The sequence below is a fragment of the Streptomyces sp. NPDC002324 genome (assembly GCF_053593335.1).
This window is the reverse complement of sequence record NZ_JBSFCF010000002.1, coordinates 109723-165310: the sequence shown is the minus strand read 5'-3', so window position 1 is coordinate 165310 and position 55588 is coordinate 109723. Positions and strand designations below refer to the sequence as shown.

Here is a 55588-nt window from a genome sequence, read left to right as displayed (position 1 = left end):
TCGGCCGGGACGTCCTGCACTGCCCGTACTGCCACGGCTGGGAGGTCCGCGACCAGCCTTTCGGCGTCCTCGCCACGACCCCGATGAGCGTTCACCAGGCCCTGATGGTCTCCCAGTGGTCCAAGGACGTGACCCTGTTCCTGCACGAGGTCGCCGAGAGCGACCTCTCCGCCGACGACCTGCGCCGTCTCGCGGCCGCCGGGGTGTCGGTGGTCCCCGGGCGGGTGGCGGGCCTGGTCGTCGAGGACGACCACCTCACCGGCGTCAGGCTCACCGACGGCTCGACCCACGCCCGCTCGGTGCTCTTCACCGCGCCCCGGCCGGTGCCACAGACCGGCCTGCTGGAGAAACTGGGCGCCGACCTGGACGACACCCCCTTCGGCGCCTATCCGGTCATCGACCCGACGGGCCGGACCACGGTCCCGGGTGTCTGGGCCGTCGGCAACGCGACGGGCTTCTCCGAACAGGTCGTCAACGCGGCCTCCTCCGGCTACCGAGCAGGCGCGACGATCAACGGAGACCTCCTGATGGCGGACCTGGACGCGGCGCCCCCGCGATAGCCGGGCGTGAGGGATCAGCCCGAAGGGCCGTCGCCTCAAGAGGCGCGGGGAACCGCGCGAGAAGCCCCACTCACCCGCACCCGCCACCACACCCCCTCCCCCGTAGGCGCCCGGCGGAACTCCGTAGGACCATGGCCCCATGCTCTTCGCCCGGCTCGCCCGCGTGTCGCAAGAGATCGCCGCCACCTCGGCCCGGTCCCGCAAGACGGCCCTGCTCGCCGACCTCTTCCGGGACGCCGAGGAGGCGGACGCACCGATCGTCATCCCCTACCTCGCGGGCCGCCTGCCCCAGGGCCGCCTGGGCGTCGGCTGGAAGGTCCTCGACCAGCAGATCCCACCGGCCGCCACCCCCACCCTCACGGTCCGGGAGGTCGACGCCCGGCTGACGGTGATCGGCGCGGTCTCCGGCCCCGGTTCGCAGACCGAACGCAGGCGCCTGGTCGGCGAGTTGCTGACGGCGGCCACCGAGGACGAGCAGCGCTACCTGTTCGGCCTGCTCACCGGCGAGGTCCGCCAGGGCGCCCTGGACGCACTGGCCGTGGAGGGCCTGGCCGGAGCCACCGGCGCGCCCGCGGGCGACGTACGGCGGGCGGTGATGCTGGCAGGTTCGCTGCAGACCGTGGCCCGGGCCCTGCTCGCGGAAGGCCCGTCGGCCCTCGCGGAGTTCCGGCTCACGGTCGGCCGCCCCGTCCTGCCGATGCTCGCGCACAGCGCGTCCTCCGTCGCGGAGGCCGTGGCGAAACTGAGCGTGTGCGCGGTCGAGGAGAAGCTGGACGGCATCCGCGTCCAGGTCCACCGCGACGGCGGAGACGTCCGTCTGTACACCCGCACCCTGGACGACATCACCGACCGACTGCCCGAACTCACCGCCGCCGCGCTGGAGTTGCGGGGCGAACGGTTCATCCTGGACGGAGAGGTGATCGCGTTCGACGAGACCGGCCGCCCCCGCTCCTTCCAGGAGACCGCCGGGCGCGTCGGCTCCCGCCTGGACGTGACGACGGCCGCCGAACAGATCCCCGTCTCGCCGGTCTTCTTCGACGCGCTCTCGGTGGACGGCCAGGACCTCCTCGACCTCCCCTTCACCGACCGCCACGCCGTACTCGCCCGCCTCGCCCCCGAGCCCATGCGGGTCCGCCGCACCCTCGTCGCAGGCCCGGACGACCTGCCCGAGGCGGAGCGCTTCCTCGCCGACACCCTGGAACGCGGCCACGAGGGTGTCGTCCTGAAGGCCCTCGACGCCCCCTACAGCGCGGGCCGGCGCGGCGCGTCCTGGCTGAAGGTCAAGCCGGTGCACACCCTCGATCTGGTGGTCCTGGCCGCCGAGTGGGGCCACGGCCGCCGCACGGGCAGGCTCTCCAACCTCCACCTCGGCGCCCGCACCGCCGACGGCTCCTTCGCCATGCTCGGCAAGACCTTCAAGGGCATGACCGACGCCCTGCTGGCCTGGCAGACCGAACGGCTGACGGAGCTGGCCGTGGCGGAGCACCGCTGGGGCGTGACCGTACGGCCCGAACTCGTCGTCGAGATCGCCTACGACGGGCTGCAGCGCTCCACCCGCTACCCGGCCGGCGTCACCCTCCGCTTCGCCCGCGTGATCCGCTATCGCGACGACAAGACCCCCGCGGAAGCCGATACGGTCGAGACCCTGCTCGCCGCACACCCCGAGGTGACGCGTTGACCACCCCCAAGCGCAGCGCCGGCCTGCTGCTGCACCGCCGCACCGAGCACGGCGTCGAGGTCCTGCTCGGCCACATGGGCGGCCCGTACTTCGCGCACAGGGACGCGGGCGCCTGGAGCGTGCCGAAGGGCGAGTACGAGCCGGACGAGCCCGCCTGGGACGCGGCCCGCCGGGAGTTCCAGGAGGAGCTGGGGCTGGCGCCGCCCGACGGGGAGGCCGTACCCCTCGGCGAGGTCCAGCAGAAGAACGGCAAGATCGTCACGGTCTGGGCGATCGAGGCGGACCTCGACCCCGCGACCGTCGTACCGGGCACCTTCCGCATGGAGTGGCCGCCGAGGTCGGGGCTGATCCAGGAGTTCCCGGAGCTGGACCGCGTGGAGTGGCTCACCGTCGAACGGGCCCGGGCCGTGCTCGTCCCGGCGCAGGCGGAGTTTCTCGACCGTCTCACGGAGCACTCGGACTGAGTCCGCGTTGCGGCGTGCGCCGCCGCGCGGGAAGGTCGAAGGACAGCCCACGCAGGAGGCCAGCCATGCCCATCGCCACGGTCAACCCGGCGAACGGCGAGACGCTCAAGACCTACGACGCCCTCGGCGAGGAGGAGGTCGAACACCGCCTCGCCACCGCCGACGCCACGTTCCGTACGTACCGGACGACGTCCTTCGCGGAACGCGCCCGGCTGATGCGCCGGGCCGCCGACCTCCTGGACGAGGACACCCAGGACGTCGCCAGGGTGATGACGACCGAGATGGGCAAGCCGGTCAAGCAGGCCCGCGCCGAGGCCGCCAAGTGCGCCAAGGCGATGCGCTGGTACGCCGACCACGCCGAGGTGCTGCTCACCGACGTGGAGCCCTCAGCCGCCGACGTGAAGGACTCTGGCGCCTCCCGGGTCCTGGTCCGCTACCGGCCGCTCGGCCCGGTGCTCGCCGTGATGCCGTGGAACTTCCCGCTCTGGCAGGTGATCCGCTTCGCCGCGCCCGCCCTGATGGCCGGCAACGTGGGCCTGCTCAAGCACGCCTCCAACGTCCCGCAGACCGCGCTCTACCTGGAGGACCTCTTCCGGCGGGCGGGTTTCCCGGAGGGCTGCTTCCAGACACTGCTCGTCGGCTCGGGCGCCATCGAGGACATCCTGCGCGATCCGCGGGTGAAGGCCGCGACCCTCACCGGCAGCGAGCCCGCCGGCCGGGCCGTCGCCTCGGTCGCCGGGGACGAGGTCAAGAAGACGGTCCTGGAACTGGGCGGCAGCGACCCGTACGTGGTGATGCCGTCCGCCGACATCGAGAAGGCGGCGAGGACCGCCGTGACGGCCCGGGTGCAGAACGCCGGCCAGTCGTGCATCGCCGCCAAGCGGTTCATCGTGCACGCCGACGTGTACGACGCCTTCACCGAGCGGTTCGTGGAGGCCATGCGGGCGCTGAAGGTGGGCGACCCGCTGGACGAGGACACCGACGTCGGCCCGCTCTCCGGCGAGCGGGGCCGCGAGGACCTGGAGGAGCTGGTCGACGAGGCCGTGGAGAGCGGCGCCACCGTGCTGTGCGGCGCCGAACGCCCCGACGGGCCCGGCTGGTTCTACCCGCCGACCGTCCTCGCCGACATCACCCCCGAGATGCGCGTCCACCAGGAGGAGACGTTCGGCCCGGTGGCCACCCTGTACCGGGTCGCCGACCTCGACGAAGCGATCGCGATCGCCAACGACACGCCCTTCGGGCTCAGCTCCAACGTGTGGACCGAGGACTCCGCCGAGGTCGAACGGTTCGTCCGGGACCTGGACGCGGGCGCGGTCTACGTCAACGGCATGACCGCCTCCCACCCGGCGTTCCCGTTCGGCGGGGTCAAGCGGTCCGGTTACGGGCGTGAGCTGTCCGGACACGGGATCCGGGAGTTCTGCAACATCACCACCGTGTGGCACGGGGCGTGAGCGTTCCGCGGTTACCATCCCCGTTGTGAACCGCGAAGTGACTCTGCCTCTGATCGTCGACGACCGCGGGAACCTGCAGGTGTCTGCGGCCGATGTGAGCAAGCTGCTGCGGACGGTGGGCGGCCGGTGGCTGCACCTGGTGGAGGCGGGTGAGGAACTCGACGAGGACACGGTGGCGGCGCTGACGATCGAACTGGCGAAGCTTGCGGACCGCATCGACGTGGCGTGCATCGCGCACAGCAGCGGCGGCGCCTCCGGCTAGGGACGGCGCTGAAGGGGTCGTACGCCGACTGCGGGTCGTCCGTGGCTGATCGCGCGGTTCCCCGCGCCCTTTCAGGGGCGCGCCAGCGTGGTCCAGAACATCGACTCGTACCCCTGCAGCAGTCGGCCGTAGGCGTGCGCCCGGTTCTCGCTGATCCGTCCGGCGTCCAACCCCGCCTGCACCGCAGCCCTCGCCCGCTCCTCCAGTTCCGGTGCCGGCTCGGCGAAGAAGCCGAAGAAGGCGCGGGCTTCGTCGGTGAAGCCGTAGTGGTCGCGGAGAGCCTTCGAGATCGTCGCGCAGTAGCCGCCCCAGGAGGCGAAGTTGGCGCTCAGGGCGAGCACCACGTCAGCCGGCGCCGCGCCCAGGGCGAGCCGGGCGACGTACGACGGGTAGGCCTGGCAGCCGGGCAGCGGCTCGTACGCCGCGCTCCGCTCCGCGTCCACCCCGCACGCCTCGGCGTACGCCCCGAGCGCCTGCGCCGCCACCGCCTCCCCCTCCGCGAGCATCGCGAAGAAGGGGGCGCTGTCAGGCTCCTCGACGGCCGACCGCTCGGCCAGATGGCGGAAGGACCGCAGGTCGGCGGCGATGACGAGCCGCTGTTCCAGGGCAAGTACGGCGAGGGTGCCGAGGCCGGCCCCACCGGAGGCGATCAGGGGCAACAGGGGGTTGGCATCAGGGCCGGCGGCGAGTTTCGCGGCGGTGCTCTCCAGCAGACGTACGGCCGTCCCCGTCATCATGCGCTCCCGTTCGTCGCGTCGGTGTCGCCACTCTCCTGTCGACTCTCCCACGACGGCAGCGCCCCGTCAGGGGCGCGGGGAACGGCGCGAGCGACAACGACGCTCCCGCGGTCCGCCCGGCACCGCTCTCCTGCGGCCCTACCGAATGGGCATGCCCGACAAGGTCCGAGCGATCACCAAGCGCTGGATCTCACTCGTGCCCTCGAAGATCGTGTAGATGGCGCTGTCCCTGTGCATCCGCTCGACCGGGTACTCACGGGTGTAACCATTTCCACCGAGGATCTGCAGCGCCTGCGCCGTGACCTTCTTCGCCGTCTCACTCGCGAACAGCTTCGACTGCGACCCCTCGGCCGCTGTGAACGGCCTGCCGTTGATCGCCATCCAGGACGCCCGCCACACCAGCAGCCGCGCCGCGTCCACGGACGTCCGCATGTCAGCGAGCTGGAAGGCGACGCCCTGGTTGTCTATGATGGGCCGGCCGAACTGCTCACGGGTCTTGGCGTAGTCGAGGGCGACCTCGTACGCGGCACGGGCGGTGCCCACCGCCATCGCGCCCACCGCGGGGCGGGACGCCTCGAACGTGGCCATCGCCGCGTTCTTCACCCGCTCACCGCCGGCCTTCGCCCGCTCGCGGGCCCGCGCCAGGCGCTCGTCGAGCTTCTCCTTGCCGCCGAGGAGGCAGGAACCGGGGACGCGCACGTCCTCCAGGACGACCTCGGCGGTGTGGGAGGCGCGGATGCCGTGCTTCTTGAACTTCTGGCCCTGCGACAGACCGGTCGTGTTCGGCGGGACGATGAAGGAGGCGTGCCCCTTGGAGCCGAGGTCGGCGTCGACCACGGCGACGACGACGTGGACGTTGGCGATGCCGCCGTTGGTCGCCCAGGTCTTGGTGCCGTTGAGGACCCACTCGTCCTTGGCCTCGTCGTACACGGCGCGCGTGCGCATGGACGCCACGTCGGAACCGGCGTCGGGCTCGGAGGAGCAGAACGCGGCGACCTTGACATCGTTGGCGTCCCCGTACATCTGGGGGATCCAGGTGCCGATCTGCTCCTCGGTTCCGTTGGCGAGGACGCCCACGGCGGCGAGGCCGGTGCCGACGATGGACAGGGCGATGCCCGCGTCTCCCCAGAACAGCTCCTCCATGGCCATGGGGATGCCGAGGCCGGTGGGGTCGAAGTACTGCTGGGCGTAGAAGTCGAGGGAGTAGATGCCGACCTTGGCGGCCTCCTGGATCACCGGCCAGGGGGTTTCCTCGCGCTCGTCCCACTCGGCGGCCGCGGGGCGGATGACATCGGCGGCGAACCCGTGGAGCCAGTCGCGGACCTCTCGCTGTTCCTCGTTGAGTTCCATGGTGAACTCGGCCATGACGCGCCTCCAGCACTGCACTAAGATGTTACCTGCGGTAACTGGAGTCTGTTACCGGTCGGTAGGAAAAGTCAACTCCCGCGCCGGGGTCGGTAGCCCGTTCGATCGGCTCGTGCCAATCAGTGTTACTTTGCGCAGGCGTCACCGTCATCAGCATGTGGGGGAGAGACTCATGGACACCACGCAGCGGACCGACCAGGAGCGGTCCGCCGACCGTCGTCGGCGCGAGCTGCTGGAGGCCGCGGACAGGGTGGTGCTCCGCGACGGCCCCGGAGCGTCGATGAACGCCATCGCCGCCGAGGCCGGCATCACGAAGCCGATCCTCTACCGCCACTTCGGCGACAAGAGCGGACTCTACGCCGCTCTCGCCCAGCGCCACACCGACGCCCTCCTCGACGCCCTGCGGGCCGCGCTGGACGCCCCGGCGGAGCGGCGGGAGCGGGTCGAGGCGACCCTCGACACCTATCTGGCGGCCATCGAGGCCCGCCCCCAGGTGTACCGCTTCCTCATGCACCCCGCCGAGGCCGGCCAGCCGGGCGACCAGCCCGGCGACCACGGCTTCGACGTCGGCAGGCATTCCGCCCCCCTCCTGCGCCGCATGGGCGAGGAACTCGGCAAGGTCATAGAGGACCGCCTCGATCTCGGCCCCGACAGCCACCGGCTGGCCCGCGTCTGGGGTCACGGCATCGTCGGCATGATGCACGCGGCGGGAGACTGGTGGCTCGGCGAACGCCCCTGTACCCGGGCCGAGTTGGTCAGCTGCCTGGCCGACCTGCTGTGGGGCCGCCTGGCGGCCGCGGGCGACAAGGTCGGCGGCCCGGGTTTCTAGAGGCCCCCTATCTCGGCACGGCTGGTGGACGCGCGCCGTCAGGGGCGTGGGGCTGTATCGATGTACGGCTCCGCCGCGTGGGCGCGACCAGCCTCGATGAACCGGCACCCGCCGACGGGATCACCGCCCCCACGACGCCCGGGCGGCCTTCCGCATCACCCGCCGCCGACGCCACCCCGACAGCCGGTCCACATACACCCGGCCCTCGAGATGATCGCACTCGTGCTGGAGGCACCGCGCGAAGAACCCGCTCCCCCACACCCGCACCCGGTCCCCGTCCACCGTGAACCCCTCCACGGCGGCCTCGTCGTACCGCTCCACACCCGCCTCCAGGCCCGGCAGGGACAGACAGCCCTCGGGCCCCCGCAGTACGATCCCCTCGGTCGAGACGAGCCGGGGATTCACGACATGACCCAGATGCCGTACGTCCTCGTCGTCCGGACAGTCGTATACGAACACCCGAAGCGCCCGGCCCACCTGGTTCGCGGCAAGACCCACGCCCCGCGCGTCGTACATCGTCGCGAACATATCCTCCACAAGGCGCGCCAGTTCGGGCCCGAACTCCGTCACCTCTTCACAGGGCGCCTGCAATACGGGGTCCCCGAGCAGTGTCATGGGGAGAACGCGCCCTCGGGCGCCGGGAATCGAGCCGCTTCGCATGGTCGCAAGGGTACGTTCGGACCCGATATCGCCGGTCCGGACGCTGGGACGGCCCGGTCGAGATTCGGGCGCGTGAGTGGATCTCGATAGGCTTCGGTCCACACGTTGCCGGGACAGGGCGCGGCGCTGTACGCAAGGAGGATCGAGAACTGATGGCAGGCAACTCGGACCCGCTCACGCCGCGGGCCAAGCTGGCCGTGACGGCGGGCAAGGCGGTCGCGGCGGCATCTCGTGCCGCGGGACGCGGTAGCGGATCTGTGATCGGCGGCCGGGTGGCACTGAAACTCGACCCCGACCTCCTCGCCCGGCTCGCGCAGAGCCTGGACGTCGTCCTGGTCTCGGCCACCAACGGCAAGACCACCACGACCCGGCTGATCGCCGAGGCGCTGCGGGCCGCGGGCCCGGTCGTCTCGAACGCGCTCGGCGCCAACATGCCCGCGGGCATCACCTCGGCACTCGCCGGGAACTCGGACGCGAAGTTCGCGGTCATCGAGGTCGACGAGAAGTATCTGGCCGGCGTGGCGCGGGACACCGACCCCAAGTGCATCGCGCTGCTCAACCTCTCCCGCGACCAGCTGGACCGTGCCGCCGAGACCCGCATGATGGCGGAGGCGTGGCGGGAGGGCCTGGCCGGCACCAAGGCCGTGGTCGTGGCCAACTGCGACGACCCGCTGATCGTGTGGGCGGCCTCGTCGTCCCCGAACGTGATCTGGGTCGCGGTCGGCCAGATGTGGAAGGACGACGCCTGGTCCTGCCCGTCCTGCGGCGGTGTGATGCAGCGGCCCGGCGACGACTGGTTCTGCGGCGAGTGCGGTTTCCGCCGCCCGACGCCGAGCTGGGCGCTCTCCGGCGACCACGTCCTGGACCCGCACGGCTCGGCCTGGCCGATCCACCTGCAGCTCCCGGGCCGCGCCAACAAGGCCAACGCCGCCTCCTCGGCCGCCACGGCCGCCGTCTTCGGTGTGCCCCCGCAGGTCGCCCTGGAACGCATGTACCAGGTCCAGGCGGTCGCCGGACGGTACGACGTGGTGCAGTTCATGCAGCGCGACCTGCGGCTGCTGCTCGCCAAGAACCCGGCGGGCTGGCTGGAGACGTTCTCGCTGATCGACCCGCCGCCGTCGCCGGTGATCCTCTCGGTGAACGCGCGCGGCGCCGACGGCACCGACACCTCCTGGCTGTGGGACGTCGACTACACCCGGCTGACCGGCCACCCGATCTTCGTGCTGGGCGACCGCAAGCTCGACCTCGCGGTGCGCCTGGAGGTGGCGAACCAGCACTTCCAGGTCTGCGACACCCTCGACCAGGCGGTGCAGATGTGCCCGCCGGGCCGGATCGAGGTCATCGCCAACTACACCGCGTTCCAGGACCTGCGCCGCCGCGTGGGCAACTGAGCACGCTAAGACGAACGACGCCAACGACTCCGAGGGGCACCGACTTTCATGAGCGACAACAGTCTGCGGGTCGTCTGGGTCTACCCGGACCTGCTCAGCACCTACGGCGACCAGGGCAACGTCCTCGTCGTCGAGCGCCGGGCGCGGCAGCGCGGCCTGGACGTGGCCCGGCTGGACGTGCGCAGCGACCAGCCGATCCCGACCTCCGGCGACATCTACCTGATCGGCGGCGGCGAGGACCGTCCGCAGCGGCTCGCCGCCGAGCGGCTGCGCCGGGACCGGCATCTGTACCAGGCGATCAACAACGGCGCGATCGTCTTCGCGGTCTGCGCGGGCTACCAGATCCTCGGCCACGAGTTCGTCAACGACCTCGGCCAGCGCGAGCCGGGCCTCGGCCTGCTCGACGTGACCACGACCCGCGGCGAGGGCGAGCGGTGCGTCGGCGACGTCCTCGCGGACATCGACCCGCGCCTCGGCCTGCCCCAGCTCACCGGGTTCGAGAACCACCAGGGCGTCACGCACCTCGGCCCCACCGCCCGCCCGTTCGCGAACGTGCGGCTCGGCAAGGGCAACGGCACGGGCGACGGCACGGAGGGCGCGTACAACGACACCGTCTTCGGCACGTACATGCACGGGCCGGTGCTGGCGCGGAACCCGCAGATCGCGGACCTGCTGCTGAAGCTGGCACTGGACGTGAACGCGCTGCCGCCGACCGACGACCGCTGGTTCGAGGCGCTGCGCGACGAGCGCATCTCCTCCGCCCAGCAGCAGCCCGCCTAGCAGGTCACGGCCGGACGCCGAGGCTCCTCAGAAACGGTTCCTCAGTGCCCGTACGAAAGCCCGTCCGATAGCGCCCCCGCTCATGTGTGAAAGCCCGTCTGACCAGGGCTCCGCTCACCTGTGCGGGGGCGTCCAGCAGGCGGACGCCCGCTACGGCCGGGCCCCCCGCCGCCGGTAGGGTGGCGGGGATTCCAGCCGGACAGCGTGGTCCGGTACCCGGCCCACGTCGAGAAGGTATTCGGGCTATGCGCATTGGTGTCCTCACGTCCGGCGGCGACTGTCCCGGACTGAACGCCGTCATCCGGTCCGTCGTGCACCGCGCCGTCGTCGACCACGGCGACGAGGTCATCGGCTTCCGGGACGGCTGGAAAGGCCTGCTGGAGTGCGACTACCTCAAGCTCGACCTGGACGCGGTGGCCGGCATCCTGGCCCGGGGCGGCACGATCCTCGGTTCCTCCCGGGTCCAGCCCTCGCATCTGCGCGACGGTGTGGCGCGGGCCAAGAGCCATGTCGAGGAGCTGGGACTCGACGCGATCATCCCCATCGGCGGTGAGGGCACGCTCAAGGCGGCCCGGCTGATGTCGGACAGCGGTCTGCCCGTCGTGGGTGTGCCGAAGACCATCGACAACGACATCGCGGTCACGGACGTCACCTTCGGCTTCGACACGGCCGTCGGTGTGGCCACGGAGGCCCTGGACCGGCTGAAGACGACCGCCGAGTCCCACCAGCGGGTCCTGGTCGTGGAGGTCATGGGCCGCCACACCGGCTGGATCGCGCTCCACTCCGGCATGGCGGCCGGCGCGCACGCCATCGTCGTACCGGAACGGCCCTTCGACATCGAGGAGTTGACCGCGAAGGTCGCCCAGCGGTTCTCGGCGGGCAAGCGGTTCGCGATCGTCGTCGCGGCGGAGGGTGCGAAGCCCAGGGCCGGGTCGATGGACTTCGACGAGGGCGGCAAGGACATCTACGGTCACGAGCGCTTCGCGGGGATCGCGCGGCAGCTCTCGGTCGAGCTGGAGCAGCGCCTCGGCAAGGAGGCACGGCCGGTGATCCTCGGACATGTGCAGCGCGGCGGGACGCCGACCGCGTACGACCGGGTGCTCGCCACGCGGTTCGGGTGGCACGCGGTGGAGGCCGTGCACCGGGGAGAGTTCGGGAACATGACCGCGCTGCGGGGCACCGACATCGTGATGGTGCCGCTCGCCGAGGCCGTGGAGACGCTGAAGACGGTGCCGGAGGAGCGGTACGACGAGGCGGAGTGCGTGCTCTAGCGGGCCGCTGAGGGTTCAGGAGTGAGGTACGCCCCCGGTCGTGATCGCGACCGGGGGCGGTTCTAGTCTGGGGGCGGACAGACAGCACAACCCCCCACGAAGCAGGAGCCGGCGGATGGACCACAGCGGGCACGGTACGGGGCTTTTGCCCTTCACCCTGGGGCGGGGGCTCGCGTGGTCGGCCGACCCGTTCTTCCTCGTCGCCTGCCTGGTGGGGCTGGCCCTCTACGGCTGGGGCGTCGTGCGGCTCGTGCGGCGCGGGGACAAGTGGCCGGTGGGGCGGACCGTCGCCTACGTCACGGGTGTGCTGCTGGTGATGCTGGTGACGTGCACCGGACTCAACGACTACGGCATGGTCATGTTCAGCGTGCACATGGTCCAGCACATGGTCATCAGCATGGTGGCGCCGATCATGCTGCTGCTCGGGGCGCCGGTCACGCTGGCGTTGCGGGCGCTGCCTGTGGCGGGGAGGGGCCGCAAGGGGCTCCGCGAGCTGCTGCTGATGTTCCTGCACAGCTGGTACATGAAGATCGTCACGCACCCCGCGTTCACGATCCCGATGTTCATCGCGAGCCTGTACGGGCTGTACTTCACCCCGATCTTCGACTTCCTGATGGGGTCGACCCTCGGACACATCGTGATGATGACCCACTTCCTGATGGTGGGCCTGTTCTTCTTCTGGCCGATCATGGGCGTGGACCCCGGCCCGCACCGCCCCGGCTACCTGATGCGGATGCTGGAGCTGTTCGCCGGCATGCCGTTCCACGCGTTCTTCGGCATCGCGCTGATGATGGCGTCCACACCGATGGTGAAGACGTACGAGAACCCGTCCGCCTCCCTCGGCATCGACGCCCTCGCCGACCAGAACGCGGCCGGCGGGATCGCCTGGGCGTTCAGCGAGATCCCCTCGGTGCTCGTACTGCTCGCACTCCTCTTCCAGTGGTACGGCTCCGAGCAGCGGCAGGCCCGGCGCATGGACCGCGCGGCCGACAGGGACGGCGACAAGGAACTCGAGGCGTACAACGCCTATCTCGCCTCACTCGACGCACGCGGTCGCTGAGCCGCAATCCTCCGTGGGGCCCCATTCTTTTGTTCGACCCCGGGACCGCCCTACTCCCCAATTCCCCTTGACCAAAAGGCTTTTCCTTTCAGTAGCATGATGCCTGAGCCCCGCTTCCGTTCCGCGGGGTGACAGGGGAAACCGCCGGGGGGAGCGGTCATGACAATCAACACATGCTTACCGACGCGCACACTTTTACACTTACGAACACGCTTACGAATTACGGGGAAATCGACTGCCCGGCGGATCGCCGTCCTTCTCGTCGGCGCGATGGTCCTCGGCGGTTGCGGCGACTCGGCCCCGTCCCTGCTCGCGGTGAAGGCGGTGGCCGCGGGGGTCGCGTCCCTCGCCCCCTTCTTCGACGAGGGCGAACGGCTCGGCCGGGACGAACCCCGGCTGACGCCCCTGGAGCCGCACAGCGGTCTGCAGCAGGGCAACGCGCCCGGCCTGTACGGGGGCACACAGAAGCCCAAGGTCTGCGACGTGCGCAAGCTGGAGGATTTCCTCACCGCCCCGGAGAACAAGAAAAAGGCTCAGGAATGGGCCCGCATCACCGGTACCGAGGTCGACGGCATCGGACGTTATCTCGACGAACTCACCCCTGTTCTCCTGCGCCACGACACCCTCGTGAAGAACCACGACTACAAGAAGGGCAAAGCCGTTCCCTTCGACGCGTTGCTGGAAGCCGGTATCGCGGTTCTGGTCGACGATCAGGGTTTGCCCGCCGTGAGGTGCAGTTGCGGAAATCCGCTCCGCGCGTTCGACGCCGACCCCGCACGCATCGAGGTGAAGTTCCCGGGCGACAAGGAGTGGAAGGGCTACGACAAGTCCGGGATGGTCGTCGTGGAACCCGCCCCCGAGCAGCTCAAGGAGATCAAGCTCGTCGACGTCGAGGACCCGGGCCGGGGCATCAGCCGTGAGGTCGGCACCACGGGCGAGTCCGACACGACGTTCGACACACGGGCCCGGCAGGCCGTGCCGCAGGTGCGGGGGATGACCTTCGACGAGGCGAGCGCGGCCATGGCGGACAAGGGGCTGGCGGTCACGGTCGCCGGGGACGCCCTGCCGCCGGGCGACACGCCGGTGACGGGGTCCAGCCCCGGACCGGGCACCGAGCTGGAGTTCGGTGCCGCGGTGACCCTGCGGGTGGACCGGCCGGGCGGAACGGCCGAGGAGGACACCGGGGACTCGGGACCCGCGTCGGGAACGGGGTCGGGGTCGGGGTCGGGGTCGGGGTCGGAAACAGACTCCGGGGACGGGGCGAGCCCCTCGGACTCGGGCTCGGGCTCGGGCTCAAGCTCGGGCTCAAGCTCGGGCTCGGGCTCGGGCTCGGGTGCCGCGAGGCCTGGGCCGACCGAGCCCTCGGAGACGGGCGACTCGTCGACCGGCCGATCTCCGTCGGAGAGCGGGTCGAGGCCGACGGACGGGAACACGACGCCGTCGGGCGGGGAGTCCTCCCCGACGGGCGGTGGGTCGTCGGGCGGTGGGTCGGCCGGCACCGGGTCGACGGACGGCGGATCGTCACCCCCCGAGTCGGTCGCTCCCCCGCCGACGGGCGGCACCACGCTGGTGCCGTCGCCGTCCACATCGTCCGAGAGGGCCGTGCCGGAACCCGATCCTCCGCCGAGTCCGTCCGCTCCCGCCTCGGCGCCCGAGTCGTCCACGTCGAGCAGAACGCCGCCCCCTCCCGAGCCCGAGCCGGACCCCGATCCCACCCCTCCGGAGGACAGTGACCCGCCCATCGACCAACCGGCGACGAGCGACCCGGAACCGCTCGGTGGGGTCCCGGCCCCGGCGGGCGGGACGGACGACCCGGGGAATCCGGGCCTCCCCCTCGACGACCCCGCCCAGCTGCCCGTACGGATCTGAACCTCGGGAGTGACCGATGCACTCAGAAGCACCGGAGTCGGGGGTCGGCCGGATCATCGCCGACCGCTACCACCTGCTGAACCGGCTGGGCAGCGGCGGCATGGGCCATGTCTGGCTGGCGCACGACCGTCAGCTGGACTGCGAGGTGGCGCTCAAGGAGATCGTGTTCCGCAGTCCGGGCGAGGCCGAGCGGGAGCGCACGGCCCGGGTGGCCCGGGCCCGCGCCGAGGCCCGGCACGCCGCCGGGCTGCGCGCCCACCCGAACGTGGTCACCGTGCACGACGTCCTGGAACACGACGCGCTGCCGTGGATCGTCATGGAGTACGTGCCGGGCGCCCTCGATCTGAAGGCGCTCGTCGACCTTCGCGGCGCCCTCCCGCCCGCCGAGTGCGCCCGGATCGGGCTGGCCGTACTGGACGCGCTGACCGCCGGGCACGAACGCGGCATCATGCACCGGGACGTCAAGCCGGCCAACATCCTGCTCGCCCCGGACCGCGCGGGATCGCCGTACGCCCGCGTCCTCCTCACCGACTACGGCATCTCCGTCCAGCCCGACACCCAGGAGACCCGCCACACGCGGTCGCACGTCCTGGTCGGGACCGCCGCCTACCTCGCGCCCGAGCGCGCGCAGGGCGGGCCGCCGACCGCCGCGTCCGACCTGTTCTCACTGGGCTGCACGCTCTACCACGCCGTCGAGGGGTACGGGCCGTTCGACCGCGACTCCGAGATCGCGGCGCTGACCGCGATCGTCCTGGACGACCCGCGGCCCACGAGGCGGGCCGGTGCGCTGGAGACGGTGCTGGCCGCCATGCTCGCCAAGGACCCCGTGCGCCGGATCACCGCCGCCGAGACCGAGGCGGCGCTCTCCGCGATCGTCACGCCCCAGGCCCACCCCCGCCCCGCGCCCGGCCTCGGCTCACGACCGCAGTGGGCGAACGAGCCCTCGCACACCGCCGAGCCGGAGGTTCCCGTCCTCCCCGGGGTCGCGCACGAGACACCGTGGAACACGTCGTCGGGGGCGCCCGGCAGGCAGGACGTCTGGTCCCCGGCGGAGCACCGGTCCGCCGGGGACCAGGGCCTCGGGCCCAGGCGGACCGGTGGCGCCGACGGGCGCTCCCGGCGGCACGGTGGCCGGGCCCTCCTCGCGGGCGTGGCCACCGCCCTCGGGCTGGCGCTGGTGGCCGGCGGGGTCTGGTCCGCCGTGCAGAACCTGAGGGACCTCCCGAGTGGACTGGGCGGCAGCGGTGACACCCTGAGCGCGGAGCTGCCCTACGGGCCGGCCGTGGGGCTGGTGGAGCCGTTGCAGGACGGCGACTGCGTGGACGTCACCTGGGCCGGCACGCCCTTCTCGGACGCCGCCCGGCTGCGGCTCGTGCCCGCCTGCACGGGGCGCACGATGGACGGCCAGGTGATGGCCTCCTACGAGGCCTCGTCCGCCGAGGACGCCAGGACGGGCGGCGCCGACCGCTGCGAGCAGCTCACCGTGGAGGCGCGCGAGAAGCTCGTGGACGTCCGGACCTACGCCGTCCTGCCGACCGCCGACGGGTTCGACGCCGCCCGGCATCGGGTCGCCTGTCTGCTGGTGGGCGAGCGCAGGCCGGTCTACGGACCGCTCGGCGCGTACCGGACGGTGGGAGAGACGGTCATCGCCGACGTGGCCACGCTGCAGAAGCAGGACTGTCTCGACCCGATCTCCGGCAACACGATCCGGCTGGTCTCCTGCCAGGACAGTCATGGGCAGAAGGTGCTCGGCTTCCACGAGATGGGCCCCGGGATCACGTACGACAAGGCGCAGGACACAGCGCTCGCGGCCTGTGTGAAGAACCTGCCGCCGCGGCAGTACGGCCATGAGCCCGGCGTCACCGCTTCCGGCTTCTGGATCAGCGAGGACGGCTGGAAAAAGGGCGCGCATTTTGTCGTCTGCACTGTCATTTCCGGTAGTGGGGGCACCATGGAGGGAGAAGAAGCCTGAGGAAGGGTGTTGCGATGCCCGGTTCTACGAAGGCCATGGGGGTGCTCACCGTCGGTGGGCTGGTCGCGGTGACGGCCTACTCGGTGGCGCTCGGCAGTAATGGCTGGCTGTGGTTCGGATGGGTCTTCCTGGGCCTGCTGACGCTGGGGATGGTGGCGTCGCGCACCTGAGGCTCACGCACCGTGAGCCTCAGGCCCGGGGAATTCCCCCGTCCGGGTGTACGCCCGGCTGGTATTTGGGCAGCCGGGCGGTGATCTTCATGCCCGCGCCGACCGCGGTCTCGATGACGAGGCCGTGGTCGTCGCCGTAGACCTGGCGCAGCCGCTCGTCGACGTTGCTGAGGCCGATGCCGCCCGAGGGGCTGCTGTCGCCGGCCAGGATGCGGCGGAGCACCTCCGGTTCCATGCCGACGCCGTCGTCCTCGATGACGACGAGCGCCTCCGCTCCCGCGTCCTGGGCCGTGATGCTGATGTGGCTCTTGCCGGCGGCCTGCACTGTCCTGCCTTCCAGTCCGTGCTTCACCGCGTTCTCCACGAGGGGCTGGAGGCAGAGGAAGGGCAGGGTGACCGGGAGCACCTCGGGGGCTATCTGGAGCGTGACCGAGAGCCGGTCGCCGAAGCGGGCCCGGACCAGCGCCAGGTAGTGGTCGATGGCGTGGAGTTCGTCGGCGAGGGTGGTGAAGTCGCCGTGTCTGCGGAACGAGTAGCGGGTGAAGTCGGCGAATTCCAGCAGGAGTTCACGGGCACGCTCGGGGTCGGTGCGGACGAACGAGGCGATCACCGCCAGCGAGTTGAAGATGAAGTGCGGGGAGATCTGGGCGCGCAAAGCCTTGATCTCGGCCTCTATCAGGCGGGTGCGGGACTGGTCGAGGTCGGCCAGTTCGAGTTGGACGGAGACCCAGCGGGCCACCTCGCCCGCCGCCCGCACGAGGACGGCGGACTCGCGGGGCGCGCAGGCGACGAGTGCCCCGTGGACGCGGTCGTCGACCGTGAGGGGGGCGACGACGGCCCAGCGCACCGGGCAGTCGAGGATGTCGCAGGTCAGGGGGAAGGCCTCGCCGCGGCCGGTCTCCAGGGGGCCCGCCAGCCTGCCCATGATCTCGGCGCGGTGGTGTTCGGCCACGCCCTCCCAGGCGAGGACCGACTCGTGGTCGGTGAGGCAGAGCGCGTCCGTGCCGAGCAGGGTGCGCAGCCGCTTGGCGGATCTTCGGGCGGTCTCCTCGGTGAGGCCGGCGCGCAGCGGGGGCGCGGCGAGGGTGGCGGTGTGCAGGGTCTGGAAGGTGGCGTGCTCGACGGGCGTGCCGAGGCCGCCGAGGCTGTTGCGCGGGCGGGCCGTACGGCGGCCGAGCCAGAACCCGGCCGCGAGCACGGGGAGCAGGGCCACGCAGAACCCCGCGAGGAACCCGGTCACTTCAGCGCTCATCGCTCACCTCCCGCAACTGGTACACCGCTCACCGCTCGTGGGTTCCCTTCCGCCGGTCCTCGTGCCGGCCCCGCCGGCCCTGTCAGCCCTGTCAGCCCGGTCCGCCCTGGCAGCCCGGTCCTCAGCGGCGCCACAGTTCGATCTCCTTGGTCGCCGCCCGGGTCCGGCCGCCGACGAGTTCCTCCGGGAGGTGGAAGCGCGCCAGGATCGCCGGTGTCTCGGCCGGGATCCTGCCCGGGGTGGCCAGGGACACCAGGACCATCGTGAGGAAGCCGAGCGGGACGGACCAGAGGGCGGGCCAGGCCAGCAGGGCGTGGAGGGTGCCGGTGCCGGGGTATCCCGCCATGGTCGCGGCGACGGCGAGGAGGGCCGCGCCGCCGCCGACGAGCATGCCCGCGGCGGCCCCCGGCGGGGTCAGGCGCCGCCACCAGATGCCGAGCACGAGCAGTGGGCAGAAGGAGGAGGCGGACACGGCGAAGGCGAGGCCGACCGCGTCGGCGACGGGCAGCCCGCCGACCAGGCCGCTCGCCGCGAGCGGCACGGCCATGGCGAGGAGTGTGCCGAGCCGGAAGTGCTGGACACCGCGGGCGGGCAGGACGTCCTGGGTGAGCACTCCGGCGACCGCCATGGTCAGGCCCGAGGCGGTGGACAGGAACGCTGCGAAGGCGCCGCCCGCGACCAGTGCGCCCAGGAGGTCGCCGCCGAGGCCGCCGATCATGCGGTCCGGGAGGAGCAGGACGGCCGCGTCGGCGTCTCCGGTGAGGGTGAGGTCGGGGGCGTAGAGGCGGCCGAGGGCGCCGTAGAGCGGCGGCAGGAGGTAGAAGAAGCCGATCATGGCGAGGACGACGACCGTGGTGCGGCGGGCGGCGACGCCGTGCGGGCTGGTGTAGAAGCGGACGACGACGTGGGGCAGGCCCATGGTGCCGAGGAAGGTGGCGAGGATCAGCCCGTAGGTGGCGTACAGCGGGCGTTCCTCGCGGCCGGCGGCGAGGGAGGTGGACATGCCGCCGTTGGTGCCGCGGTCGGCGACGGGGACGGTGTCGCCCTTGGTGAAGGTCAGCCGGGTGCCCCGGTCGATGCGATGGGTGCCGGCGGACAGGTCCACGCGCCGGTCGTCGTGACGGCGGCCGTCGATCGTGCCGGAGGCGGTGACCGTGAGCGGGCCGGTGAGCTTCAGGTCGAGGGTCTCCTCGACGCGGACGACGCGCTGTTCGCGGAACTCGGCGGGCTCGTCGAAGGCGTGGCGCGGGGCGCCGTCGCCCTGCCAGGCGAGGACGAGGAAGATCGCGGGGACGAGCAGGGCGGTGAGTTTGAGCCAGTACTGGAAGGCCTGGACGAAGGTAATGCTGCGCATGCCGCCGGCGGCGACCGTGGCGGAGACGACGACGGCGACGATGACACCGCCGAGCCACTCCGGCGCTTCGGTGAGCACGTTCAACGTCAGCCCGGCGCCCTGCAGTTGGGGCAGCAGGTAGAGCCAGCCGACGCCGACGACGAAGGCCCCCGCCAGCCGGCGCACCGTCTTGGAGGCGAGCCGGGCCTCGGCGAAGTCCGGCAGGGTGTAGGCGCCGGAGCGGCGCAGCGGGGCGGCGACGAACAGCAGCAGGACGAGATAGCCGGCGGTGTAGCCGACCGGGTACCAGAGCATGTCCGGGCCCTGGACGAGGACGAGGCCGGCGATGCCGAGGAAGGAGGCGGCGGAGAGGTATTCGCCGCTGATCGCGGCCGCGTTGAGGCGGGGGCCGACGGTGCGGGAGGCGACGTAGAAGTCGGAGGTGGTGCGGGAGATGCGCAGGCCGAAGGCGCCGACGAAGACGGTCGCCACGACGACGAGGGCGACCGCGGGGACGGCGTAGTTCTCGTTCATGCCTTGCTTCCGGTCTCCTCGTTCACGGATTCACTGCTTGCGCCGCCTCGGGGTCCTCCGGGGCCTCGGCGATCCTCAGCGGTCCTCAGCGGTCCTCGACGAGCCGGGCGAGGTCCTGTTCGTTGCGTTCGGCGCGGCGTACGTGCCAGAGGGCGAGGAGGACCAGGGGCGGATAGACGCCGAAGCCGAGGAGCGCCCATTCCAGTCCCGCGCCGTCCGGCATCGCGGCGAAGACCAGGGGCAGCGGGCCGACCAGCAGGACGAGGACCGCGAACACGGCGAGGGCGGCGCGGAGTTGGCTGCGCATGAGGGAGCGGACGTAGGTGTGGCCGAGGGTGGTCTGTTCGTCGATCTCGGTGCGGGGGCGGTGGTGGCCCGAGCCGCGGCGGGTGCGGCGGGGCACTCCCGTGACGACGACACGGCGTTCGGCGGGGTTCTCGTGGGGCATGACGCTCCTCAGCCCGTCGTCCGGCGCATCAGCAGATCGCGCAGCTCGCGTGCGTGACGGCGGCTGACCTGGAGTTCCACCGGGCCGACGAGGACACTCACCGTACCCGCGTCCAGGCGGAGTTCGCCGACGTGCCGCAGGGCGACGAGGTGGCGGCGGTGGATGCGGACGAACCCGCGTGCGCGCCAGCGCTCTTCGAGGGTGGAGAGGGGGATGCGGACGAGGTGGCTGCCCTGGGGGGTGTGCAGTCGGGCGTAGTCGCCCTGGGCCTCGACGTGGGTGATGTCGGCGACCGCGACGAAGCGGGTGACACCGCCGAGTTCGACGGGTATCTCGTCGGGGTCGGGTTCGTGGACCGGGATCGGCGGGGCCGTGGCCGTCGCCGTGTCGCGGAGCTGGGCGGCCCGGCGTATCGCCTCGGCGAGGCGTTCCCGGCGGACGGGCTTGAGGACGTAGTCGACGGCCTTGAGGTCGAAGGCCTGGACGGCGAAGCCCTCGTGCGCGGTGACGAAGACGACGAGCGGGGGCCGGGCGAAGCCGGTGAGGAGACGGGCGAGGTCGAGGCCGTCGAGTCCGGCCATGTGGATGTCGAGGAAGACGACGTCGATCGCCTCCGGCCCGTGGGGCCCGGACTCCAGGGCGCGGTTGATCCTCCGCAGCGCCTCGGTGGCGTCGCTCGCGCCCTCGGCGCTGCCGATCCGCGGATCCGCGTTCAGCAGGTACAGCAGCTCCTCCAGGGAGGGTTTCTCGTCATCGACGGCGAGCGCGCGCAGCATGAACGTGGAGTGTAGGAGTAATTCGTACGCCTGCACACGGGCGCGCGCCGGAGCCCTTCACACCGGGGGCCGTGAGCCCCCTCGCTGGATACAGTGCCCGCATGAGCAGCAAGTCCGCGGCGTTCGACGAACTCGACCGCAAGATCATCACGGCGTTGATGGCGAACGCGAGGACCAGCTTCGCCGAGATCGGCTCGGCCATCGGTCTTTCGGCCACCGCGGTGAAGCGTCGGGTGGACCGGCTGCGCGAGACCGGGGTGATCACCGGGTTCACGGCGACCGTGCAGCCCGCGGCGCTCGGCTGGCGCACGGAGGCGTACGTGGAGGTGTACTGCGAGGGCGCGGCGCCGCCCCGGCGGCTCGCGGAGGTCGTGCGCAACCATCCGGAGATCACCGCGGCGATGACGGTGACCGGGGGCGCGGACGCGCTGCTGCACGTGCGGGCCGTCGATGTGGAGCACTTCGAGGAGGTGCTGGAGCGGATCCGGACCGAGCCGTTCATCCGGAAGACGATCAGTTACATGGTGCTGTCGCACCTGCTGCCGGAGGCTCCGGAGGCCGGGGCCACCCAGGACGCAGCGAACGTGCGCTGAGCCGAATCAACACGCAGCATTACTGCGTGAACACGCAACGTTTGTTCCTTGTCGTGCGTGTGTCCCGATTCCTACCGTGGTGTCATCCCAGCAGACACCGCAGGAAGCGGAGAAACCCTCTGTGCCCGACAGCCGTGTGCCGCGCCTTCGGCGCTTTCTCGTCTGTGAACCCAGACACTTCGCCGTGCAGTACTCGATCAATCCCTGGATGCATCCGGACACCCCCGTGGACGTCGACCTCGCCCAGGATCAGTGGCGGGAGCTGATCCACGCCTACCGGACCCTCGGCCACACCGTGGACACCGTGGAGCCGGTGGCGGCCCTGCCCGACATGGTGTTCGCGGCGAACTGCGCGCTCGTCCTCGGCGGCCGGGTCCTCGGTTCGCTGTTCCACGCGCCGGAGCGGCGCCCCGAGTCCACCGCGTACGACGCCTGGTTCCAGAGCGCCGGGTACGACGTGCTGCGCTCGGACTCGGTGTGCGAGGGGGAGGGCGACCTGGTGCCGACCGGCCGCTATCTGCTCGCCGGGACCGGCTTCCGCACCACCCGTGAGGCGCATCGCCAGGCGCAGGAGTTCTTCGGCGTCCCCGTGATCAGCCTCCAGCTGGTGGACCCGCGTTTCTACCATCTGGACACCGCGCTGTTCGTCCTGGACGACGGGAGCGACGGCTCGGCGGGGAACATCGCGTACTACCCGGAGGCCTTCTCCCCCGGCAGCCGCGCGGTCCTCGCCCGGCTCTACCCGGACGCGGTGATCGCGACCCGCCAGGACGCCATGGCCTTCGGCCTGAACTCGGTGTCGGACGGCCGCCATGTGTTCATCTCGCCCCGGGCCAAGGAACTCGCCGACCGGCTCACCCGGCTGGGCTACGTGCCCGTCCCCGTCGACCTGTCGGAGTTCCAGAAGGCGGGCGGCGGCATCAAGTGCGTCACTCAGGAGATCCGCCCGTGACCGAGGACACCCGCCGCCCGGTTCGTACGACCCGCCCCCTGACCGATGGAGGTCCGCTCATGACCGCCCCCGCCCCCACGCGCTCGTCGGCCGACCTCATCCGGGCCGAGGAGCCCGTCCTCGCGCACAACTACCACCCGCTGCCCGTGGTCGTGGCCCGTGCCGAGGGCACCTGGGTGGAGGACGTCGAGGGCCGCCGCTACCTGGACATGCTCGCCGGGTACTCCGCCCTCAACTTCGGCCACCGCCATCCCGCACTGATCGACGCGGCGCACCGCCAGCTGGACACGCTCACCCTCACCTCACGAGCCTTCCACAACGACCGGCTCGCCGAGTTCGCCGAGTCCCTGGCCGCGCTGACCGGCCTGGACATGGTGCTGCCGATGAACACGGGCGCCGAGGCCGTGGAGAGCGCGATCAAGGTGGCCCGCAAATGGGCCTACGAGGTGAAGGGCGTCCCCGCCGACCGGGCCACGATCGTCGTCGCCGCCGACAACTTCCACGGCCGTACGACGACCATCGTCAGCTTCTCCACCGACCCGGTGGCCCGTGACGGTTTCGGTCCCTTTACGCCCGGCTTCCGCGTGGTCCCGTACAACGACCTCACCGCGCTGGAGGCGGCGATCGACGAGACGACGGCCGCGGTGCTGATCGAGCCGATCCAGGGCGAGGCGGGCGTGCTCATCCCCGACGACGGTTATCTGCGCGGCGTCCGCGAGCTGACCCGGCGCACCGGCTGTCTCTTCGTCGCGGACGAGATCCAGTCGGGTCTCGGCCGCACCGGCCGCACGCTCGCCGTCGACCACGAGGACGTCCTGCCCGACGCCGTACTGCTCGGCAAGGCGCTCGGCGGCGGCATCGTGCCGGTGTCGGCGGTGGTGGCCCGCCGGGAGGTGCTGTCGGTCCTGCGTCCGGGCGAGCACGGCTCGACCTTCGGCGGCAACCCCCTCGCGGCGGCAGTCGGTTCGGCGGTGGTCGAGCTGCTGCGCACCGGGGAGTTCCAGCGCGGGGCCGCCGAACTGGGCGGAGTCCTGCGGGAGGGGCTCACGGAGCTGGTCGGCCGGGGCGTGGTCGGTTTCCGGGCGCGCGGGCTGTGGGCGGGCGTCGACATCGACCCCGCGCTCGGCACGGGCCGCGAGATCAGCCACCGCCTCATGGCGGCGGGCATCCTCGTCAAGGACACCCACGGCTCGACCATCCGCCTGGCCCCGCCCCTGACGATCACGGCCGCGGAACTCCGGTCCGCACTGGGGACGTTGGGGGAGGTCCTGAAGGAGGGCGCCTGAAGGGTGATGGGCGGCGGGCGCGTGGGCGACGTCGGCAGACGGCCGGCGCCCGCCGTACAGCGAAGGTCGCCCGGCGCCCGTCGGACATCGAAAGACGGCCGGCGCCCGCCGCGCAGGCACACCGGCCCGGAGGACGGCACCCGGCCCGGTCAGGACGCGGCGGTGCGGTGGGGCCGCAGCAGGAACAGGGCGATGTCGTCGGTGTGCCGGCCCGTGGGGCGGGTGTGGCGGACCAGGCTGTCGAGGAGCCGGGGCAGCGGGAGGTCGCCGGCCTGGCCGAGGTGGTGGGCGAGGTCGGCGATGGTGTGTCCGAGGTCGGTGCCGGGGTCCTCCACGAGACCGTCCGTGTAGAGGGCGAGCAGCGTCTCCGGGGCCAGCGACAGCGTGGTGAGCGGGTAGACGGGGCTGCCGACGCCGATGCCGAGCGGAGGGCCGGGGCGGATGTCCACAGGATGGCTCCGCCTGTCGGGGTGCCGCACCAGCGGGGGCGGGTGTCCGGCGCTGGCGAGCGTGGCCTGGCGGCGGCCGAGGTCGAGGTGGGCGTAGAGGCAGGAGACGAAGCGGCTGGCGTTCAGGTCGGCGAGGTCGCGGTCGGTGCGGGCGAGGACCTGGTCGGGGGTGGCCCCGGCCGTGGCGTGGGAGTGGACGGCCATCCGGACCTGGCCCATGAGGGCGGCCGCCGTGATGTCGTGGCCCTGCACGTCCCCGATGACCGCGGCGGCGGTGGTGTCGGTGAGGCGGATGAGGTCGTAGAAGTCACCGCCGATGTCCATGCCGAGGCTGGCGGGCAGGTAACGGGCGGCGACGTCGAGTCCGGTCACGGTGGGCAGGGCGTGGGGCAGCAGGGTCTGCTGGAGGGCGTGCGCGAGGTTGTGCTTGGCGTCGTAGAGGCGTGCGCGGTCCAGGGCCTGGGCGATGAGCCCGGCGAGGGGCGTGAGGATCGAGCGCTCGCCGGCGGTGAAGGGGTGCGGCTCGTTGTAGGCGAGGAGGAGGCAGCCGATGGGGTGCCCGGAGCTGAGCAGCGGCAGGAAGGCCCACGCGTGTTTGTCGGTGATCTGCGGGGCTCTCGGGTAGAAGCGTGACAGTTCGCCGCGGTCGGCGAAGAACGAGGAGGCGCCGGTGGTCAGGGCGCGGCCGGCGGGGGTCAGATCGGCGTCCGTGGGCAGACCGTCGAACTGCTCGATGACGGCGGGGTCGTAGCCGCGGTGTCCGATGATCTGGATGCGGCCGGCGTCGGCGGTGGACATGATCATGCCGTGGGCACCGAACGCCGGCAGGATCCGCTCGGCGACCAGGTCGACGACGTCCTTTACGGCGAGGGTCTCGGTCAGCGCGGCGGCCAGGGCCATCAGCAGATGGATGCGGCTCTGCGACGGGGCCCCGGTCGGCGTGGGCTGCGCGCCGACCGGCCGGGAGGAGAGGTCGGCGGTGATCGTGCGCCGCGCTCCGGCAGGTCCGGGCGAGACCTCGGGGGTGATGAGGACGCTGGTGCCGCTGTCGTCCGTGTGCAGACGGAGGTCGAGCCAGTGGTCCGGTGGGCGCAGGACGGTCAGCGCGACCGGCTCGCGGCTGCTCATGGCGGTGCGGTACGCGTCCATGTACGCGATGTTGTCGAGCCAGGTCAGTGACTGCCACGGCTGGGTCCCGAGCAGTTGTTCCGCCGGTCTGCCCAGCAGGCCGGCGGCCGCCGCGTTGACATAGGTGACGTACCCTCCCTGGTCGACGGCGAGGGTGCCGAGCGGCAGACGTTCCACCATCTCGGCCGCCGCGGGCCCGGACTGCGGGACGGGAGCGGCGCGGTGGGGACGGACGAAGCGGGGACGGTCCGGGATGACCGGCGGGACGGCGGCCGCGTCCAGGACGCGCGCGATACGGCGGGCGCTGAAGGCGATGTGCCCGCGTTCACGGCGGCTGAGCCGGGGGGAGCGTCCGGGTGCCCACATCAGCAGCAGTGCGCCCCGGCAGTGCCGGACCTCGCTGAGCGGGTGGACCGCGAACGCGAGCTGGTAGGGGATGCCCGCCGCGACGCGCGGGTAGCAGCGGGCCAGCTCCTCCAGGGAACTGACCCAGACGAGCCGCTCGTTGCGGACCGCGTCCTGGCTCGGGCCGTGCACGGAGTAAGGGGCCCGCCACCACGGTGCGAAGGCGTCGACCGGCACCCCGCACAGCGCGATCAGGCCCAGCGTGGCCTCCGCCGGATCCAGCAGGTAGACACCCCCGGATCTGGCGCCGGTGCGGCGCACCGCCGCCGCCAGGCTCTCGCCCAGCGGATCGGCCGCACCCGGACTCCCACCGGACCCGGTCATGCGGCGCAACATCTGACGCCCATATCCAGACGCTAAGCCCGCGCACCGACGACGGCATGTGGATCAGGGAGGCCGAGGCCTCGCGGACCGCCGGGTGGCGCCGCGCACGGGGGCGCGGTAGGGGCACCGGACGGGCTTCGGGAGGAAGGGCTGCTCGGTGTGGACTCCGGGGGCCGGTTCGGCGTGGCCGGGCGCGTGGTTCGGCCAGAAGTCGGCGTGCTGCGACGTAGGCGGGTCCGGGTGCTCCCGGTGACGTGGCAGGGCGGGCTACGATCAATCGTCGACACGCAGGACGGGGCTCACCAGCGCTCACGCGCCTGACGCAACGTCAGCAATATCAGCGAGGAGTCAGTGTGAGCGCGATCGGGCCCGGCCGCGGCCGGCCACACCCGCAGAGCGATCGCGAACGCGCATGACTGCTGTGACCTGGCGGAACACGTCCATAGGGTCGATCGGGTAGCGCGAGGGAGACGCCGTGTTCTATTACCTGCTCAAATACGTGCTTCTGGGTCCGCTGCTGCGACTGGTCTTCCGGCCTCGCATCGAGGGCCTCGAACACGTACCGTCGTCGGGCGCGGCCATCGTCGCGGGCAATCACCTGTCCTTCTCGGACCACTTCCTGATGCCCGCGATCCTCAAGCGCCGGATCACGTTCCTGGCGAAGGCGGAGTACTTCACCGGACCGGGTCTCAAGGGCCGGCTGACGGCGTTCTTCTTCCGCAGCGCCGGGCAGATCCCGGTCGACCGCTCCGGCAAGGAGGCCGGTCAGGCCGCCATCCGCGAGGGGCTCGGGGTGCTGAGCAAGGACGAACTCCTCGGCATCTACCCGGAGGGCACCCGCTCGCACGACGGCCGCCTCTACAAGGGCAAGGTCGGCGTGGCGGTCATGGCGCTCAGGGCCAAGGTGCCCGTCATCCCCTGCGCCATGATCGGCACCTTCGAGGCGCAGCCCCCGGGCAAGGTCATCCCCAACGTCCACCCCGTCGTCATCCGCTTCGGCAAGCCCCTCGACTTCTCCCGCTACGAGGGCATGGAGAGCGAGAAGGCCGTCCTGCGCGCGATCACCGACGAGATCATGTACGCGATCCTCTCGCTCTCCGACCAGGAGTACGTCGACCAGTACGCGGCCGTGGTGAAGGCGGAGGAGGCAGCGGCGGCGAAGGAGCGCAAGTTCCCGCGCATGCCGTTGAGTTGAACGACCTCCTGCCGGTACGCCGAGGTGTTCTGCCGGTAGCAGAGCAGCCGGGTGGACCGGGGTGGGGCGTCGTACGGTCGGGCCATGACACGACGTGCTGTGGTGATCGGGGCGACGGGACAGATCGGGCGCGTGGCGGTGGGCGCGCTGGCGCGGGACGGCTGGGCGGTGACGGCCGTCTCGCGGGGCGGCGGCCGGGACGGGGGATGGCCCGAGCAGGTGTGGGCGGTGTCCGCCGACCGCGAGGACGACGCGGCGCTGACGGCGGCGATCGGCGACGGCTGTGACGTGCTGGTCGACGTCGTCGCCTACGGTCCCGCACACGCCCGGCAGTTGCTCGCGCGGGCCGACCGGGTCGGGTCGGCGGTCGTCGTGTCCAGTGTGTCGGTGTACGAGGACGACAAGGGCCGCGGCTTCGACACCCAGGCGGAGCCGGACGGTTTTCCCGAGTACCCGGTGCCCCTACCCGAGAGTCAGCGCACGGTCCGGCCGGACGACACCTCGTACAGCACCCGCAAGGCGGGCCTGGAACGCGAACTCATCGCCGGGAGCGACCGGTTGCCCACGACGCTGCTGCGCGCGGGTGCCGTCCACGGGCCGCACTGCCGTACACCGCGCGAGCTGTACTTCGTGAAGCGCAACCTGGACCGACGGTCCCGTCGGATCCTCGCGTACGGCGGCGCGAGCCGTTTCCATCCGGTGAGCGTCCACAACATCGCCGAGCTGATCCGGCTGGCGGCCGCGCGGCCCGGCACCCGGGTGCTGAACGCCGTCGACCCCGAGGCGCCGACCGTCGTGGAGATCGCCGCCGCGATCGACGCGGTCATGGGGGTCGACGCGGAGAACGTGCTGGTGGACGGCCCCGCCCCGGCTCCCACCGTGGGTGACACGCCCTGGTCCGTACCGGTGCCCGTGGTGTGCGACATGTCGGCGGCCGAGCGTGAGTTGGGGTACCGCCCGGTGGTCCGGTACGCGCGGTCGCTGCCGGAGACGGTCGCGTGGATCGAGGGCCGGCTGGCCGCCGCACGGGACTGGCGGGAGGCGTATCCCAGGATGGCCGAGGCGTACGGGGATCTCTTCGACTACGCGGCGGAGGACGCCTGGCTGGCGGGGCGCCCGGCGTGACCGGGTGAGCACACACGGAAGGGGGGGTGACCGGGAATCCCGGTCACCCCCTTCCGTCCGTCAGGCGACTACGGCCGGCCTACGGAGCGGGCGTGGCGTGCGGTGCGCACTTCACGTCGGCCCCACCCACCTCGCCGGTGAGCAGGTAGGTGTCCACGCGCTCGTTGACACACGGGTTGACCAAGCCGGTGACTCCGTGGGAGCCCGCGTTCTGCTCCGTGATCAGACGGGAGCCCCTGAACCGCTTGTGCAGTTCGACGGCACCCTCGTACGGCGTGGCCGCGTCACGCTCGGACTGGACGATCAGGACGGGCGGCAGACCGTCCTTCGTCTTCACGTTCAGCGGGGTGTACTGCTTGGACTGCCAGGTGGCGCACGGCAGGTTCATCCAGGCGTTGGCCCACGTCATGAACGGGTGGCTCTTGTGCAGCCGGGTGTTGTCCCGGTCCCACTTGCGCCAGCTGGTGGGCCACTTGGCGTCGGTGCACTCGACCGCGGTGTAGACGGCGTTGCCGTTCTCCGAGGCCGCGTTGCCCGCGGTGTCCGTGGGATCCGGGGCGGCCGCGTCGACCAGCGCCTGGGTGTCACCCGCGGCGTACTTGCTCCAGACCCGGGCGGTGGGCGCCCACGAGGAGTCGTAGTACGGGGCGCTCTGGAAGAAGGAGATCAGCTCGGCCGGGCCGACGAGCCCGCCGAGGGGCTTCTTCTTCGCGGTGGCGCGCAGCTCCAGCCACTTGGCCTGCACCTTGGCCTGGGTGTTCCCGAGGTGGTACGTCGCGTCGTTCTGCGCGACCCACTTCGTCCAGTCCTGCCACCGGCCCTCGAAGGCGACGTCCTGGTCCAGGTTGGCCTCGTACCAGATCTTCTCGCGGGAGGGGTTCACCACGCTGTCGACGACCATGCGGCGCACGTGGTCCGGGAAGAGGGTGCCGTAGACGGCGCCGATGTAGGTGCCATAGGAGACACCGAGGAAGTTGAGCTTCTTCTCCCCCAGGGCGGCCCGGATGACGTCCAGGTCGCGCGCGGTGTTCGGCGTCGTCATGTGCGGAAGCATCTCGCCGCTGCGCTTCTTGCAGCCCGCCGCGTAGTCGGCCGCGAGCCCCCGCTGCTTCAGTTTGTCGGCCTCGGAGTCCGGGACCGGGTCCATCTTGGGCGCCTTCACGAACTCCTGCGGGTCGACACAGGAGATGGGCGCCGACTTGCCGACGCCACGCGGGTCGAAGCCCACGAAGTCGTACGCCTTGGACGTCTTGGTCCACAGCGGGGCCTTGGTGGTGACCCGGCGCGGGAAGCGCAGGCCCGAGCCACCGGGACCGCCCGGGTTGTAGACGAGCGCGCCCTGCCGCTCCTCCTTCGTACCGGTGCTGCCGATACGGTCCACGGCCAGCTCGATCTGCTTGCCGTTCGGCTTGGCGTAGTCCAGTGGCACGGAGACCCAGCCGCACTTGATCGGCTTCTCCAGGCCCCAGCCCTCGGGGCAGTCCTGCCAGTCGATGCCCTTCTTCGCCGCCTTCGCGGCGGCGAGGGCGACGCCCTTGGCCTCAAGGTTCTGCGCTCGCGCGCTGTCCGCGGCGCTGGCCACGGGGGCGGCGACGGCGCCTGCTATCAGCGTCACCGTGACGAGCAGTCCGGCGGAGCCGAACGCTGCCGCCCTTCTGGTCGGCCTCATACCTCTCAAGAGGGAACTCCCCGTACATCGTTGCGAAGATGCGAATGGTCACGGGGATCCTCGTACCTGTCAGGTACCTGAGAACAGAGGAGCGGACAGTTCTTTACTAATCCGATAACCGGTGCGGAAAGTCCCGTTCAGCGGAGGCCTGGCCTCGCTGTTCCTCAGCCGTCCAGCTCCGCAAGCGCGTCGTCGAGCACCCGCCGCAGCCGCAGCGCGTCGGGCGCGAGGGCGCTGACGAGCACGGCGGGCCCGGCGAGCGGGGTGAGCGCGGCGGTCGCCCCCAGCACCCTCGGCCCGGGCGCCTGTTCGGCGAACTCCGGCCGAACGACCACCAGTTGCCCGAGCGCCCGGTACCCGCCGAGCACGGCCGGCCCGTCCCAGCCACCGGGAGCCCCCGGCCCGCACCCCACCTGCTGATCGAGCAACGGACGCCCGCCCGACCACACGCAGAGCCGACTGGTGAGCCGCCCGGGCTCCTCTCCGGCCCGGCCGAGCACCTGCTCCTCCCGGAACACCAGCCGCGCGCCGGCGGCGAGTTCCACCCGCGTCGACACGCACAGATCGCTGCCCTTCGCCGAGATCAACTGCTCGGGCAGCCAGCGCAGTTCGCCCCCGTCGGCGACCTCGATCCGTACGGCGTAGTGGGCCTCGCCCTTGGCCTGCCCCGGCAGGGCGATCGTCGCGGCGGCCGACCCGACACACAGCCGGGCCCCAGCGCCGACCTCCGCCTCCACGGCGAACCGGTCGCCCCCGAGCGGGCCGCTCATGGCCCCGACCAGCATGACCCGCGCCTCGTCGCCGCTCCCCCGCGTACGGCGCAACGCCAGCGGACCGTCGCTCTCCAGCACGGGCAGGGCCGTACCGCCCCGCCCGTCGGCGCGGGCCGCGATCCGGGCGGTGGCCCGGACGCCGGTGGTCCCGCCGTCCCTGCCCGCGGCGGCGTCGCGGACCGCCGTCATGCCGTCCACGCCGCGAGCTTCCCGCGCACCCAGGCCGCGACGTCCGCGACTCCGGACTCGGTGCGCAGCGACTGGAACACCACCGGCAGTTCCGCCCGCTGCGCCTTCGCGTCCGCCGCCATCCGGGCGAGGTCGGAACCGACGTACGGCGCGAGGTCGGTCTTGTTGACGACGAGCAGGTCGGCGGTGGTGACACCGGGCCCGCCCTTGCGCGGAATGTCGTCCCCGCCGGCCACGTCGATGACGAAGATCTGCGCGTCCACGAGCCCCCTGGAGAAGGTGGCGGTGAGGTTGTCACCCCCGGACTCCACGAGAATGAGGTCCAGCGGCCCGACCTCGTCCTCCAGGTCCTCCACCGCCTCCAGGTTCGCGGAGATGTCGTCCCTGATCGCGGTGTGCGGGCACGCCCCCGTCTCCACGGCGGTGATCCGCTCGGGCGGCAGCACGGCCTCGCGCAGCAGGAACTCGGCGTCCTCGCGCGTGTAGATGTCGTTCGTCACGACCGCGAGCGACAACTCGTCCCGCAGCGCCCGGCAGAGCGCGGCGACCGTGGCCGTCTTCCCGGACCCGACGGGCCCACCGAGCCCGATCCGCAGGGCCCGACGAGTCCCGTCGGCCCGCCGCGCGTCCGCGCCGACGGCCGCCGGGCCGTCGTGGGAGTGGGTGTGGTCGAGATGCATGAGTGACTCCTTGGATGGACTGTGACTGTGGCTGTGGCTGTGCCCGTGGATCGCGGGAGGGGGAGGGTGGGACGGTCGTAGGGCGGGTGCGGGTGGTGGGGGCCGGCCGCGCAGTTCCCCGCGCCCCTAAAAGCCAGGCCCCTGCGGGCCTGAAAAGCAGTGGGCGCAGCCCCTGCTTTTCAGGGGCGCGGGGAACTGCGCGAGAAGCCCCACCGGGCCGGCAGACGGGGGCCGAAGGGGCACGGCCCCTGGGGAGGGACGGGTAAGGGCGGCGGGGGCGAGGAAGCTCAGGACGCGAACAACCGCACGGCCCACCCCGCATGCACCTCCGCCCCGATCTCCAACAGCGGCGCGGAAGCCGCGGGCAGGCTCCCCACCCCCTCCCCCCGAACTCCCCGAGCCGCATCGACCGCCGCCCCCACCACCACATCCACCTCGGGAGCCAACCGCGCCAACACCCCCGTCGCATCGAACGGATCAAGACTCAACAACCGCACGGTCGCACTCGCCGCCCCACTCACACTCTCGTACGCCGAGCAGTACGCCGCGTCGTCCGCGCCCAGCCCCGCCGCCCGCGCCACCACGCCCAGCACCACCGGCTGATGCGCCCCCTTCGGGAACTCCTCTGCCAGCGCGTCCAGTTCCGCCGACGGCCACGTCGCCCGGGCCGCCCGCATCAACTGCCGCCCCAGCTTCCGCGAAACGCCCCGCAGGGCGACCGACGGCGTCCGGGCATCGGCGGCGGCGTCGAGGGCGGTCGGATCCGTCCCGAGCGCGGCGGCCGCGGCCAGCGCCGCCGCCACCAGCCCGGCCGTGTGCAGCCGCCCCCGGCAGAACGCCTCCAACTCCTCCGCCCCGGTGATCAGCCCGGCCTTGACGGCCGCCTCGGCCCCGCCGGAGTGCGCGTGCCCTCCGGCGGGGAAGCGACCGTCGGCCAGGACGAGAAGCGCGGCCCTAGACAACGCGGCCCCCGCCCCTCGGGCGTCGCGCCCCGCACATCCGGCGTCGCATCCCGCACATCCCGTACACCACCCCGGCCATCAGAAGAGGAAGTACCGCTGTGCCATGGGCAGTTCGGCGGCCGGCGTGGCCTCCACCAGCTCCCCGTCGATGTGCACGGCGAAGCTGTCGGGGTCCACACGCACCTCGGGCCGCGCGTCGTTCTCGCGCATGTCGGCCTTGGTGACCCCACGGGTCGACTCGATGGCCACGAACCGCTTTCCCAGCGACAACCGCTCCGGCAGCCCGTCCTCGATGGCGAGCGGTGCCACGAAGTTGAACGAGTTCGAGGCGGGCGCCCGCCCGATGGCACCGAACATCGGACGCGGCAGGATCGGCTGCGGTGTCGGGATGGAGGCGTTCGCGTCGCCCATCTGCGCGTAAGCGATCTGCCCGCCCTTGATCACGAGCTGGGGCTTGACGCCGAAGAACGCGGGTTCCCAGACGACGAGGTCGGCGAGCTTGCCCGTCTCGACGGAGCCGATCTCCCGGGCCAGTCCCTGCGCGAGGGCGGGGTTGATCGTGTACTTGGCGACATATCGACGTACGCGGTGGTTGTCCGCGCGGCCGTCACCGGGCAGTGCGCCCCGCCGCCGCTTCATCACGTGGGCGGTCTGCCAGGTGCGCAGGATGACCTCGCCCACGCGCCCCATGGCCTGCGCGTCCGAGGAGATGATCGAGATCGCGCCCAGGTCGTGCAGGATGTCCTCGGCGCCGATGGTGGACGGCCGGATGCGGGACTCGGCGAACGCGAGGTCTTCGGGCACGGCGGCGTTCAGGTGGTGGCAGACCATCAGCATGTCGAGGTGTTCCTCGGCGGTGTTGACGGTGTAGGGCCGGGTCGGGTTGGTGGAACTGGGCAGGACGTGCGGTTCGGACACCACGGTCATGATGTCGGGCGCGTGCCCGCCGCCGGCACCCTCGGTGTGGTACGCGTGGATGCCGCGCCCGGCGATCGCGGCGAGCGTGTCACCGACGAACCCGGCCTCGTTGAGCGTGTCCGTGTGGATGGCGACCTGGATGCCCGTCCGTTCGGCGACGGTCAGCGAGGCGTCGATGACGGCCGGGGTCGAGCCCCAGTCCTCGTGCAGCTTGAGGCCGAGGGCGCCGCCGCGGATCTGGGACAGCATCGCCTCGTGGGAGACCGTGTTGCCCTTGCCGAGGAAGCCGATGTTGAGCGGGTACTGCTCCATCGCCTCCAGCATCCGGGCGAGGTGCCAGGGGCCGGGCGTGACGGTCGTCGCCTTCGAGCCCTCCGCCGGTCCCGTGCCACCGCCGACCAGTGTGGTGACGCCGGACGACAGCGCCTCGTCGGCGATCTGCGGACAGATGAAGTGGACGTGGGCGTCGATGGCACCGGCGGTGACGATCCGCCCGTTGCCAGCGATGATCTCCGTCTCGGGGCCGATGACCAGGTCGGGGTGGACACCGTCCATGGTGTCGGGGTTGCCGGCCTTGCCTATGCCGGTGATCCGGCCGTCGCGGATGCCGATGTCGGCCTTGACGACGCCCCAGTGGTCGATGATCACGGCGCCCGTGACGACCGTGTCCGGGGTGCCCTCTGCGCGCGTGGCACGCGCCTGGCCCATCGATTCGCGGATGACCTTGCCACCGCCGAACACCGCCTCGTCACCGGCGAGTCCGGGACCGCCGGAACGGTCCTCCTCGATCTCGACGAGCAGATCGGTGTCGGCGAGCCGGATGCGGTCACCGGTGGTGGGGCCGAACAGGTCGGCGTACGCGCCGCGCGAGATCTCAGGCATCGAGGGCACCTCCGGTCTCCCCGCGCAGTCCGGGCACGACCCGGCCGCCTGCGAGGGGTACGAGTTCCACCTCGGCGGGGATGCCGGGCTCGAAGCGCACGGCGGTGCCGGCGGCGACGTTCAGTCGCTTCCCGCGCGCGGCCGCGCGGTCGAACTCCAGGCCCGGGTTGGCCTCGGCGAAGTGGTAGTGGGAACCGACCTGGACGGGCCGGTCGGCGGCGTTGAGGACGGTGAGGCGGGTGACCTCACGGCCCTCGTTGTAGACGATCGGGTCAGCGGCGAAGAGGATCTCTCCGGGAATCATCGCGGCCCCTCAGACGATCGGGTCGTGGACGGTGACGAGCTTGGTGCCGTCCTGGAAGGTGGCCTCGACCTGGACGTCGTGGATCATCTCGGCGATGCCCTCCATGACGTCGTCGCGGGTGAGCAACTGCCGCCCGGACGCCATGAGTTCGGCCACGGTGCGGCCGTCCCGAGCGCCTTCGAGGAGGTGCGCGGTGATGAGCGCCACGGCCTCGGGGTGGTTCAGCTTCAGCCCGCGGGCCCGGCGCTTCTCCGCGACGTCGGCCGCCACATGGATCAGCAGCCTCTCCTGCTCGTGCGGGGTCAGTTGCACGGCGTCCACCTCACATCCTCGCTCCGGACCGTGCGGGGTCCGGTTGCCTCACCACCGGGCAAATTCGCTGGTGGCGTGGCCGCAGGCTAATTGGGCGGCGTTTCGGCGACGTTAACCGGGCCGTGATCGGCGCACGCGTCGCCCCGCCGTGCGGCGGCCGTCCCGCCCGCCGTCCCGCCGCCCCTCGCACACGTCCCGTCGGCTCCCACGCACACCCTCCCGCTCAACCGCGGCCGTCCTTGTCCTCCATGTCCTCCTTGCCCTCCTTGGCCTCCTTGTCCTCCATGCTCATCAAGGCCTTCACACCCAGTTCCAGCACCTGGATCGGCACGTCGCCGAACAGCGCGTACTGGGCCGCGAATCCCTGGGCGAGCGCGACCATCGTGCGCGCGACGCTGAGGGCGGGGATGTCGGCCCGCATCATCCCGGCGTCCTGGTACCCCTCGACGACCTTGATCCATGGCTTGCGGACCTGGGCGAACCCCTCGGCGAGGATGGCGTGCAGTTCTGGATTGCGCAGCGTCTCGGCCCACACCTGGACCATCAGCCTCGGGTACAGGGACTCCCCCGTCTCGCCCAGTGACGGCCGGCCGCGCAGCATCCGGCGCAGCACCGCGCCGATCAGGACGTCCGGCGGCGGGGGCGGGCTCTGCAGCACGGCCTCCTCGAACGCGGTGCGGATCTCGTCGAGCACAGTGCCGACGATCGCGGCGATCAACTCCTCCTTGCCGCTGAAGTACCGGTAGACCGCCCCGGCGGAGAGGTCGGCCTCCTTGAGCACGTCCTGCATCGACGTGGCGTGGAACCCGTTGCGGGCGAAGCAGCGGGCAGCGGCGTCGAGGATCTGGCGGCGGCGGGCGTCGAGACGTTCCTGGGATACGCGGGGCATGCCGCCAAACGTAAAACGAACGTTCCTTCTTGACAAGGCACGACGCCGGGAGGATGGTGAAGTCAAGAAAAACGAACGCTCCTTCTTTTTAGCGGCTCACCAAGGAGAATCATGTCCGCCCAGTCCGCAGCACCCACCGCGGCCCAGGCCACCGACACAGGCGCCGGCACCACCCCCGCCACCGCCGTCGGCACACCGGCCCCGGCCCACTCGGTGCCCCCGAACCGCCGCGCGGTCGCCGTCATCATCCTGATCCCGATCATCGCGACGCTCGCACTCTGGGCCTTCGCCTGGCCCAACGCCCGGACCGCGCCCCGCGACCTGCCGCTCGGCGTGGCGGGACCGGCCACCGCCGTCGCCCAGGTCGAGCGGCAACTGGAGCATCGCGAGGGCGCCTTCGAGATCCACCGCTACGCCGACGAGGCGGCCGCGCGGGACGCGATCGAGGACCGGACCGTATACGGCGCGGTGGTCGTCACCCAGGCCGGACCCAAGCTGCTCACCGCCTCGGCCGCGAGCCCGATGGTGGCCCAGCTGCTGCAGCAGGCCGTGACCGAGCAGGCCGCCGCGGAGGGGGTCCAGGTCGCGACCACCGATGTGGTGGCCACCTCGCCGAACGACCCGCGGGGCTCGGCCTTCGGTGCGAGCGTGCTGCCGCTGGCCCTGGCCGGTACCGCCTCCGGCGCCCTGGTCACCCTGCTCGGACTGCGTCGGGGGCGAGCGGCCGGTGCGCTGGTCGGGGCCGCCGTGCTGGTCGGACTCGCCGCCACCGCGATCACGGACAGCTGGTTGGGCGTGCTCGGCGGGCACTGGTGGGCCGAGGCCGGCGTGCTGAGCCTGACGACCCTGGCCGTCGGCGGCACCGTCGCCGGCTTCGCCTCCCTGCTCGGCAAACCCGGCATGGGTCTGGGCGCCCTGCTGATCGTCTTCATCGGCAACCCCTTCGCGGGCGCCTCCACCGCACCCCAGCTGCTCCCCGAGCCGGCGGGCGACCTCGGCCGGCTCCTCCCGCCGGGTGCGGGTGCGTCACTGCTGCGCTCGGTGTCCTTCTTCGACGGCGCCGCCGCCCTCACCCCGGCCCTCGTCCTGACCGCGTGGGCGGCCTTCGGCCTGGCGGCGGTCCTCCTGGGCCACCTCCTCAAGCGCCGCCCGAAGCCCACCGAGCGGACCACCGCCGAGCCGGCCCCGACCCTGGCCCCGGCAGACTGACCACCCGAGGCCGACCCCACCCACCACCCAAAACCGGCCGTGCGCCCCCGCTGTAGCGGACGGGGTCGCACGGCCTTCGGGCTGCCGGGGCGCGCAACCCTCACGGAAGCTGACGGCTGACGGCTGACGGCTGACGGCCAGCCACGACAACACAGATAGGCGCCGGAACCAGCGCCCGCCGACGCGAACCGGGGAACCGTCAGGCGGACCGGCGATCAGCTGCTCACTGCGCGGGCCTCCAGCCCGACAAGCCCCGCCACGGGCGGCAGAGGCACCGAGCAGTCAGCACGGCTGAACGGAACCGCCGCGCGCACTAGCCCGCCCCACGCGCCCGTCAGGAAGCCCCCGTCCCCCGATGCTCCGCCGCGATGCCGAACCTCTGCTGGTCCCTCGCCGCCGGGGTGACCTCGCGGACTCGGGAGACGGCGCTGATCACCGGCTCGTCCGCGGGTTCCTGGAGGGCTTCGAGCTGCTCCAGGTCGGCGGCGGAGACCAGGGCGACGAGGGGCTTGCCGTGTCGCGTCACGACGACGCGCTCGCCGCCGTAGACCACGCGGTTGATCAGTTCGGCGAGCTCAGCCCTGGCTTGCGTCACCGGAATCTCGTAGGCCATGGAGTCCAGCTTAGACCGGGCGCCGCGCACCGCCCTGAGCGGAAGATCCCATTCTGGCCCACGGCGATCCCCCCGTTCGTACGATCGGGCTCGGCCTCCCGCAGGAGGCGTCCATGACAACCGAACACAGGGGGAACAATGTCCGGCTTTTCCAGGCGGTCGCTGCTCGGATACTCGGGATCGGCGGCGGCAGGGGCGGTACTCACGTCGAACGGCACCGCTCAGGCGGCGACGGCGGTGAGCACGGAGACCTCGGAGGGCATGAGCACCGAGACCGGGGCGGGAGGGGCGGCCGACTTCCCCGAGGGCGCCAGGTTCAGCGGCACGGTTCGTATGCCCGGCACCGAGATGACGGAACTGACGGTCACCTTCAGCGTCGCCACGACGGAGGCCCCGGCCGCCCAGCGGATCAGCGCGCTCGAAGTCGCGGACGCCCTGAACGAACTCGCCGCCGCCCGCGGCTGGCCGCCGGTCACCTTCTACGGGACCCCGGCCCCCGCGCCGCTCAACTGATCGCCCGGATCCGATCCCACCAGACATTCAATTAGACATCCCACCAGACATCCCGCCGGAGATTCCCGAACCAGAAGTCCCCACCAAGGTCTCCACCAACGCCCCACCGAAGATCCCCGCGGAGCCCCGTTCCGCGGGGATCCGTTCGCTTTCAGCCGATCTCCCTCCTCCAGAGTCCGTACGTCCTGTACATTTTTTACGGAAGTCGATCAGAGGAGGCACACCCCATGCCCGAGAACCCACCGTCGGCCCGTCATGTGCTGCCCGAGTTCACCGAACGCACCAGCACGGGTCACCGGACGATGGATCCGTACTCGAAGCTGCTGGAGGAACGGATCGTGTTCCTCGGGACGCGGATCGACGACACGTCGGCGAACGACGTGATGGCGCAGTTCATGCACCTGGAGTACCAGGCGCCGGACCGGGACATCGCGCTGTACATCAATTCGCCCGGCGGCTCCTTCAGCGCGATGACGGCGCTCTACGACACGATCCGGTTCGTCACCTGTGACGTGGCGACGGTCTGCCTGGGGCAGGCGGGGTCGGCCGCCGCGGTGCTGCTGGCGGCGGGCACACCGGGCAAGCGTTCGATGCTGCCGGGGGCGCGCGTGCTGATCCACCAGCCGGCCCTGGCCGACCCGATCGAGGGGCAGGCGAGCGATCTGGCGCTCCAGGCCGAGGAGTTGACGCGCAACCGCCGGAACCTCGAGGAGATGCTCGTCCGGCACACGGGGCAGAGCCCGGAGCGGATCAGCGCCGACATCGAGCGGGACAAGTTCCTCGACGCCGAGGCGGCGGTGGCGTACGGCCTGGCCGACCGGGTGATCCGGAGCCGCAAGACCCCACCTACACCCCCCTCACCCCCACCACCCTCGTCCACGCCCCCCTCACTCCCGCTCCCCGGCGCGAGGTGAGGCGCGGATGCTCCCGCCCGAACTGCCGCCCCTGCCCGCGCTCACCCGCGCCGAGGCGGAACTGATCGACCGTTATCTGGACGTGGTGGACCTCCTCGGCCGGATCAATCCGGCCCGTCCGGGCGACACGTACCGCGGGCTGCGCGCGGCGCAGGCGCTCGTAGCGAAGGCGACCGCCCTGCGCGACGCGCTCGAACTGATGCACAGACGCGGGGAGAACGAGGTGCACGCCCCGACGCTCGCGCGGGCCCTGCGCATCCTGGACGGCGAGCGGCGCGCCGGCCGGGTGGCGCTGCCGCCGGAGGCGGAGGACTCCCCCGCCTGAGCCGTTCGCGTCACCCGCCTGAACCGATCGCGCATCGGGCGCCGTACTACTGACGGGGCGTCCGGTCCCGGCGCGACGCCCTCCGGTCGGCCTACCGCGATCGACCCATCGGCCCATACGTCGTGAGGACCTGTGAAGTTGCGCAAGATGCCTGGTACATGGGCGGAGTACTGCATTCCGGCGCTGGTGCGGACCTCCTCGACCACTGGGACACAACGAGGGAAAACGCCCTGTCCACCCGAACGGGCGAGTGGTGAGTAAGACCACAAATCCCCGGTTCCGTTGGGATTTTCGCACTTGAGTACGCCAAGATCCCTTCTCGACGACAAGCCCCCGCCGCAGCGGCGGGGCGATCCGGGTGGACGCCGAGTCCTGCCGCCGCCCGGTTACCGGTCGACAGAAGTGCATCGGCAGGAGTGGAGGACCCAAGCACGACGGGTCGCCGGAACGGTCACGCCATGACCGCGCCGAGCAGCCCTTGGGGTGAAGCCGCGTCAGCGGCCGGGCAACTTCGCCAGCCCGAATCCGACAGGTCATCCTTCACAGGCGGCTGACGAAGGGTTGCGCATGACTGCGCTGAATCGTGTCCCGTCGCTGTTGACCCGGGCCGGTACGGCCTCGGCTCTGACCATCGCCGCCGTCGGCGGCAGCATCGTGGTCCCGGGCGTCGCATCCGGCGCCGAGGCCGCCACGGTGGCGTCGAAGGCACTCAAGGTCGCGGCTTCCAAGAAGGGCTCCCCTTACAAGTACGGCGCCGTGGGTCCGGGCAGGTTCGACTGCTCGGGGCTGACGCTCTACTCGTTCAAGAAGGCGGGCAAGAAGCTGCCCCGTACTGCCCAGCAGCAGTACAACAAGACGAAGCACATCTCCGTGAGCAGCCGCAAGCTCGGAGATCTCGTCTTCTTCCACTCGGGCTCGAACGTCTACCACGTCGGTATCTACGCGGGGAAGGGAAAGATCTGGCACTCGCCGAAGACGGGTGACGTCGTCCGGCTGCAGAAGATCTGGACGAAGAGCGTCTGGTACGGCCGGGTCCGCTGACCCACCGCTGGGGGCGGCGGAACTGTCCGCCGCCCCCGCTGGCGTATGTCGTACACATGTGGTTACCCGTGCCGCCATGGCCGAGGAACCCACCCGCCCGGCACGTAACGAGACACCCCTCGAACGCGCCGATCGCAATTTCTCCGAGCTGCTCCAGGAGCTGCGGGTCACCCAGACCGGGGTGCAGATCCTCTTCGCGTTCCTGCTGACGCTGGCCTTCACCCCGCGCTTTCCGGACCTGGACACCTTCCAGCGTGTCACCTACGTGACCACCCTGTTGCTGGCCGTCCTCGCGGCGACGCTCTTCACCGCGCCGGCCGCCCTGCACCGCTCGCTCTTCCAGCAGAACGCCAAGCCCGCCATCGTCCAGGTCTCGTCCCGGTTGGCCACCGCGGGCCTGATCGTGCTGATGCCGGCCTTCACCGGCTCCGTCACGCTCGTCGTGGACGTGACGCTCAGCCGGACGGCCGGTGTCGCCGCCGGGTCCGGCACGCTCCTGGCGTGCCTGCTCCTGTGGGGCCTGCTCCCGAAACTGGTGGGACGCGCCTCGGGCCGCGACACCACGCCGCCGTCGCCACTCCCGCCGCCGACGCCCCTGCCGCCCCCGACGCCACCGGTCGAGGACGACAGCCCCGTCAGGTCTCCGGCGGACCACCTGCGGTGACCGGCTGGACGGGGAGCGTCCACGGAAGTTCGATCGCCACCGTCTTGCCGCCCTCCCGCGTGGGTCTGACGCTCAGCCTGCCGCCGCACTCCGCGGTCAGCCAGCGGATGATGACCATGCCCCGGCCGTTGTCCTGCTGGACGGCGGCCGGCAGGCGTTTGGGAAAGCGCGGATGACTGTCGGTGACGCCGATCCGCAAGTGCTCGTCCCGGTCGAGCGCGATGTCCACGGTGAAGGTGGGCGACTGGCCCAGTGTGTGCTGGACGGCGTTGGTGGCGAGTTCGGACACGATCAGGCGCACGGTGTCCGCGATGCCCGTGTCGCCCGGCAGGCCCCATTCGGCGAGCACGGTGGCGACGTAGTTCCGGGCTGCGGACACCGAGGCGGGATCGCTCGGCAGAGTGACGGATGCTTCCAGGTGATCTGCCATGGCGAGGCGTCCCTTTCCCACGGGACCGGTGTCCGACAGGGAGCGGATGGTTCGACTACGGTCCCGGACTGGTGCTTCGCGCCAGACTGCCACTACCTGGGCCGTCACGCGTGGCGATCCACCAAGATGTGCATATATCTGTCGCTCGAAGCGGTGAACTATCCGACGACCGAACGTATTTGGGTGGGGTCTTCGTCCATCCTCTGTCGTCACCCCGACATCCGGTGTCGTCACCGCGATCGAGAGCGCCGGGCGGAAGGAGAATCCCATGCAGTACGGTCCGGCGGTGCGCCGCCGCAAGCTAGGTGCCGAGTTGCGTGTCCTGCGCACCCGTTCGGCGCTCACGAGCATCGAGGCGGCCCATCGCGTCGGCTGGCACCAGTCCAAGGTGAGCCGGATCGAGACGGGCGCCAGCGGGGTGAAGCCCGCGGACGTCCGCAAGCTCCTGGACGCGTACGGGATCGACGACACCGAGTTACGGGAGCTGCTCCTGGCGCTCGCGGGCTCCGAGGACGGCGGTGGGCGGCACAACTGGTGGCACGCGTACCGGGGCGTACTGCCGCCGACGTACCGGGACTTCATCAGCCTGGAGTCGCAGGCCGGGGGCATGCGGACGCTGGAGACCTCGGTCGTTCCGGGTCTGCTGCAGATCCCCGAGTACGCGCGGGCGGTGACACGGGCCGCGGTGGAGGGGCTGGATGACGACAAACTCGACGCGCTCGTGGAAGTGCGGCTCGCGCGGCAGGAGGTGCTGCGCGGGAACCCGCCGATGGAGCTGAGCGCCGTGCTCGACGAGGGCGTTCTCCGGCGTGTGGTGGGCGGTCCCGAGATCATGTCCCGGCAGCTGGTCCGTCTGGTCGAGGCGGCGCGGCTTCCCCAAGTGCGACTGCAGGTGCTCCCGTTCACTGCCGGGGCGCATATCGGCGTCACGGGACCTTTCGTAATTTTCTCATTTCGGAGCACATCCGATCTGGACGTGGTTGTTCTCGACCACTTGACGAGTAGCCTCTATCTCGAACGGAAAGAAGACCTCAAGGCGTATGTCGAGGCCTTCAACGCCCTTCAGATCCACGCCCTTTCGCCCGAGGACTCGTTGGATTACATCGCCGGGCTAGCCGCCGGCGCGTAAGGAGGCACCATGTCCGCACTGCCTCGGAACGTACCCACCAGTACCGAACTGCCCGATGTGCGATGGCTGCGCAGCAGCCGCAGTACCGGGATAAACAACTGTGTGGAGACGGCCCGTCCGGGATCCGGCCGCTGGGCCGGGCTGGTGGCCGTACGCGACTCGAAGAACACGGCGGGGCCCGCCCTGTTGTTCGACCCCGACGCCTGGGAGGGATTCATCACCACGCTGCGGTGACCCCCACCGACAGCGTTCGTCCTTCCGCTTGCGGCGAGGCTCGGCCGGGACGCCGACTCACGGTCGCGTATCGCCGATGATCCCCACGGCTCGGTCGATCTGCCCCTGCGTGAGATCCGCACGGGCGGTCAGCCGCAGCCGCGAGACGCCGTCGGGCACGGACGGCGGGCGGAAACAGCCGACGGCGAGACCCGCCGCCCGGCAGTCCGCCGCCCACCGCAGCGCCTGATCCGGCGACGGCGCGCGTACGGACACCACGGCGGCGTCGGGCCGCACCGCTTCATGGCCCGACGCCGTCAGCCGTGCGTGCAGCTCCCTGGCCACCTCACGGGCCCGCGCGGCCCGCTCGGGCTCCCGGCGCAGCAGCCGGAGCGCGGCGAGCGCCGCGCCGGTCGCGGCCGGGGCGAGACCCGTGTCGAAGATGAACGTACGGGCCGCGTTGACCAGGTGGTCGATGACGGGCGCCGGGCCGAGGACGGCACCGCCCTGGCTGCCGAGCGACTTCGACAGCGTGACCGTCACGACGACGTCGGGGGCGCCCGCGAGCCCCGCCGCGTGCGGCGCGCCCCGGCCGCCGTCGCCCAGGACACCGAGGCCGTGGGCGTCGTCCACGACGAGTCCGGCGCCGTACTCCCGGCAGGCGGCGGCGAGGGAGGCCAGCGGGGCGGCGTCGCCGTCCACGGAGAAGACCGTGTCGGAGACGGCGACGGCGGTGCCCCGGGCGGCCGTGCCGAGCGCCTTGCGGACGGCGTCGGGATCGGCGTGGGCGACGACCTGGGTGGTGCCGCGGGCGAGCCGGCAGCCGTCGATGAGGGAGGCGTGGTTGCCCGCGTCCGAGACGATCAGGGAGCCGTGCGGGGCGAGCGCGGTGACGGCGGCGAGGTTGGCGGCGTAGCCGGAGGAGAAGACGAGCGCGGCCTCGAAGCCGCAGAAGTCGGCCAGTTCCCGTTCCAGTTCGCCGTGGAGTTCGGTGGTGCCGGTGACCAGCCGGGAGCCGGTCGCGCCGCCGCCCCAGCGGCGCGCGGCCCCGGCGGCGCCCTCGGTGACCTCGGGGTGCCGGGCGAGGCCGAGGTAGTCGTTGCTCGCGAGGTCGAGCAGGGGTGAGTCGGCCGGACGGGGGCGCAGGGTGCGTACGAGCCCGGCCCGGCGGCGTGCCGACGCCTGCTCGTCGATCCAGCCGAACGCCATGGGTCCTCCGGGGGTGGTGTGGGCGACCCGCGGCACCGTGGCCGTCAGGGACGGGCACGGCGGGGGCTTTTGTAGGCAGTGCACAGACACTAGTGGCAGGGCCGGGCGCCCACGATGTGGCAATACCCACACGTCGATCCCACTCTGTTGTCCGAACTCTCCTTGGCCGAGAGCGGTCCCGTAGGACAGGATCGGCTCTCATGGACCTGCTGAACACGCTGGTGGACAAGGGGCTCCGGCGCGAGCCGCCGAGCCGTGCCGAGGCGCTCGCCGTTCTGGGCACCTCCGACGACGAGCTGTTGGACGTGGTGGCCGCGGCCGGGAAGGTGCGCCGGCACTGGTTCGGGCGCCGGGTGAAACTGAACTATCTGGTCAACCTCAAGTCCGGTCTCTGTCCCGAGGACTGCTCCTACTGCTCCCAGCGGCTCGGCTCCACGGCCGGCATCCTCAAGTACAGCTGGCTCAAGCCCGACGAGGCCTCCAAGGCCGCGGCGGCCGGGCTCGCCGGTGGCGCGAAGCGGGTCTGTCTGGTGGCGTCCGGGCGCGGCCCGACCGACCGGGACGTGGACCGGGTCTCCGACACCATCAAGACGATCAAGGACCAGAACGAGGGCGTCGAGGTGTGCGCCTGTCTGGGTCTGCTCTCCGACGGCCAGGCCGAACGCCTGCGCGAGGCCGGCGCGGACGCCTACAACCACAACCTGAACACGTCCGAGGCGACGTACGGCGAGATCACGACGACGCACACGTACGCCGACCGGGTGGACACCGTGCGAAAGGCGCACGCGGCGGGGCTGTCGGCCTGTTCGGGCCTGATCGCGGGTATGGGCGAGAGCGACGAGGACCTGGTCGACGTCGTCTTCTCGCTCCGTGAGCTGGACCCGGACTCGGTTCCGGTGAACTTCCTGATCCCGTTCGAGGGCACCCCGCTCGCCAAGGAGTGGAACCTCACCCCGCAGCGCTGTCTGCGGATCCTGGCGATGGTGCGGTTCGTCTGCCCGGACAGCGAGGTGCGGATCGCGGGCGGGCGCGAGGTCCACCTGCGCACGATGCAGCCGCTCGCCCTGCACCTGGCCAACTCGATCTTCCTGGGCGACTACCTCACCAGCGAGGGCCAGGCCGGCAAGGCCGACCTGGAGATGATCGCGGACGCCGGCTTCGAGGTGGAGGGCACCGACCAGGTCACGCTGCCGGAGCACCGGGCGGCCGTCACCGCCGGCGGGCCCTGCGGGTCCGGGGAGAGCGCCGGGTGCGGGTCGCACGAAGGGGGCGGGTGCGGGTCGCACGAGAGCGCCGGCGCGGGCTGCGGGTCGCACGCGCAGGGCGGTGCCTGCGGGTCCGTCGCCGACGGGGCCCCGGCGGCCGAGGCGCGTACGGACCTGGTCGCGGTGCGCCGCCGGGGAGCCGGAACCGACCTCGCGCCCAATGCCTGAGCCGTCCGGCCTGGGCGTGCCCGAGCTGCTGGACCTCGACCGGCGGCATGTGTGGCACCCGTACGGGCCCATGCCGGGCCGGCAGGAACCGCTCGTCGTGGAGTCGGCGAGCGGGGTCCGGCTGAAGCTGGCGGACGGCTCGGGCGAGCTGGTCGACGGCATGTCGTCCTGGTGGTCGGCCATCCACGGCTACAACCACCCGGTGCTCAACGAGGCGGCGCGCGAGCAGCTGGGCCGGATGAGTCACGTCATGTTCGGCGGGCTCACCCATGAGCCGGCCGTGCGACTGGCGAAGCACCTTGTCGACATGTCGCCCGACGGTCTGGAGCATGTGTTCCTGGCCGACTCGGGGTCGGTCTCCGTCGAGGTCGCGGTCAAGATGTGCCTGCAGTACTGGCGCTCGCTCGGCCGCCCCGGCAAGCGGCGCCTGCTGACCTGGCGCGGCGGCTACCACGGGGACACCTGGCAGCCGATGTCCGTGTGCGACCCCGAGGGCGGGATGCACGAACTGTGGCAGGGCGTCCTGCCCCACCAGGTGTTCGTGGACCCGCCGCCGGCCGAGTACGAGGAGGCGTACGCGCAGTCGCTGCGCGCGGCGGTCGAGCGGCACGCCGGCGAACTGGCCGCCGTGATCGTGGAGCCCGTGGTGCAGGGGGCGGGCGGGATGCGCTTCCACTCCCCCGCGTATCTGCGAGTGCTGCGCGAGGCGTGCGACGCGCACGACGTACTGCTGGTGTTCGACGAGATCGCGACCGGCTTCGGCCGTACGGGTGCGCTGTTCGCGGCGGACCACGCGGCGGTGACACCGGACGTGATGTGCGTCGGCAAGGCGCTGACCGGCGGTTATCTGACCCTGGCGGCAGCCCTGTGCACCGCCGGGGTGGCCGACGGGATCTCGCGGGGCGAGGTGCCGGTGCTGGCCCACGGCCCTACCTTCATGGGCAACCCGCTGGCGGCGGCCGTCGCCTGTGCCTCGATCGAGCTGCTGCTCGGCCAGGACTGGCTCACGGAGGTCAAGCGGATCGAGACGGGGCTGCTGGACGGGCTGGCGCCGGTGCGCGAGGTACCCGGGGTGAAGGACGTCCGTGTCCTCGGCGCGATCGGGGTCGTCCAGCTCGACCACCCGGTGGACATGGCGGCCGCCACGGCGGCGGCGGTGGGCGAGGGGGTGTGGCTGCGGCCGTTCCGCGACCTCGTCTACACGATGCCGCCCTACGTCACGGGCGACGAGGACGTGACGCGGATCGCGCGCGCGGTGCGCGCGGCGGCGACGGCGGGATGACGGGATGACGGGAGTGATGACATGACGGTCCTGGTGATCACGGGGACGGGTACGGAGGTCGGCAAGACCGTCACCACGGCTGCCGTCGCGGCGGTGGCCGTGGCGTCCGGCCGGTCCGTGGCCGTCCTCAAGCCCGCGCAGACCGGCGTACGGCCGGACGAGCGCGGGGACGCGGACGAGGTGGCCCGGCTCGCGGGCGCCGTGGCCGTCCGCGAACTCGCCCGCTATCCCGAGCCGTTGGCGCCGGCGACCGCCGCCCGGCGTGCCGGTCTTCCTCCGGTGCACCCCGAGGATGTCGCCGAGGCGGCGGCGAAGCTGGCGGTCGACCACGACCTGGTGCTGGTCGAGGGCGCGGGCGGCCTCCTCGTGCGCTTCGACGAGGCGGGCGGCACCCTGGCGGACTCGGCCCGGCTGCTCGGCGCGCCGGTGCTGCTGGTCGCCTCGGCGGGTCTCGGCACGCTCAACACGACCGAGCTGACGGCCCGCGAACTCGCCGTGCGGGAAGTGGAGCTGGCGGGTGTCGTCATCGGCAGCTGGCCCTCGGCGCCCGATCTGGCGTCCTGTTGCAACCTGGCGGACCTGCCGGTGGTGGCGGGGGTGCCGTTGCTGGGTGCGGTTCCCGCGGGGGCGGGGGCGCTGGCTCCCGGCGATTTCCGGGCGAGGGCCGGGGGCTGGCTGGCGCCGGCGCTCGGTGGGGTGTGGGACGCCGGTTCCTTCCAAGCCTCCCAAGCCGCGCCGTAGGGGACCTGTGACGGGTCGGCCGCGGGTTCGTCGTGGCTGATCACGCGGGTCCCCGCGCCCCCTTGAGGGGCGCGCCACGGCCTCACGTCTCCGTCTCCCCCAGCAACCGCACCAGTTCGATCCTCGACCGGATTCCCAACCGCGAGAACACCCCCCGCAGATGGTGGTCGATCGTGCGCGGGCTCAGCAGCAGCCGTGCGGCGATCTCCCGGTTCGTCGCACCCTCCGCCGCCATGCGGGCGATCATCAACTGCTGGGCGGTGAGGCGGGACGCCAGAGCCTCCGCGGCCGGCGCCGCGGAGGCGCGTTCCCCGAGGGCCCGGAGTTCCGCGCGGGCCTGCGCCGCGCAGTGCGGGGAGCCGAAGTGCTCGAAGGCCTCCAGGGCGCTGTACAGCCGGTCGCGGGCCTCGGTGCGGTTGCGCAGCCGCCGCAGAGCGCTGCCGAACAAAAGTTCCGTGCGGGCGCGTTCGACGTCACGGGTGCCGGAGGCGTGCAGGTCGAGCGCCGCGCGGTAGTGCTCGACGGCCTCCTCCCCGGTGGCGAGCAGCGCACGGCAGCGGGCGCTGAGGGCGAGGTCGTCGGCGCTGCGCACGGTACGGGCCCAGCGGTCGTAGTCGGCGTGCGCGGCCCGGGCCACCCGGGTGTCGCCGGTGCGGACGGCGGCCTCGACGTAGTGCGGTGTGGCGAGGTGCCGCACGGCCCGGTGTCCGTGCCCGGGGCCGAAGCCGGCGAGTGCGCGCAGGCGGGCCGCCGAGGCGGCGTACCGGCCGGTGCTCAGATCGAGGAAGGCGAGGGCGAACATGGCGAGGGCGGCGGGCAGTCCGAGTCCGCGCTCCAGGGCGTACGCGCGAGCGGACTCGGCGCGCTCCCGGCACACCTGTTCGTCGCCGGTGACGGCCGCGAACATCGCGAGGGCGGCCTGGAGATGGCAGGCGCCGTTGTCCTGCCCGGTGGCGTACGCCTGGCGCAGGGCGTCCACGGTGGCGGCCTCGGCGGCCCTCGGGCGCCCGGTCCAGAACTCCGCGTAGGCCCGGAACTCCATGGCCTGCGGCACGGTCGCCGTCTCGCCCTTGGCGCGGGCGGAGGAGGCGGCGCGGGCGGTGGCGGTGAACGCGCGGGTGTGGTCGCCGAGGAGGAGGGCGGCGATCCCGGAGTGGATGAGCTGGGTGGGGTCGCCACCGGGTCCGCAGCGCCCGGCGGCGGCTTCGAGCACGTCCCGGGCGTCGTCGTAGCGGCCTTCGAACGCGGCGGCGAGCGCGCCGAGCGTGCTGGGCGGCGCGATGCCGAGCGCGTCGGCGACGGCGGCGGCCTCCCGGCAGCGGCGCAGGTCGCCGGTGTAGATGGCGGCCTCGGTGGCTCGTGCCAGCAGATGGGCGGCCCTGTCCGGGGTGCGCTCGCCGACGTGCCGGACGGCGGCGGTGAGCAGGGCGTCGAAGGCCTCGGCGGCGTTTCCGGCGCGCAGGGCGAGCAGTCCCGCGAGGGCGTCGTCGTCGGTGGCGGCGACGAGGCGGCGGGCCCGGTCGCCGTCGCCCGACTGCCAGGCCTCGGCGGCGGCCTGGGCGAGCAGGGGCATGCGTTCGGCGGGCTCGGGGGTGAGCCCGGCGGCGCGTTCGGCGAGGGCGGAGGCGAGCGCGGGGTCGCCGATGGCACGTGCCACCCGTGCCGACAGGCGCAGTTCGGCGGCGAGGCGGCGGCTGGGCCCGAGGGCGGCGGCGGCCCGGTGCCAGCTGCGGCCGGGCCGCTCGCCCTCGCCGCTGAGGACCGCGGCGAGGAGGCGGTGCGCCTCGCGTCGGTCGGCCATGGACGCCGACTCGTACACGGCGACGCGGGTCCAGGCGTCCGGGAAGACGATGCCCTGGGTCGTGGTGTGCGCGAGCCCGGCCGCCTCCGCCGTGTCGAGGGGGCGGGTGTCGAGCCGGGCGGCCGTGACGGCGCGCGCGTAGGCGTGCGTGCGGACCGGGTACTGGTCGGCGGCGGCGAGGAGCAGCAGGAAGCGGGTGTCGTCGGGCAGGGCGCGTACGTCCCGCCGGTGGCCGCGCAGCAGGGCGGGGGCCAGCGCCAGGGGCTCGGCGGGGAGCGGGTCGAGGCCCGTGCGCTGGCGCGGGGTCAGGGCGGTGGCGAGTTCCGCGGCGGCGCGCGGATCGCCGTGGGCGGCGTGCAACAGGCGTACGCGCACACCTTCGGACAGCGTGGGCGCGGCGGCCGACGCTGTGTCCGGGCTCGGCCACGCGTGCGTGGGGGGCGGTGGCGAGCGATGCGGAAGTTGTGGGGGGTTCACCGGGGTCACCACGCTCATCACGTTACTTGCGAGTTAACCGACCAGTAAAGACCGGCGATTTCACCGATGCGGCGCGCGTAGACCCCGCTGACACTCCAGACGAACCCCACCCGTTTCAGGAGGCACCATGCAGCGCCGCATGCGCCGTATCGCCACGGCCCTCGCGACCGTGACCACCACGCTCCTTCTGTCGCTCTCCTTCTCCGCGACCTCCGCTCAGGCCGCGACCCGCAACCCCGTCGTCTTCGTGCACGGTCTGAGCAGTTCGTCCAGCAGCTGGGACGACTGGATCGCGTACTTCAAGGCCGACGGCTACACGTCCGCGGAGCTGTACTCCTGGTCCTACGACTGGGGCCAGTCCAATGTCACGACGGCCGCGCAGCTCAAGACCAAGATCGAGAGCGTGCGGGCCGCGACGGGCGCCGCCAAGGTCGACGTGGTCGTCCACTCGATGGGCGCGCTCAGCTCCCGGTACTACCTCAAGAACCTCGGCGGGACGGCGTACGTGGACGACTTCGTCTCCGCGGCCGGTGTGAACCACGGGACGTCCGTGGCCGGTTGGTGCCGGTGGCTCTACACGTCCTGCAGCGAGATGTACACCGGCAGCTCCTTCCTGACCTCGCTGAACTCCGGTGACGAGACGCCGGGCAGTGTGTCGTACGCCAGCTACTGGTCGAACTGCGACGACGCGCTCACCCCGGACACCTCCGCGATCCTCAGCGGCGCGACGAACGTCGAGGTCGGCTGTGTCCCGCACAACGACATGAACAACGACAAGGGCATCTACGACCAGGTCCGCGCCTTCATCGCCTGATCGTCCCGGCGGTCGGCACCTCGTACACCCGTGCCCGTCGCGTGGTCTCCTCCCCAGGGACACGCGGCGGGCCAGGCGTTTTGCCCGCGGTCGCGCCCTGCGGACCGTCCCCTCGTCCCGGCCGCGACGGGTGAGCCGGTGCTTCCCGGGGGACAATCGCGGTATCTGCCGTCCTCTTCGGGAGGTCCTCATGGCCCGCGCCCGCGCCACGACGGACGCCGTGCACCACCCCCTCTTCGCCCGGTTCTACGCCAGACTGAGCGTGTCGGCGGAGCCGCGGATCGGTCCCCTGCGCGAGGAGCTGCTGGCGGGGCTGTCGGGCCGGGTCATCGAGATCGGCGCCGGCAACGGTCTGAACTTCGCGCACTACCCGAGCGCGGTCGCGGAGGTGGTGGCGATCGAACCGGAGCACTCCCTGCGGCGGTTGGCCCTGGAGTCCGCCCTGCGCGCCGAGGTGCCCGTGGACGTGGTGCCGGGCTCGGCGGAGGCGCTGCCGGTCAAGAGCGAGGCGTTCGACGCGGCCGTGGTGTCCCTGGTGCTGTGCAGCGTGCGGGATGTGCGGCGCTCGCTGAACGAGGTGCGGCGGGTGCTGCGCCCCGGCGGTGAGCTGCGGTTCTTCGAGCACGGCCGGGGCGGCGGGCGGGCGATGCGGACGGCTCAGCGGGCGCTGGACGGCACGGTGTGGCCGCTGCTGTTCGGTGGCTGCCATGTCTCCCGCGACCCGGTCGCCGTCATCCGGGCCGCCGGGTTCGGGATCGGGGCGGTCCGGGAGGTCCTGGTGCCCGAGCAGGGGCCGCGGCTGCCCAGTTCCTACTGCGTGCTGGGCCGGGCCCGGCGGCCCGGCGTCACAGACTCCACTGACGCAGCTCCTGCGTGATGTCCTGCACGCTGGCCTCGCCGCTCTTGACCAGCCGGGCCAGTTCGCGCACCTGCTCGGCGGAGGTGACGACCTTGACGCCGCTGGCCACGAGATAGCCGTAGGCGACGGCGGAGGCGAACAGCGCGTTGGAACGCTCCAACGCCGGGACGTGCATGAGGACTTGGAGGAGGGCGGCGGCCCGGGCGTGCGGGGTGTCGTAGACGGGGACGTCGAAGATCTCGGCCTCGTGCCGGGCGACGGCCGCGACGAGGGCGCCCCAGTCGGAGACCTGCGGATCTCCGGGCGTCTTCCGTTCGGCGACCATGAGGAGCCAGGACAGGTCGATTCTGAGCTGACTCAAGGGATCAGTGACGCCCCTCGCGCCGGCCCTCGGGATCGGCGCCGAACTCCTCGGCGAAAACCGCCTCGTACTGCTTCATGAAGTCGGCCGCGGACTCGACGAAGGTGTGCCCCGCCTCGCCCGTGTCCTGCCGGACCAGTTCCTCGATGTACCGGTTCACACTCATCCCGCGCTCCAGGGCTCGTTCACGGGCGGCCCGGGCCGTGTCCTCGTCCACGCGGACGTTCAGCTGGGTCTTGGCCATGACTCGACGCTAGCGCCGGAGTGCTAGCAGTGGCAAGGGCGCCTTCGCCTCCACCGCCCCTAAGGGCCCGCTTTGCGTGCCCCTTACATAGAGATCGGGACCCCGACCTGCGACGGAGACCGCCTCGGCCTTCGGGGGGATTCCTGCTGTGCCGCGCATCACACTAGGCTCGGCCGGGAGCGCCCGGAATTCGAACTGGTTCGAGCCTGGAGGCCGTTTTGTCCACTGCTGCCGCTGAGCACCCCCTCGGCCGCGCGGAAGCCGACTCCGTCGCCGCCCGCGCCCGGGGCCTGACGAAGGCGTACGGCACGGGAGAGACCAAGGTCCTCGCCCTCGACTCGGTCGACGTGGACATCGCGCGCGGCCGCTTCACCGCCGTCATGGGCCCCTCGGGCTCGGGAAAGTCCACCCTGATGCACTGCCTGGCGGGGCTCGACACCGTCTCGGCCGGACAGGTGTGGCTCGGGGACACGGAGATCACCGGGCTCAGGGAACGTGATCTGACGCGGCTGCGCCGGGACCGGATCGGCTTCATGTTCCAGTCCTTCAACCTGATCCCCACGCTGAACGCGGCCGAGAACATCACCCTGCCGATGGACATCGCGGGCAAGAAGCCCGACGAGAAGTGGCTGGACCAGGTCATCGACACGCTCGGGCTGCGCGACCGGCTGCGGCACCGGCCCTCGCAGCTCTCCGGCGGGCAGCAGCAGCGCGTCGCCTGCGCCCGCGCACTCGCCTCCCGGCCCGAGCTGATCTTCGCCGACGAGCCGACCGGCAACCTCGACTCCCGCGCCGGGCTCGAAGTGCTCGGTTTCCTGCGCGAGGCGGTCGACCAGCTGGGCCAGACGGTCGTCATGGTCACCCACGACCCCGGCGCCGCCGCCCACTCCGACCTGGTGCTCTACCTCGCGGACGGGCGGATCGTGGACCGCATGGAACGCCCCACGGCCGAAGCGGTCCTGGAACGCATGCGCCTCTTCTCCGGGAAGAACCCCCAGGCCCCGGCCGCCGGCACACCCCTGGCGGCCCCCGACGGGGAGAGCGTCCCCGGCAGCGGGTCCGCGGGCGGGCCCGGCGACCGGTCCGTCGGCCCCGGCAAGGACTGAGACCGTGCTGAAGGCGACTCTGCGGAGCTTCCTCGCGCACAAGGGGCGGCTGCTGCTCTCGGCGCTGGCGGTCGTGCTGTCCGTGGCGTTCGTCGCGGGCAGCCTGATCTTCTCGGACACGGTCACCCGCACCTTCGACCGCCTCTTCGCCTCCACTTCGGCCGATGTGACCGTGAGCCCGAGGGACGACGAACTGACGGGTCAGATGCCCACCGGGGCCGTCGAGACCGTGCCCGCCTCGCTCGCGCGGCGGGTCGCGGGGATCGACGGTGTGGCGGACGCCCGTGTCGACGCGTCCGTCGACAACGTCACGGTCGTCGACAGCGACAACGAGTCGGTGGGGCCGACCACGGGCGCCCCCACCGTCGCCAGGAACTGGCAGCCCACCGACCGCAGCCCGGTGAAGCTGACCAGCGGGCACGCGCCGCGAGGCGCCGGCCAGGCCCTGCTCGACGCGGACACCGCCAAGAGCAAGGACGTGGAGATCGGCGACACCCTGACGGTGCTCGCCGGGCCGGGCTCCTTCCGGGTACGCGTCGTCGGCATCGCCACCTTCACCACCACCAACCCCGGCGCCGCCCTCGTCTACCTCGACACCCGGGCGGCACAGACCGCGCTGCTGGGCGACCCCGACGCCGCCACCGGCATCTCCGTGACCGCCGAGCCCGGGGTGAGCGACGACCTGCTCAAGCGGCGGATCGCCGACGAGCTGGGACCGACGGCGTACGAGTACCGGACCGCGGACGAGCGGGCCGAGTCGGCGGCCGCCTCGCTCGGCGGCTTCCTCGACGTGATCAAGTACGTGATGCTCGGCTTCGCCGGGATCGCGACACTCGTCGGCGTCTTCCTCATCGTCAACACCTTCTCCATGCTCATCGCCCAACGCACCCGCGAACTGGGCCTGTTGCGCGCGCTGGGCGCCGACCGGCGCCAGGTGCGGCGCTCGGTGCTCACCGAGGCGGCGCTCCTGGGGCTCGTCGGGTCGACGCTGGGCCTCGCCGCCGGCATCGGGCTGGCCTTCGGGCTGATCGAGCTGATGGGCGCCTTCGGGATGAACCTGAGCTCGGCCGAGATGGTGATCGGCGTCGGGACGCCGATCGCGGCGTACGCCGTCGGGCTCGGCGTCACCTTCGTCGCCGCCTATCTCCCGGCCCGGCGGGCCTCGGCCGTGTCGCCGATGGCGGCCCTGTCCGACGCCGAGATCGCCGGTGTGGGGCGACCGCTGAGGATGCGCGCGGTGGCCGGCGGGATCGTCGGAGCGGCCGGTGCCGCCGCGCTCGCGGGGTGCGCGGTGTCGTCCGACACGGGCTCCGCCGCCTCCCTGCTCGGTCTCGGGGTGGTCCTCACACTGGTCGCGACCGTCATCGCCGGACCGTTGCTCGTACGGCCCGTGATCCGGGTCCTCGGTGGCGCCTTCCCCGCGCTGTTCGGCTCCGTCGGCCGGATGAGCCAGCGCAACGCCCTGCGCAATCCGCGCCGGACCGGGGCCACGGCCTCCGCGCTGATGGTCGGGATCGCGCTGGTCGCCGGCATGTCGGTGGCGAGCGCGTCGATGACCAAGTCCTTCGACGACGAGATCGACAACACCCTCGGCGCCGACTTCGTCATCCAGAACCAGAACTTCCTGCCGTTCCCGCGGGAGGTCACCGACAAGGTCCGCGCCACCGACGGCGTCGGCCTCGTCGTACGCCAGCGGTTCACGCCCGTCGAGGTACGGCTGCCCGACGGCGCGCGCGTCGAGACGACCGCCGCGGCCTACGACGCACAGCTGGACGAGATCGCGAACGTCACCTACGCCGAGGGCGACAGCGGCGCCGCGCTGGCCGACGGCGCCATCGCCATGGACGCGGAGTTCGCGCGGGACCACGACGTGACGGTGGGCAGCACGATCCCCGTCCGGTTCCCGGCCGGGAAGAACACCGAGCTGAAGGTGGCCGCGCTCACCGACCAGGACACCGCCGACGGCTTCGGGGTGCGGGGCGGGCTGTACTTCGGGATGGCCACCATCGAGGCGTACGTGCCCGAGGGGCAGGACTCCGCGCTGTACGTGAACGCCGGGTCCGGCACCGGCGCCGACGAGCTGCGCGCGAACCTGGACCGCACGCTGGAGGCCTACCCGCAGGTCCAGGTCCGCGACCAGGCCGACTACAAGGAGCTGATCCGCGGCCAGATCGCCGTGCTTCTTTATCTCGTCTACGCGCTGCTCGGCCTGGCGATCGTCATCGCGGTGCTCGGGGTGGTCAACACCCTCGCCCTGTCGGTGGTCGAACGCACCCGGGAGATCGGGCTGCTGCGCGCGATCGGGCTGGCCCG

The 55588-nt window shown here is 71.9% G+C and carries 55 protein-coding genes and 1 riboswitch (2 of these 56 running past the window's edge); of the genes, 33 read left to right on the top strand and 22 right to left on the bottom strand.

Features of this window, described 5'->3' with window-relative positions:
* From ACWCRJ_RS03800 to ACWCRJ_RS03780, 5 genes are all read left to right on the top strand, one after another.
* A protein-coding gene (locus ACWCRJ_RS03800) for an NAD(P)/FAD-dependent oxidoreductase (RefSeq protein ID WP_450937745.1) crosses the window boundary here: on the top strand, nt 1-560 show its 3' portion. 379 nt of this gene lie to the left of the window's left edge; 560 of the gene's 939 nt are visible here — the last part of the coding sequence; its start codon lies off the left edge, out of view; it ends in the stop codon at nt 558-560.
* 139 nt (nt 561-699) lie between these two features.
* The gene (locus tag ACWCRJ_RS03795; protein ID WP_450937744.1) at nt 700-2238 is read left to right on the top strand and encodes an ATP-dependent DNA ligase; all 1539 of its coding nucleotides are present in this window, start codon (nt 700-702) and stop codon (nt 2236-2238) included.
* Nucleotides 2235-2702, top strand: a complete 468-nt coding sequence (locus tag ACWCRJ_RS03790) for an NUDIX domain-containing protein (protein ID WP_450937743.1) — start codon at nt 2235-2237, stop codon at nt 2700-2702. The genes ACWCRJ_RS03795 and ACWCRJ_RS03790 overlap by 4 nt, the downstream gene beginning before the upstream one ends.
* Before the next feature lie 65 nt (nt 2703-2767).
* On the top strand, nt 2768-4153 hold the full coding sequence (locus tag ACWCRJ_RS03785; protein ID WP_450937742.1) for an NADP-dependent succinic semialdehyde dehydrogenase: 1386 nt from the start codon (nt 2768-2770) through the stop codon (nt 4151-4153).
* Between the two features lie 25 nt (nt 4154-4178).
* Nucleotides 4179-4415 carry a DUF6213 family protein gene (locus ACWCRJ_RS03780; RefSeq protein WP_005475356.1) on the top strand — a complete coding sequence of 79 codons (237 nt, stop codon included), beginning with the start codon at nt 4179-4181 and terminating at the stop codon, nt 4413-4415.
* Between the two features lie 71 nt (nt 4416-4486).
* Here ACWCRJ_RS03780 and ACWCRJ_RS03775 read toward each other — a convergent pair whose 3' ends face one another.
* Nucleotides 4487-5152: a thiaminase II/PqqC family protein gene (locus ACWCRJ_RS03775; protein WP_450937741.1), complete on the bottom strand. Its 666-nt coding sequence runs from the start codon at nt 5150-5152 to the stop codon at nt 4487-4489.
* A gap of 138 nt (nt 5153-5290) precedes the next feature.
* Nucleotides 5291-6517 carry an acyl-CoA dehydrogenase family protein gene (locus ACWCRJ_RS03770; RefSeq protein ID WP_450937740.1) on the bottom strand — a complete coding sequence of 409 codons (1227 nt, stop codon included), beginning with the start codon at nt 6515-6517 and terminating at the stop codon, nt 5291-5293.
* 172 nt (nt 6518-6689) lie between these two features.
* Between ACWCRJ_RS03770 and ACWCRJ_RS03765 the strand changes: the two genes are divergently transcribed.
* Nucleotides 6690-7346 carry a TetR family transcriptional regulator gene (locus ACWCRJ_RS03765; RefSeq protein ID WP_450937739.1) on the top strand — a complete coding sequence of 219 codons (657 nt, stop codon included), beginning with the start codon at nt 6690-6692 and terminating at the stop codon, nt 7344-7346.
* A 120-nt stretch (nt 7347-7466) separates the two neighbouring features.
* Here the strand turns inward: ACWCRJ_RS03765 and def are convergent, their stop codons facing one another.
* Entirely contained in the window at nt 7467-8006 is a 540-nt protein-coding gene (gene def / locus ACWCRJ_RS03760; RefSeq protein WP_450937738.1) for a peptide deformylase, read from the bottom strand.
* A gap of 152 nt (nt 8007-8158) precedes the next feature.
* On the opposite strand from def, the gene ACWCRJ_RS03755 reads away from it, so the two are divergent.
* From ACWCRJ_RS03755 to ACWCRJ_RS03725, 7 genes are all read left to right on the top strand, one after another.
* Nucleotides 8159-9397 (top strand): Mur ligase family protein, encoded by a 1239-nt coding sequence (locus ACWCRJ_RS03755; RefSeq protein ID WP_005475362.1) that lies wholly within the window; start codon nt 8159-8161, stop codon nt 9395-9397.
* A gap of 48 nt (nt 9398-9445) precedes the next feature.
* A complete protein-coding gene (locus ACWCRJ_RS03750) occupies nt 9446-10177 on the top strand; it encodes a type 1 glutamine amidotransferase (protein WP_046915874.1) in 732 nt (243 codons plus the stop codon).
* 245 nt (nt 10178-10422) lie between these two features.
* Nucleotides 10423-11448, top strand: coding sequence for a 6-phosphofructokinase (locus ACWCRJ_RS03745; RefSeq protein ID WP_450937737.1), 1026 nt, complete (start codon nt 10423-10425; stop codon nt 11446-11448).
* Between the two features lie 115 nt (nt 11449-11563).
* Nucleotides 11564-12508 carry a cytochrome c oxidase assembly protein gene (locus tag ACWCRJ_RS03740; RefSeq protein WP_450937736.1) on the top strand — a complete coding sequence of 315 codons (945 nt, stop codon included), beginning with the start codon at nt 11564-11566 and terminating at the stop codon, nt 12506-12508.
* A gap of 270 nt (nt 12509-12778) precedes the next feature.
* Entirely contained in the window at nt 12779-14377 is a 1599-nt protein-coding gene (locus ACWCRJ_RS03735; RefSeq protein ID WP_450937735.1) for a DUF6777 domain-containing protein, read from the top strand.
* A 16-nt stretch (nt 14378-14393) separates the two neighbouring features.
* Nucleotides 14394-16349 (top strand): protein kinase domain-containing protein, encoded by a 1956-nt coding sequence (locus tag ACWCRJ_RS03730; RefSeq protein ID WP_450937734.1) that lies wholly within the window; start codon nt 14394-14396, stop codon nt 16347-16349.
* Between the two features lie 14 nt (nt 16350-16363).
* On the top strand, nt 16364-16519 hold the full coding sequence (locus tag ACWCRJ_RS03725) for a hypothetical protein (RefSeq protein WP_037627356.1): 156 nt from the start codon (nt 16364-16366) through the stop codon (nt 16517-16519).
* Between the two features lie 19 nt (nt 16520-16538).
* On the opposite strand, the gene ACWCRJ_RS03720 is transcribed toward ACWCRJ_RS03725, so the two are convergent.
* The 4 genes from ACWCRJ_RS03720 to ACWCRJ_RS03705 form a co-directional block, all read right to left on the bottom strand.
* Nucleotides 16539-17759, bottom strand: a complete 1221-nt coding sequence (locus tag ACWCRJ_RS03720) for a sensor histidine kinase (protein WP_450938140.1) — start codon at nt 17757-17759, stop codon at nt 16539-16541.
* 133 nt (nt 17760-17892) lie between these two features.
* On the bottom strand, nt 17893-19638 hold the full coding sequence (locus ACWCRJ_RS03715) for a sodium/solute symporter (protein ID WP_450937733.1): 1746 nt from the start codon (nt 19636-19638) through the stop codon (nt 17893-17895).
* A gap of 85 nt (nt 19639-19723) precedes the next feature.
* Complete coding sequence (locus ACWCRJ_RS03710) at nt 19724-20086, bottom strand: hypothetical protein (protein WP_450937732.1); 363 nt, start codon at nt 20084-20086, stop codon at nt 19724-19726.
* 8 nt (nt 20087-20094) lie between these two features.
* Nucleotides 20095-20862, bottom strand: coding sequence for a LytR/AlgR family response regulator transcription factor (locus ACWCRJ_RS03705; RefSeq protein ID WP_450937731.1), 768 nt, complete (start codon nt 20860-20862; stop codon nt 20095-20097).
* 101 nt (nt 20863-20963) lie between these two features.
* Here ACWCRJ_RS03705 and ACWCRJ_RS03700 point away from each other — a divergent pair, with 101 nt between their 5' ends.
* The 3 genes from ACWCRJ_RS03700 (at nt 20964) to rocD (ending at nt 23693) form a co-directional block, all read left to right on the top strand.
* On the top strand, nt 20964-21455 hold the full coding sequence (locus ACWCRJ_RS03700) for an Lrp/AsnC family transcriptional regulator (protein WP_450937730.1): 492 nt from the start codon (nt 20964-20966) through the stop codon (nt 21453-21455).
* Between the two features lie 121 nt (nt 21456-21576).
* Nucleotides 21577-22407: a dimethylargininase gene (gene ddaH / locus ACWCRJ_RS03695; RefSeq protein WP_450937729.1), complete on the top strand. Its 831-nt coding sequence runs from the start codon at nt 21577-21579 to the stop codon at nt 22405-22407.
* A 59-nt stretch (nt 22408-22466) separates the two neighbouring features.
* The gene (gene rocD / locus ACWCRJ_RS03690) at nt 22467-23693 is read left to right on the top strand and encodes an ornithine--oxo-acid transaminase (protein WP_450937728.1); all 1227 of its coding nucleotides are present in this window, start codon (nt 22467-22469) and stop codon (nt 23691-23693) included.
* A 149-nt stretch (nt 23694-23842) separates the two neighbouring features.
* On the opposite strand, the gene ACWCRJ_RS03685 is transcribed toward rocD, so the two are convergent.
* The gene (locus ACWCRJ_RS03685; protein ID WP_450937727.1) at nt 23843-25999 is read right to left on the bottom strand and encodes a SpoIIE family protein phosphatase; all 2157 of its coding nucleotides are present in this window, start codon (nt 25997-25999) and stop codon (nt 23843-23845) included.
* A gap of 475 nt (nt 26000-26474) precedes the next feature.
* On the opposite strand from ACWCRJ_RS03685, the gene ACWCRJ_RS03680 reads away from it, so the two are divergent.
* Together ACWCRJ_RS03680 and ACWCRJ_RS03675 are read left to right on the top strand one after the other, a co-directional pair.
* A complete protein-coding gene (locus ACWCRJ_RS03680; protein WP_046915865.1) occupies nt 26475-27194 on the top strand; it encodes a lysophospholipid acyltransferase family protein in 720 nt (239 codons plus the stop codon).
* Nucleotides 27195-27293: 99 nt separating this feature from the next.
* Complete coding sequence (locus ACWCRJ_RS03675; protein ID WP_450938139.1) at nt 27294-28319, top strand: NAD-dependent epimerase/dehydratase family protein; 1026 nt, start codon at nt 27294-27296, stop codon at nt 28317-28319.
* 79 nt (nt 28320-28398) lie between these two features.
* On the opposite strand, the gene ACWCRJ_RS03670 is transcribed toward ACWCRJ_RS03675, so the two are convergent.
* The 8 genes from ACWCRJ_RS03670 to ACWCRJ_RS03635 form a co-directional block, all read right to left on the bottom strand.
* Nucleotides 28399-29988: an alpha/beta hydrolase gene (locus ACWCRJ_RS03670; RefSeq protein WP_450937726.1), complete on the bottom strand. Its 1590-nt coding sequence runs from the start codon at nt 29986-29988 to the stop codon at nt 28399-28401.
* 164 nt (nt 29989-30152) lie between these two features.
* Nucleotides 30153-30950, bottom strand: a complete 798-nt coding sequence (locus ACWCRJ_RS03665; protein ID WP_450938138.1) for an urease accessory protein UreD — start codon at nt 30948-30950, stop codon at nt 30153-30155.
* Nucleotides 30947-31630, bottom strand: a complete 684-nt coding sequence (ureG, locus tag ACWCRJ_RS03660; RefSeq protein WP_450937725.1) for an urease accessory protein UreG — start codon at nt 31628-31630, stop codon at nt 30947-30949. Before ureG ends, ACWCRJ_RS03665 begins: the two co-directional genes overlap by 4 nt.
* 287 nt (nt 31631-31917) lie before the next feature.
* On the bottom strand, nt 31918-32592 hold the full coding sequence (locus tag ACWCRJ_RS03655; RefSeq protein WP_450937724.1) for an urease accessory protein UreF: 675 nt from the start codon (nt 32590-32592) through the stop codon (nt 31918-31920).
* Nucleotides 32593-32670: 78 nt separating this feature from the next.
* Nucleotides 32671-34392 carry an urease subunit alpha gene (locus ACWCRJ_RS03650; protein WP_450937723.1) on the bottom strand — a complete coding sequence of 574 codons (1722 nt, stop codon included), beginning with the start codon at nt 34390-34392 and terminating at the stop codon, nt 32671-32673.
* Nucleotides 34385-34696, bottom strand: coding sequence for an urease subunit beta (locus tag ACWCRJ_RS03645; protein ID WP_450937722.1), 312 nt, complete (start codon nt 34694-34696; stop codon nt 34385-34387). Before ACWCRJ_RS03645 ends, ACWCRJ_RS03650 begins: the two co-directional genes overlap by 8 nt.
* A 9-nt stretch (nt 34697-34705) precedes the next feature.
* A complete protein-coding gene (locus tag ACWCRJ_RS03640; RefSeq protein ID WP_450938137.1) occupies nt 34706-35008 on the bottom strand; it encodes an urease subunit gamma in 303 nt (100 codons plus the stop codon).
* A 223-nt stretch (nt 35009-35231) separates the two neighbouring features.
* Nucleotides 35232-35897 (bottom strand): TetR/AcrR family transcriptional regulator, encoded by a 666-nt coding sequence (locus tag ACWCRJ_RS03635; protein WP_450937721.1) that lies wholly within the window; start codon nt 35895-35897, stop codon nt 35232-35234.
* A gap of 111 nt (nt 35898-36008) precedes the next feature.
* On the opposite strand from ACWCRJ_RS03635, the gene ACWCRJ_RS03630 reads away from it, so the two are divergent.
* Entirely contained in the window at nt 36009-37106 is a 1098-nt protein-coding gene (locus tag ACWCRJ_RS03630) for an ABC transporter permease (protein ID WP_450937720.1), read from the top strand.
* A 334-nt stretch (nt 37107-37440) separates the two neighbouring features.
* Here ACWCRJ_RS03630 and ACWCRJ_RS03625 read toward each other — a convergent pair whose 3' ends face one another.
* Nucleotides 37441-37719, bottom strand: coding sequence for a type II toxin-antitoxin system Phd/YefM family antitoxin (locus tag ACWCRJ_RS03625; protein ID WP_450937719.1), 279 nt, complete (start codon nt 37717-37719; stop codon nt 37441-37443).
* Nucleotides 37720-37980: 261 nt separating this feature from the next.
* Between ACWCRJ_RS03625 and ACWCRJ_RS03620 the strand changes: the two genes are divergently transcribed.
* The 5 genes from ACWCRJ_RS03620 to ACWCRJ_RS03600 all read left to right on the top strand — a co-directional run bounded on the left by ACWCRJ_RS03620 (nt 37981) and on the right by ACWCRJ_RS03600 (nt 41176).
* Nucleotides 37981-38232 (top strand): hypothetical protein, encoded by a 252-nt coding sequence (locus ACWCRJ_RS03620; RefSeq protein ID WP_450937718.1) that lies wholly within the window; start codon nt 37981-37983, stop codon nt 38230-38232.
* A 227-nt stretch (nt 38233-38459) separates the two neighbouring features.
* Nucleotides 38460-39146: an ATP-dependent Clp protease proteolytic subunit gene (locus ACWCRJ_RS03615; protein WP_450937717.1), complete on the top strand. Its 687-nt coding sequence runs from the start codon at nt 38460-38462 to the stop codon at nt 39144-39146.
* A gap of 7 nt (nt 39147-39153) precedes the next feature.
* The gene (locus ACWCRJ_RS03610) at nt 39154-39471 is read left to right on the top strand and encodes a hypothetical protein (protein WP_450937716.1); all 318 of its coding nucleotides are present in this window, start codon (nt 39154-39156) and stop codon (nt 39469-39471) included.
* Nucleotides 39472-39864: 393 nt separating this feature from the next.
* A riboswitch (cyclic di-AMP (ydaO/yuaA leader) is annotated at nt 39865-40035 on the top strand.
* 3 nt (nt 40036-40038) lie between these two features.
* A complete protein-coding gene (locus ACWCRJ_RS03605; RefSeq protein ID WP_020114526.1) occupies nt 40039-40512 on the top strand; it encodes a C40 family peptidase in 474 nt (157 codons plus the stop codon).
* Between the two features lie 76 nt (nt 40513-40588).
* Nucleotides 40589-41176, top strand: coding sequence for a DUF6328 family protein (locus ACWCRJ_RS03600; protein WP_450937715.1), 588 nt, complete (start codon nt 40589-40591; stop codon nt 41174-41176).
* On the opposite strand, the gene ACWCRJ_RS03595 is transcribed toward ACWCRJ_RS03600, so the two are convergent.
* Nucleotides 41148-41606: an ATP-binding protein gene (locus ACWCRJ_RS03595; protein ID WP_450937714.1), complete on the bottom strand. Its 459-nt coding sequence runs from the start codon at nt 41604-41606 to the stop codon at nt 41148-41150. The genes ACWCRJ_RS03600 and ACWCRJ_RS03595 overlap by 29 nt on opposite strands.
* 268 nt (nt 41607-41874) lie before the next feature.
* Here ACWCRJ_RS03595 and ACWCRJ_RS03590 point away from each other — a divergent pair, with 268 nt between their 5' ends.
* Both ACWCRJ_RS03590 and ACWCRJ_RS03585 read left to right on the top strand, forming a co-directional pair.
* On the top strand, nt 41875-42735 hold the full coding sequence (locus ACWCRJ_RS03590) for a helix-turn-helix domain-containing protein (protein ID WP_046917584.1): 861 nt from the start codon (nt 41875-41877) through the stop codon (nt 42733-42735).
* 9 nt (nt 42736-42744) lie between these two features.
* Entirely contained in the window at nt 42745-42969 is a 225-nt protein-coding gene (locus tag ACWCRJ_RS03585) for a DUF397 domain-containing protein (RefSeq protein WP_450937713.1), read from the top strand.
* Between the two features lie 57 nt (nt 42970-43026).
* On the opposite strand, the gene ACWCRJ_RS03580 is transcribed toward ACWCRJ_RS03585, so the two are convergent.
* On the bottom strand, nt 43027-44157 hold the full coding sequence (locus tag ACWCRJ_RS03580) for an 8-amino-7-oxononanoate synthase (protein WP_450937712.1): 1131 nt from the start codon (nt 44155-44157) through the stop codon (nt 43027-43029).
* 200 nt (nt 44158-44357) lie between these two features.
* Between ACWCRJ_RS03580 and bioB the strand changes: the two genes are divergently transcribed.
* From bioB to bioD, 3 genes are read left to right on the top strand one after another with little or no spacing between them, the layout of a single operon-like run.
* A complete protein-coding gene (gene bioB / locus ACWCRJ_RS03575) occupies nt 44358-45590 on the top strand; it encodes a biotin synthase BioB (protein ID WP_450937711.1) in 1233 nt (410 codons plus the stop codon).
* On the top strand, nt 45583-46872 hold the full coding sequence (locus tag ACWCRJ_RS03570; protein WP_450937710.1) for an adenosylmethionine--8-amino-7-oxononanoate transaminase: 1290 nt from the start codon (nt 45583-45585) through the stop codon (nt 46870-46872). The genes bioB and ACWCRJ_RS03570 overlap by 8 nt, the downstream gene beginning before the upstream one ends.
* A 21-nt stretch (nt 46873-46893) precedes the next feature.
* On the top strand, nt 46894-47613 hold the full coding sequence (bioD, locus tag ACWCRJ_RS03565) for a dethiobiotin synthase (protein WP_450937709.1): 720 nt from the start codon (nt 46894-46896) through the stop codon (nt 47611-47613).
* A gap of 82 nt (nt 47614-47695) precedes the next feature.
* Here the strand turns inward: bioD and ACWCRJ_RS03560 are convergent, their stop codons facing one another.
* Nucleotides 47696-49909: a LuxR C-terminal-related transcriptional regulator gene (locus ACWCRJ_RS03560; protein ID WP_450937708.1), complete on the bottom strand. Its 2214-nt coding sequence runs from the start codon at nt 49907-49909 to the stop codon at nt 47696-47698.
* Between the two features lie 109 nt (nt 49910-50018).
* On the opposite strand from ACWCRJ_RS03560, the gene ACWCRJ_RS03555 reads away from it, so the two are divergent.
* Together ACWCRJ_RS03555 and ACWCRJ_RS03550 are read left to right on the top strand one after the other, a co-directional pair.
* Nucleotides 50019-50705: an esterase/lipase family protein gene (locus tag ACWCRJ_RS03555; protein WP_450937707.1), complete on the top strand. Its 687-nt coding sequence runs from the start codon at nt 50019-50021 to the stop codon at nt 50703-50705.
* Nucleotides 50706-50895: 190 nt separating this feature from the next.
* Nucleotides 50896-51582, top strand: a complete 687-nt coding sequence (locus ACWCRJ_RS03550) for a class I SAM-dependent methyltransferase (RefSeq protein ID WP_450937706.1) — start codon at nt 50896-50898, stop codon at nt 51580-51582.
* On the opposite strand, the gene ACWCRJ_RS03545 is transcribed toward ACWCRJ_RS03550, so the two are convergent.
* Both ACWCRJ_RS03545 and ACWCRJ_RS03540 read right to left on the bottom strand, forming a co-directional pair.
* A complete protein-coding gene (locus ACWCRJ_RS03545; protein ID WP_450937705.1) occupies nt 51551-51925 on the bottom strand; it encodes a fic family toxin-antitoxin system, toxin component in 375 nt (124 codons plus the stop codon). The genes ACWCRJ_RS03550 and ACWCRJ_RS03545 overlap by 32 nt on opposite strands.
* Nucleotides 51926-51929: 4 nt before the next feature.
* Nucleotides 51930-52169 (bottom strand): toxin-antitoxin system HicB family antitoxin, encoded by a 240-nt coding sequence (locus ACWCRJ_RS03540; protein WP_013005232.1) that lies wholly within the window; start codon nt 52167-52169, stop codon nt 51930-51932.
* Between the two features lie 218 nt (nt 52170-52387).
* Between ACWCRJ_RS03540 and ACWCRJ_RS03535 the strand changes: the two genes are divergently transcribed.
* A complete protein-coding gene (locus ACWCRJ_RS03535) occupies nt 52388-53275 on the top strand; it encodes an ABC transporter ATP-binding protein (RefSeq protein WP_450937704.1) in 888 nt (295 codons plus the stop codon).
* 4 nt (nt 53276-53279) lie between these two features.
* Nucleotides 53280-55588, top strand: partial view of an ABC transporter permease gene (locus ACWCRJ_RS03530; RefSeq protein ID WP_450937703.1) — the 5' portion only. 262 nt of this gene lie beyond the right edge of the window; 2309 of the gene's 2571 nt are visible here — the first part of the coding sequence; the start codon lies at nt 53280-53282; its stop codon lies off the right edge, out of view.

Coding starts and splice junctions, on each gene's coding strand:
- ACWCRJ_RS03795 (WP_450937744.1), top strand. CDS start 700: ATGCTCTTCGCCCGGCTCGCCCGCGTGTCGCAAGAGATCGCCGCCACC.
- ACWCRJ_RS03785 (WP_450937742.1), top strand. CDS start 2,768: ATGCCCATCGCCACGGTCAACCCGGCGAACGGCGAGACGCTCAAGACC.
- ACWCRJ_RS03775 (WP_450937741.1), bottom strand. CDS start 5,152: ATGATGACGGGGACGGCCGTACGTCTGCTGGAGAGCACCGCCGCGAAA.
- ACWCRJ_RS03770 (WP_450937740.1), bottom strand. CDS start 6,517: ATGGCCGAGTTCACCATGGAACTCAACGAGGAACAGCGAGAGGTCCGC.
- ACWCRJ_RS03765 (WP_450937739.1), top strand. CDS start 6,690: ATGGACACCACGCAGCGGACCGACCAGGAGCGGTCCGCCGACCGTCGT.
- def (WP_450937738.1), bottom strand. CDS start 8,006: ATGCGAAGCGGCTCGATTCCCGGCGCCCGAGGGCGCGTTCTCCCCATG.
- ACWCRJ_RS03755 (WP_005475362.1), top strand. CDS start 8,159: ATGGCAGGCAACTCGGACCCGCTCACGCCGCGGGCCAAGCTGGCCGTG.
- ACWCRJ_RS03750 (WP_046915874.1), top strand. CDS start 9,446: ATGAGCGACAACAGTCTGCGGGTCGTCTGGGTCTACCCGGACCTGCTC.
- ACWCRJ_RS03745 (WP_450937737.1), top strand. CDS start 10,423: ATGCGCATTGGTGTCCTCACGTCCGGCGGCGACTGTCCCGGACTGAAC.
- ACWCRJ_RS03740 (WP_450937736.1), top strand. CDS start 11,564: ATGGACCACAGCGGGCACGGTACGGGGCTTTTGCCCTTCACCCTGGGG.
- ACWCRJ_RS03735 (WP_450937735.1), top strand. CDS start 12,779: ATGGTCCTCGGCGGTTGCGGCGACTCGGCCCCGTCCCTGCTCGCGGTG.
- ACWCRJ_RS03730 (WP_450937734.1), top strand. CDS start 14,394: ATGCACTCAGAAGCACCGGAGTCGGGGGTCGGCCGGATCATCGCCGAC.
- ACWCRJ_RS03725 (WP_037627356.1), top strand. CDS start 16,364: ATGCCCGGTTCTACGAAGGCCATGGGGGTGCTCACCGTCGGTGGGCTG.
- ACWCRJ_RS03715 (WP_450937733.1), bottom strand. CDS start 19,638: ATGAACGAGAACTACGCCGTCCCCGCGGTCGCCCTCGTCGTCGTGGCG.
- ACWCRJ_RS03710 (WP_450937732.1), bottom strand. CDS start 20,086: ATGCCCCACGAGAACCCCGCCGAACGCCGTGTCGTCGTCACGGGAGTG.
- ACWCRJ_RS03705 (WP_450937731.1), bottom strand. CDS start 20,862: ATGCTGCGCGCGCTCGCCGTCGATGACGAGAAACCCTCCCTGGAGGAG.
- ACWCRJ_RS03700 (WP_450937730.1), top strand. CDS start 20,964: ATGAGCAGCAAGTCCGCGGCGTTCGACGAACTCGACCGCAAGATCATC.
- rocD (WP_450937728.1), top strand. CDS start 22,467: ATGACCGCCCCCGCCCCCACGCGCTCGTCGGCCGACCTCATCCGGGCC.
- ACWCRJ_RS03685 (WP_450937727.1), bottom strand. CDS start 25,999: ATGACCGGGTCCGGTGGGAGTCCGGGTGCGGCCGATCCGCTGGGCGAG.
- ACWCRJ_RS03670 (WP_450937726.1), bottom strand. CDS start 29,988: ATGAGGCCGACCAGAAGGGCGGCAGCGTTCGGCTCCGCCGGACTGCTC.
- ACWCRJ_RS03665 (WP_450938138.1), bottom strand. CDS start 30,950: ATGACGGCGGTCCGCGACGCCGCCGCGGGCAGGGACGGCGGGACCACC.
- ureG (WP_450937725.1), bottom strand. CDS start 31,630: ATGCATCTCGACCACACCCACTCCCACGACGGCCCGGCGGCCGTCGGC.
- ACWCRJ_RS03650 (WP_450937723.1), bottom strand. CDS start 34,392: ATGCCTGAGATCTCGCGCGGCGCGTACGCCGACCTGTTCGGCCCCACC.
- ACWCRJ_RS03645 (WP_450937722.1), bottom strand. CDS start 34,696: ATGATTCCCGGAGAGATCCTCTTCGCCGCTGACCCGATCGTCTACAAC.
- ACWCRJ_RS03635 (WP_450937721.1), bottom strand. CDS start 35,897: ATGCCCCGCGTATCCCAGGAACGTCTCGACGCCCGCCGCCGCCAGATC.
- ACWCRJ_RS03630 (WP_450937720.1), top strand. CDS start 36,009: ATGTCCGCCCAGTCCGCAGCACCCACCGCGGCCCAGGCCACCGACACA.
- ACWCRJ_RS03625 (WP_450937719.1), bottom strand. CDS start 37,719: ATGGCCTACGAGATTCCGGTGACGCAAGCCAGGGCTGAGCTCGCCGAA.
- ACWCRJ_RS03620 (WP_450937718.1), top strand. CDS start 37,981: ATGAGCACCGAGACCGGGGCGGGAGGGGCGGCCGACTTCCCCGAGGGC.
- ACWCRJ_RS03615 (WP_450937717.1), top strand. CDS start 38,460: ATGCCCGAGAACCCACCGTCGGCCCGTCATGTGCTGCCCGAGTTCACC.
- ACWCRJ_RS03610 (WP_450937716.1), top strand. CDS start 39,154: ATGCTCCCGCCCGAACTGCCGCCCCTGCCCGCGCTCACCCGCGCCGAG.
- ACWCRJ_RS03605 (WP_020114526.1), top strand. CDS start 40,039: ATGACTGCGCTGAATCGTGTCCCGTCGCTGTTGACCCGGGCCGGTACG.
- ACWCRJ_RS03600 (WP_450937715.1), top strand. CDS start 40,589: ATGGCCGAGGAACCCACCCGCCCGGCACGTAACGAGACACCCCTCGAA.
- ACWCRJ_RS03595 (WP_450937714.1), bottom strand. CDS start 41,606: ATGGCAGATCACCTGGAAGCATCCGTCACTCTGCCGAGCGATCCCGCC.
- ACWCRJ_RS03590 (WP_046917584.1), top strand. CDS start 41,875: ATGCAGTACGGTCCGGCGGTGCGCCGCCGCAAGCTAGGTGCCGAGTTG.
- ACWCRJ_RS03585 (WP_450937713.1), top strand. CDS start 42,745: ATGTCCGCACTGCCTCGGAACGTACCCACCAGTACCGAACTGCCCGAT.
- ACWCRJ_RS03580 (WP_450937712.1), bottom strand. CDS start 44,157: ATGGCGTTCGGCTGGATCGACGAGCAGGCGTCGGCACGCCGCCGGGCC.
- bioB (WP_450937711.1), top strand. CDS start 44,358: ATGGACCTGCTGAACACGCTGGTGGACAAGGGGCTCCGGCGCGAGCCG.
- ACWCRJ_RS03570 (WP_450937710.1), top strand. CDS start 45,583: ATGCCTGAGCCGTCCGGCCTGGGCGTGCCCGAGCTGCTGGACCTCGAC.
- bioD (WP_450937709.1), top strand. CDS start 46,894: ATGACGGTCCTGGTGATCACGGGGACGGGTACGGAGGTCGGCAAGACC.
- ACWCRJ_RS03560 (WP_450937708.1), bottom strand. CDS start 49,909: ATGAGCGTGGTGACCCCGGTGAACCCCCCACAACTTCCGCATCGCTCG.
- ACWCRJ_RS03555 (WP_450937707.1), top strand. CDS start 50,019: ATGCAGCGCCGCATGCGCCGTATCGCCACGGCCCTCGCGACCGTGACC.
- ACWCRJ_RS03550 (WP_450937706.1), top strand. CDS start 50,896: ATGGCCCGCGCCCGCGCCACGACGGACGCCGTGCACCACCCCCTCTTC.
- ACWCRJ_RS03540 (WP_013005232.1), bottom strand. CDS start 52,169: ATGGCCAAGACCCAGCTGAACGTCCGCGTGGACGAGGACACGGCCCGG.